The organism is Lentzea sp. NPDC092896, assembly GCF_044754905.1.
Lineage (GTDB): Bacteria > Actinomycetota > Actinomycetes > Mycobacteriales > Pseudonocardiaceae > Lentzea.
In genome coordinates this window covers 1,698,572-1,756,242 of sequence record NZ_JBIVPX010000001.1, presented here as the reverse complement: position 1 = coordinate 1,756,242, position 57,671 = coordinate 1,698,572, and the positions used below count along the sequence as shown (strand labels likewise).

Here is a 57,671-nt window from a genome sequence, read left to right as displayed (position 1 = left end):
CAGCACGACGTCGGGCCGGTGCTTCAAGGCGAGGTCGATCGCCTCGCGCCCGTCCGACGCCTCCGCGACGACGTCCAGTTCGGGGTCGGAGCCGAGGATGGCCCGCACGCCCGCGCGCACCATCGTCTCGTCGTCGGCGAGCAGTACGCGAATCACGAGTCCCCCGAGTGCGGTAGCACGGCGACCAGCTCGAACCGGCCGTCGCCACGACTGACGCGCAGGCTACCCCCGGCGAGCCGCACCCGTTCGCGCAACGCGACCAGCCCCAACCGGCTGCCCGCACCGCGCCGCCGTCCGGCGTCGTTGCCCGCCTCGACCACCGTCGTGGCTTCGTCGGTGGTGATGTTCAGCCGCAGCAACGACTTCGGCGCGTGCTTGGCGGCGTTCGTCAGCGCCTCCTGCACCACCCTGTGCACCGTTCGTTCCACTGTGGACGGGATCGGGCCGTCGGTGGAGAACTCGACGCGCAGGCCGGCCTTCGTGGCGCGGTCGACGAGGTCGTGGAGGTCGAGAACCGACGGCGGTTCTCCGTCGCGCAGCAGGAAGACCAGTTCCGACAACCGTTCCGTGGCCCCGGCGGCCGTCTCTCGAAGCTGTGCGGCGGCGGCCTGGTGATGTGCGGGCAACGTCATCTCCAGTGCGCCCGCCCGCAGCGCGAGCAGGCTCAGTTCGTGCCCGAGCGAGTCGTGGACCTCGTGCGCGATCCGGGTGCGTTCGCGCAGGTGGGCGGCCTCGACGGAGGCGGCGGCCAGCGCGGCCTGCTGGTGGGCGACCCGTCCGAGAAACCACGGCAGCGCCACCGAGAGCCCCACCAGCGCGAGCCCCGTCAGCCCGCCGAAGACCCCTCCGAGGAGCACCAGCGCCGACCACGCGGAGGCGGTGCGGCGCCCGAGCACGAACGCGATCACGAACAACGGCCCCCACACCGCGGCCGTCCACGGTGGAACGCCTCTGTCCATGGCGAACGACACCGCGACCGCCGCCGCCACACACCCGGCGAGCGCCGCCGTCCTCATCGCCGCCACCTCGCGACCGCGACACTCAGGTTCATCACGCTGGACACGCCCAACCACACCACAAGCGGCAGCGAATAGTGCGCCAGTTGGAAGAACGTGATGTCGCGCCCGCCGCCGTACAGCAGCCCGAGCAACGTGGGCAAGGCCAGCAGGACAGCGAGCGGCACGAACCTGAGCACCTGCCACGCCTTGTGGAACCTCCGGGGCCTTTTCAGCGCCCGAATGCCCAGTCCCACGGAGAGGAGCGTCAGCGCGGCCAGCACGAGATCAGTCAGGAGCCGGTACGACTCCGGCTCCGGTGGCGTCCTGCCTTCGACGACGTCGGCGATCCCGTTCTCCAGCCCGTACGTCCCTTCGTTGCCGAGGGTGATCCCGCTGTTGGCCATGACCGCGATCCCGTACCCGGACGACGTCAGCAACTGCCCAGCCGTGCCGGTGAACCAGATGCCGCTGTGCCGCAGCCGTCCCTGCTGGTCCGCCTCCCAGCCCATGCCGTCTTTGGGGGCGAGCTTCTGTTGGGCGGCCAGCCACTTCGCCATGTCGGCGGCCGTCGTGATCACGCCGTCGGAGCCGGTGACGAACCGGTCCGGCTCGGTGAGCGGGATCGAGAACCCGTAGGCGTAGCCGTAACCCTTGCGGAAGTCCGGTGGCAGATCGCGCGGCGTCACGTCGATCGCCACGGTGTCCTTCATGTTCAGGGGCTCGAAGACGTGGTGGCGCAGGTAGGCGTTGAAGTTCTCGCCCGACGCCACCTCGACGAGCCGCGCGGCCAGGTGGTAGTTGGTGTTGGTGTAGCGGAACTCGTTGTCCGGCACGGCTTGCCGCAGCGCTTCCCGCGCCCGTTCCACCGCCTCGGCCGGGCTGCCGGGCTGCTTCAGGCTCTTCTCCGGCAACGTCCGGTCGCTGATCCCCGACTTGTGCGCCAGCAACTGCCGCGGCGTGACGCGCGAGTCGAACACCGGCCGGTCGAGGTCGATCTTGCCGGCGTCCGCGAGCTGCCGGACCGCCAGCGCCGTGAACGACTTGCTGACCGAGGCGATCGCCATCTTCGTGTTCTCGGTGATCGGGGCGCCGGTCGAGTCGTGCCCGAAGCCCTGGACCGCGACCACCTGGTCGCCCTTGGTGATCGCGACGGCGACGCCCGGATAGGAGGCCTCACCCATGTACGTGGAGACGAGCAGCGTGAGCGCCGCACCCCAGATGTTCATGGGACAGAACGTATGGATCTACGGGCGGCGAAACCCGACCTGAAAGTCAGAGCGGACCCCCGACGAAAGTCAGGGATCATGGGTGGGGTGAACGACAAGTGGGCGGAGAAGCACTGGCTGAACGTGCCGGGCCCCATCTACACGGGCATCACCGACAACTGCTGGACCGGACGGCTGCACGCCCCGCGCCACATCCTCTACGGCGGCGAGTACTACAACGAGTTCATCTATCGCCAGCCCGTGACCGAGGCGGAGGTGGAGAGCGTGGTGGTCGCCGCCCAGCAGGACCCCTACGACGGCTTCGCCTTCGACGGTGACGAGCGGTGGACGCCGGAGGCCGTCTGGGCCTGGTGGAGCGGGCGGGCCGAGGTCGAGGACCACCTCACCGCGCTGCTCGCCGAGTGGACCGCCTCCACCGAGCCACAGAGGCACGAGGCCGCCGAAGGCGCTCGCGACTTTCTCGGTTACCTCGCGAGCGACCTCGAAACCGACCTCCGCGCCTACCTGTTCCGCCTGGAACACGGTCGCTACCCGGACCCCGGCGACCAGCTGCCGGAGCTCTGAACGCGTCGAGGCCCCCGACCACGAAGGTCGGGGGCCTCGGCAGATCAAGCGAATCAGTGACCCGCGGCCATCTCCGCCGCCAGCCGGTCGTCACCGCTCGTCTCCTTGAGCGGCTTCTCCTTGATGAACGCCACCGCCAGCAGCGCCAGCACCGCGAACGGCGCGCCCACCAGGAAGATCTCCGCGGTCGCCGTCGCGTAGATGTCGGCGATCACGGCCTTGATCTCGGGCGGCAGCACCGAGATGTCCGGCACCTTGCTCTCGCCGCCGGTGCCGCCCATCGCGCCGAACTTCTCGGCGGCCAGGGACGAGACCTTGCCGGCCAGCACGGCACCCAGCGCCGAGACGCCGATCGCGCCGCCCAGCGAGCGGAAGAACGTCAAGGTCGACGTGGTGGCACCGAGGTCGCGAGCCGGCACGTCGTTCTGCGCGGCCAGGACGAGGTTCTGCATCATCAGGCCGACGCCGACGCCGAGCACGAACATGTGCACGGACACCATGAACACGGTCGTCTGCGCGGTGATCGTGGACAGCAGCAGCATGCCGCCGACCATGAACACGCCACCGGCGACCAGGAACGCCTTCCACTTGCCGAACTTCGTGATCAGCTGGCCGGCCACGGTGGACGAGACGAGCAGGCCGAAGATCAGCGGCAGGCCGAGCAGGCCGGCCTGGGTCGGCGTCTTGCCCAGCGAGAGCTGGAAGTACTGCGAGAGGAACACCGTGCCGCCGAACATCGCGATGCCGACCAGGGCGCTCGCGATGGTCGCGAGAGACACCGTCCGGTTGCGGAAGATCGACAGCGGCACGATCGGGTCGTGCGCGGTGGCCTCGACGCGGACGGCGGCCACGAGCAGCAGCACGCCCAGCGACACCAGGCCGGCGGTCCAGCCCGACGCCCACTCGAACTTCTGACCGGCCAGCGAGGACCAGATCAGCAGCGTCGAGACGCCGGACACGATCAGGAACGCGCCCAGGTAGTCGATCTTCGTCTCCTCCTTGCGCACGACCGGGAGGTGCAGGGTGCGCTGGAGCATGTAGATCGCGGCCAGGGTGAACGGGATGCCGATGAAGAAGCACCAGCGCCAGCCGAGCCACGAGGTGTCGACCAGGACGCCGCCGATCAGCGGGCCCGCGACGGTGCCGACGCCGAAGACCGCGCCGAACATGCCGGAGTACTTGCCGAGCTCACGCGGCGGGATCATCGCGGCCATCACGATCGTCGCGAGTGCCGTGACGCCACCGGCGCCCAGACCCTGCACCACGCGGCTGATGATGAGCATCTCGATGTTCTGCGAGAAGCCCGCGATCAGCGAGCCGACGACGAACAGGCTCAGCGACGCCTGGATCAGCAGCTTGCGGCTGTACAGGTCGGCGAGCTTGCCCCACAACGGCACGGTCGCGGTCATCGCGAGGAGTTCGGTCGTCACGATCCACGCGAAGATCGACTGCGAGCCTTCGAGCTCGGAGACGATGCGCGGCAACGCGTTCGAGACGACGGTGCCGGCGAGGATGGCCACGAACATGCCGAGCATCAGGCCCCACATGGCCTGGACGACTTCTCGTTTGCTGTGGACCGGTGTCGGTTCTGCCTCGATGCTCATGATCCCCCTTCGTGGTGGTGCGGTACGTGGGCCAGCCCGGTGCCGAACAGGCCGAGCGCCTCGCCGACGAGTTCGCCCAGCGCGACGCTGTCGTCCAGGGCCCACCTCGTGACGGCGCAACGGAAAGCGGCGCTCCCGGCGGCCACCAGCAGCCGCGGGTACACGTGGGACTCGGGCAGGGCCGCCCGCTGTCCCACCGCGTTCGCGAGCAGCTGCTCGGACTCGGCGCTGTTGGCGAACGCGCGGACCAGCAGGTCCGGCCGCTGCATCAGGACTTCCTTGCGCAGCAGCCACAGGTCGCGTGCGTTGTTCAGCTCGTCGGTGATCTCCGCGAGGATCGAGAGGCGGTACGCGTCGAACGGCGAGACGTCCTCGGGAAACGCCAGGATGCGCTCGGCGATGCGCGGGCCCGCCTCGGGGTCCGCGCCGATGAGCGCCTCGTCCTTGCTCGCGAAGTAGTTGAAGAACGTGCGCACCGAGACGTCGGCCTCGGCGGCGATCTCCTCCACGGTGACGTGGTCGTAGCCCCTCTCGGCGGCGAGACGCACGGTCGCCCGCTCGAGCGCGGCACGCGTGCGGCGCTTCTTGCGGTCGCGCAGGCTCTCCCCCGGCTGGTTCACGAGGGCAAGAGTACGGATTGTTTTGCAGTCACTGCAAGTTTGCAGTGTGTGAACTAAGTCTCGCGGACAGTAGCTATGACCAGGGCGTCTTCGGCTTCTCCTGGAGCTCGCCGTCGACGAAGAGGTCGACCTTCTCGCTGAAGAAGCACGCCATCCCCGCGACCTTCTGGCTCTCCGGCAGCGTCTCCCGGTAGATCCAGACCAGGTCCTCGTGGGTCACGCCGTTCACCTCGACCGACCAGTACGCGGCGGTCCCCTTGTACGGGCACTGCGTCCGCGTGTCCGAAGGCCTGAGCAGATCGAATCGAACGTCGCTCAACGGCAGGTAGTAGCGCGGTGGAAGGCTCGTCTCGAACAGGATCCGCGGCTGCGACGACGCCGCCAGCGTCACCCCGTCCACCGCGACCCGCACGTGCCGTGAGCTGCTCAGGACGTCGACCCGCTTGTACGGGTCACGCGGGTGGACGTAGATCGGCTCATCCTCTTCCAGCCACTCGTCCATGGCCGCGAACTCGAACCGGACGAGGTCCCGAAGCTCCTCGATCGGCGAGTCCGGATAGGTCAGCGCCGCACCCGAGGCCGTGCCACCAGCCGTGACGACGTCGTGCAGCACGCCCTCGCCCCTGCTCGGCGAGTGCTTCGTCTCCCCCGTCGGCTTCAGCTCGACGCGCACGGAGGACAGCGGCAGGTAGTAGGCCGGGTAGTACGGGACCTCCCAGACCAGGCGCGGCGAGGTCGCGTCCACGACCAGTTCGCCACCGAAGTACGCACGGACCCGCTTCGCCGACTGCTCGACCCGCACCCGGCCACGCTCGTTGTCGCCCATGCCCCATACCAACACGGGACGGCGGCGCGAGCTTCCCGAAAGTCAGGCGTTGCCGTCGAACAACGAGGTCACGGAGCCGTCCTCGAAGACCTCGCCGATCGCCCGCGCCAGCAGCGGCGCGATGCTCAGCACGCTCAGGCCGGGGAACCGCTTCTCGTACGGGATCGGCAGCGTGTCGGTGAGGATCACCTCGCGGGCCTTGCTCGCGATGAGCCGGTCGTGGGCATCGCCGGACAGCACGCCGTGCGTGGCCACCAGGACGACGTCCTTCGCGCCCTGTTCCAGCAACTGCCGGGCGGCCGTCGTGCTCGTCATCGCCGTGTCGATCATGTCGTCGACCACGACGCAGGTGCGCCCCTCGACGTCGCCGACGACGCGGTTGGACGTGATCTCGTTGGGACGCAACGGGTCTCGCGTCTTGTGGATGAACGCGATCGGGCAGCCGCCGAGCAGGTCGGCCCACTTCTCGGCGAGCCTGGTGCGGCCGGCGTCCGGGGAGACGATCGTGAGGTCCTCGCCCTGGTAGCGGCCGCGGACGTGCTCGCAGAGCAGCCACATCGCGTGCAGGTGGTCGACCGGGCCGTCGAAGAAGCCCTGGGCCTGCGCGGTGTGCAGGTCGACCGTCACGATCCGGTCGGCGCCCGCGGTCTTGAACATGTCCGCGACCAGCCTGGCCGACACGGGTTCGCGTCCGGCGTACTTGCGGTCCTGGCGCGCGTACGGGTACGACGGCACGACGGCGGTGATGCGCTTGGCCGAGGCGCGTTTCAACGCGTCCACCATCAGCAACTGCTCCATCAGCCAGTCGTTGACGGGCGCGCTGTGGCTCTGCATGACGAACGCGTCCGCACCGCGCACCGACTCCTCGAAGCGCACGAAGATCTCGCCGTTGGCGAAGTCGTAGGCCGCCTGCGGGGTGATGGCGACGCCGAGGTGCTTGGCCACGGCCTCCGCCAGCTCCGGGTGCGCCCTGCCGGTGAGCAGGATGAGCTGCCTCTTGGCGACGCCCGGCTTACCGCTGACCATCGCCCACGCTCCACGCTCGCCCGACTCTGAACCCGATCGTTCAGCATCGTCGCGAGATCACGCAAACCCCGTGTCCGGCCGATGAGATTCCACGTTGCTGGGCAATTCGGGTTAACCCGATCGGAGGCACCCACAGGGGGTCCGATACCAGGGATCGGGTCGCACGCTGGGTATAGATCGGGCGAACCGGATTCACCTCTTGGTGTACGACCATGGTGATTTCTTGATCAGCGTCCTTGAGGCGTCAATGACCATGCTTACGCTCCCCGCATGCCGGAGACCCAGGAAGCACCTGGAACGACAACAACGCAGGCTCCGCCGACGAACCCGATCGTGATGAGCACGCCCATCCACGATCAGATCGCGGACCACCTGGGAGTTCGCCAAAAGCATCGACGCACTGACTGAGCCCGGTTATGAACGCCCCATGCGTCTCTCCGTGCTCGGCGCCGTGGTGGCGCTCGTCGTCACCCTCACCCCGGCGGCCCAGGCCGCGCCACCCGCTCCGCCGATCGCCTGGGCGGCGTGCGCACCCGCGCGCCCCGGTTTCGAGTGCGCGACGATCACCGTGCCGCTCGACCACGACGATCCGCGCGGCGCGACCACGACGGTGGCGCTGACCCGCAAACCCGCCACCGACCAGGCCGGACGCATCGGCTCCCTGCTCTTCAACCCCGGCGGGCCCGGCGCGTCGGGGATCGACTACGTCTGGGCGTGGGGCGAGAAGATGTCGGCCGGGACGCAGGGCCGTTTCGACGTCGTCGGCTTCGACCCGCGTGGCATCGGCCGGTCGAACCCGCTGCGCTGCTTCGCGTCCGAGCAGGAGCGAGCGGAGTTCCTGGCCGCGGGCCCGATCTTCCCGTACGAACGAGCGCAGGAACGGCCCTTCTTCGACCGCTACCGCTCGCTGGCGGCCAAGTGCGACCAGCCGATCGCACGGCACATGAGCACCGCCGACGTCGTGCGCGACCTCGACCTGCTGCGGCGCGCGCTGGGCGACCGCAAGCTCACCTACTTCGGCACCTCGTACGGCTCGTACATCGGCACGACCTACGCGAACATGTTCCCCGGCAACGTCCGTGCCCTCGCGATCGACGGCGTGCTGAACCCCGAACTCTGGTCGAGCGGGCGGCAGATCGAGTCCGATCGGATCGCCACCGAAGAGGTGCTCGACGAGTTCTTCCGGCTCTGCGACGAGGCCTCCTGCGCGTTCGGACCGCGGTCGAAGCAGCGGTGGCAGGCGCTGCTGGATTCGGTGCGCGCCAAGCCGATCACGCTCGGCACCGAGGTGTGGACCTACGACGTGGTGATCCAGTGGGCGTTGTTCGCCGGATTCGCCTCGGAGAGCTGGACGGACGTCGCCGCGGTGCTCGATCAGCTCTCCGACGCCTCCGCGAGCCTGACGACGACGTCGGTTCCGGTCTACGACAACTTCTTCGACGCCAACCTGGGCACGATGTGCGCGGACACCGAGTTCCCGCGCACGTTCGGCGAGTACCGGGCGATGTCGCGCTACGCGGAGGCGGGGTCGGAGTTCGGGCCCTACTGGTGGTGGACCAACAGCGCCTGCGCGGACTGGCCGGCCAGCCCCGACCGCTACACCGGGCCGTGGCGAGCCCGCACGTCCGCGCCGGTTCTGGTGGTGGGCAACCGGTTCGACGGCTCCACGGACTTCCGGGGCGCGCAGGCAGTGGCGAAGCAGCTGCCGAACAGCCGGCTGCTGGAGTACGCGGGCTGGGGGCACATCGCGTACCGGCGCAGTCAGTGCGCGATCGACCACATCCACTCTTACCTGCTCAGCGGTGCGTTGCCCGCGGCCGGAACGGTGTGCCCGGCGAACCAGAACCCGTTCCTCGACACCGCGTCCCCACTGGCCGGTCACGACTTTCGGCGGTCGACGGGGCCGGTCGTGAGCCGGTAGGAAGAGCCCTTCTTCGGACAGGAGGGGAGCTCGTCGATGCGATTCACCGTGCTGGCCGCCGCGGCCGCACTCATGATCACCGGCACACCCGCCGTGCAGGCCTCGGGAGGTGGCGCGCAGGTCCCGAAGATCGACTGGGCGGCCTGCGGACCCGAGCACCCCGGCTTCGAGTGCGCCTCCGTGAAGGTGCCACTGGACTACGACAACCCGCGCGGCGCCAAGACCAGCATCGCGCTGGCGCGCAAGCCCGCGACGGACAAGGCCCGCCGGATCGGGTCGCTGTTCCTCAACCCCGGCGGCCCCGGCGGGTCGGGCGTGGACTTCGCACTCGGCGCCGGGAACAAGCTGTCGGCGAACCTGCAGGGCCGGTTCGACATCGTCGGGTTCGACCCGCGCGGCATCGGCAAGTCCGATCCGCTGCACTGCTTCAAGAGCGAGGAGGACCTCGGCAAGTTCTTCGAGGGCGTCCCCGGCTTCCCCTACCAGGCGGCGCAGGAACGGCCGTACTTCGACCGCTACCGCTCGCTCGGTCCGGAGTGCCTCGACGACCAGCCGATCGCGCGGCACATGAGCACCGCCGACGTGGCGCGGGACATGGACCTGCTGCGCCGCGCCGTCGGTGACCGCAAGATCAGCTACCTGGGCTTCTCGTACGGCTCGTTCCTCGGCGCGACCTACGCGAACCTGTTCCCGAACAACATCCGCGCGCTCGTCATCGACGGCGTGCTGAACCCGGCGCTGTGGTCGAGCGGGCAGCAGATCAAGTCGGACCGGATCGCGACCAAGGAGGAGTTCCGCGAGTTCCTGCGCACCTGCGACGAGGCCCGGTGCGTCTTCGGGCCGCAGTCGGAGAAGCGCTGGGACGCGTTGCTGAAGTCGGTGCGCGCCAAGCCGATCGAGCTGGGCGGCCAGGTGTTCACCTACGACGCGGTGATCAACTCCGCGCTCGGCGCGATGTACTCGCCGAGTGACTGGCCGGATGCCGCCGCGCTGTTCGACCAGCTGTCCGACGCGGCCGCCGGGCTCTCGGTCACCTCTGTCACCGCGGAACCGGACTACGACAACGGGTTCGACGCCTACAACGGCAACGTGTGCGCGGACATCGAGTTCCCGCGCGACTTCAACTCCTACCGGTCGACCGCCCGTTACGCCGAGGCTGGTTCGGAGTTCGGCCCTGCCTGGTGGTGGGGCAACGCGGCGTGCGCGAACTGGCCGACCAACCCCGACCGCTTCACCGGTCCGTGGCGCACCCGCACCAACGCTCCGGTTCTGGTGGTGGGCAACTACTTCGACGGTGTCACGGACTTCCGCGGCGCGCAGGCGGCCAACCGCCAGATCGGCGGCAGCCGCTTGCTGGCGTACGCGGGTTGGGGTCACACGGCGTACCAGGTGAGCAAGTGCGCGACCGACCACACGAACGCGTACCTGCTGAACGGCACGTTGCCGCCGGTCGGGACGGTGTGCCCGGCGAACCCGAACCCGTTCCTGCCGTCGGTCGCGTCAGCGGAGCCGTTGTTCAAGCCCAGCCGCAGGTAGTTCCTGGGCCAGCTCGACAGCGGCGCGGGCCGGGTCGTCACCGAACCGGCTGCCGAACGCGTCGTGCACGCGCCACCCCGCGTGGGTGAGCGCACGCCAGCGGGCCAGATGCGCCCGTACCCCTTCCGGGTGCGGGCGCGTCTCCACCGCGACGGCGTCGTCCTTCTCCCCCACCACCAGGTCGACTCGCCACTGCCCGACCGGATAGCCGGTGCGCACGGTCAGTCCGGCGGTCCGCAGTTCGGTCGCGAGGTTCGCGGTCCAGGCGTCCTCGGGTTCGGCACCGGCGGTCTCCGTCGGCGCGATGTCCGCGTGCCGCAGGTACTCGCCGATCAGGCCAGGCGGTTCGGCCGCCGACGTGATCACGTGCACCTGACGGCGGGCACGGGTGGTGAGAACGGCCAGCAGGTTGCGGTCGTTCACGAACCGCCACGCGCCCGGCTTCTCGTCGGCGGCGAGACTGATCACGACCTCGTCGAACTCGCTGCCCTGCACGCCGTGGACGGTGCCCGCCCGGACGCCGCCGGTGGTGATCTCGTCCAGCGTCAGCTCGCTGAGCAGGGCCTCCTCCAGGGCGTCGGCCTGGGCGCGGAACGGGGTCACGACACCGATCGAGCGCACGCCGGCGGCCACCCGTTTGCGGACGTGGGCGAGCACGGCGTCCACCTCGGCCTGGTTGGCGCCCTTCGTGGTGCGTTCGCCGGAGACGTGCTCGGTGTCGATGCAGTCCACGTCGGCGATCGACGGATGTGTGGTGAGCAGGGCGATCTTGCCGTCGTAGAACTTGGCGGCGGCGAACCCGATCAGGTGCGGCGCGCAGCGGTGGTGCTCGTCCAGCCAGTGCACGCCCGCCGTCGCGGCGCCCGCGTCGAACAGGCTCACCTTCGGCACGTCCAGGCGGTCGCGCAGGTCCTGCGTCCCCTCCGCGTCGACCGCCGCCTGCACGGCCTGGTCGCTGACGAACGACACGTGCCGCAGCTGCCGGGGATCGCCGCCGATCACCGCGGAACGGCCGCGCAGCAACGCGGGCGCGGCCAGCGGCTGGTCGACGTGGCTCGCCTCGTCGATGATCACCAGGTCGAACGTGCCCGGCACCGGCGGGAGGATGTCCTCCACATCGGACAGCGTGCCGACCCACAACGGCAGTGCCGCCACCAGATCCGCGCTGTCGATCTCGGCGAGTCCACGTCTCCTGGCCGCACGGCCTGACCGCAACGCCTTCGCCAGCGCCGCCACCGCGCGGTGCGCGCCCGCTCCCCGGCGGCTGACCGAGTACTCCTTGAGCCAGGCGGCCGTGGCGGTCCGGCTCGCGGCGTCCTGTTCGGCCAGCAACGGCCGCAGCTCACCGAACGCCGTGCCGCCGCTCGTCCCGATCCGGATGGACGCCGCGGTCTGCTCGGCCGCCTCGATCGCCGCGGTCAGGTCCTCGGCCGAGACCTCGTCGGCGCCGGCCAGGCCGCGTGCCTTCTTCAGCGCCCATCCGGTGCGCAGACCGCCGAGGAACCCGGTGCGCGGCCGGAGAAGGCCGTGCAGTGCGGCGAAATCCACGCCCGCGTCGAACACCTTCGGCGCCACCGCTCGGTGCGCCGGCATCAACGCCTGATGCTTCTTGCCTTCTGCCGCAAGCTTTTCGTCCGTGAGCGAGCCATCCGCCGTGCGTTCGACCCGCTGCACCGCCGCGGCCGCCGCGCGCCGGACCCGATCGAGCTCGCCGAGCCGGCCGGGATCGCTCGTCGCGGACAGCCCGTCGCTCAGTTCGCGCGCCATCTCCTGCCGCAACTCGGAGTCGCCGAATAGCACCGGCACCGGCCCGCCCGCCTTGCGCAGCGCGGCACCGAGCACGTCGGCGGCGTTGCGGGTGCGGCTCGCGAGAAGCACGGACTTGCCCGCCGCCACGGCATCCAAAGCCAGTGCCGCGAGAGTGTGCGTCTTGCCTGCGCCAGGAGGCCCGCCCACGACCGTGATCCGGGCACGGCGTGCGTGCTCGACGGCGCGCATCTGGCTGTGGCTGAGCGGCAACGCCGAACTGATCGGCTCGTCGTGCGCGTCCGGCTCGGTGGCGGCACCGTACAGCGCCGCGAACGCCGTGCCGTCGAGGCCCTTCTTGGTCGACCAGTCGAACAACGCCGTGCCGTGCTCGGTCTTCACGACGGGCTCGCCCGCATGCAACCCGGCCCCCATCGCCACGACGAGTTCGTTGCCCGAGATGAACCGCTTGGGGTCGTCGTGCACGATCGGCACGTTCTCGAACCCGGCCTGCCGCAGCGTCTCGGTGATCCACTCGTCGGACGGCGCGAGCGCGGCCTCCCGTTCGGCGGTCTTCGCCCAGTCGTCGATCAGCGGGAACACCCCGGCGTCACCGGCGACGTGAAAGGCGTAACCGAGCCCGATCCCGTGGTGCAGCCGGACCGGCCGCGACACCAGCGGCAGGCAGACCCGGCGCCGTTGCCCGCCGATCTGCGCGGGACCGGCCAGGAACGCCCAGCCCAGCCGCAGCAGCCGGTCTTCCTGGTGCAACGCGTCGTACGCGGCGAGGTGCGCGACCTCGTTGCGGGCCTGCTTGGGCGCGGTCCACGAGACCGGCGTCCAATGCGGACCCTCCTGGACGAGCGTGATCGCCCGCCACGACGGCTCGTGGTCGCCGAGCCACAGCAGACCGGCCGCCTTGGTGAGGTCGAGCTGGAGCTTCTGCGGCTGCTCGGCGGCACTCAACCGGGCCAGGGTGCGCAACACAGCCGAAACGTTCACGCGGGACATCGTGCCATTCGGGGCGGTAGCTTCGTCGACCGTGGAAGATCTTCCGGCTGGGCTGCCCGACCAGGACCTGCGCGCCGGGCTCGCCCGGTTCGGCATCACCGGGCCGGTGGTCTACGCCCCGGTCGGGTTCGGCGACTACCACTGGACCGTCTACGACCGGTGGTTCACGTCGGTGTCCGACCTGACGACCAAGCCGCTGGCCGGACTGCGTCAGGCGATGGAGACTGCGGCGAGCCTGGGCGAGCAGCTGCCGTTCGTGGTGGCACCGGTGCGGGCGGACGACGGTGACACCGTGGTCCTGCTGAACGACCGCTACGCGCTGAGCGTCTTCCCCTACGTCACGGGGAAGTCCGGCTCCTTCGGTGATCCGGTCCACGCCGGGGTGCGCGAACTGCTGGCCGCACTGCACCGCTGCGACCCACCGGCGGGCTGCCCGGTGGCGGCGATCGACGTGCCTGGCCGGGACACGCTGACGGCGTTGCTCGACGAGCCCGGCGAGTGGTTCTCGGCCGACGCCCGCGAGGTCTTCGTGGCGCACACCGGCGTCGTTCGCGCCGCACTGACCGAACTGGACGAGCTCGCCCTGCTGCTCCCCGACGAACGAGTCGTCACCCACGGAGAACCCCACGCGGGCAACGTGATCCACACTCCGCAGGGCCTGGTCCTGGTCGACTGGGACACGGTCGGACTGGCCCCGCCGGAACGCGATCTCTGGCTGCTCGACGACGAGCGCGGCTTCTACTCACTGCGCTGGGCGATCAACGACATCGCGGAGTTCAGCGAAAAGCTCCGCGCCCCGCACGAACAGTCACGGGACGCGGAGCTCACGTTGCACTACTTCACTGAGACGCTCAGAAGTCTTTAGAGCGTCAGGCTCCACGTGTCGATGGTGCCGATGTCGGCGGTGGCCGCGTCACGGACCCGGAGAGTCCAGGTGCCGTTGCGCGTCTCCGACGACAGGTTCGTCGTGAAGGTCTGGTCGATGTTGTCGGCGCTGCCGCCCGCACGGTTGTGCAGGTTGTAGACCGAGCCGTCCGGCGCGACCAGGTCGACGATCAGGTCACCCTTGTAGGTGTGCTTGATGTGCACCTCGACCTGGCTGGTCGCCGACGCCGTGCCGGTGCAGCCGCTGAACACGATCGTGCTGGTCACGGTCGTGTTGTCCGGGATCGCGACGTCCGTGCCGTTGGTCTGCTTGGCACAGGTGGCCGCGCCGACCGTCCAGGTGAACGAGGTGCTGCCCGAACCGCCCGCGGACGCCGTGGCCGTGGCGGTCACGTTGTACGTGCCGGCGACCGTGGCCGTGCCCGAGATGAGACCGTTCGAGGAACCGATCGACAGCCCGGTCGGCAGACCGGTGGCCGACCACGTGTACGGCGCGGTGCCGCCCGACGCGGACAGCTGCAGGTTCGCCGTGCCGTTCAGCGCGGTGGTCTGGTTGCCGGGGTTGGTCACCGAGACGCCGGGAACGCCGCCGGTGTTGGTGCGCAGCAACAGGTTCGCCGAACCGGTACCGGGATTGGTGATCTTGCCCGGGGTGGCCTGCGCGAGGATCGCCGCGTGCACCTCGGCCGGGGTCTTCGACGGGTTGTCCGCGAGGTACAGCGCCGCCGCGCCCGCGACGTGCGGGGACGCCATCGACGTGCCGCTCATCGTGGCCGAGCCGGTGTTGTTGTTGTACGACGCGGAGATGATGTTCTCGCCGGGTGCGAACAAGTCGCTGCACGTGCCGTAGGACGAGAACGACGCGCGGGCGTCAGTGCGACCCGACGCCATCACGTTGATGGTCTCCGTGACGCGCTGCGGCGAGTACTTGCAGGAGTCGTCGTTGAAGTTTCCCGCCGCCACGACGTACGTGACGCCGCGGCCGATCGACGCGCGCACGGCGTCGTCGAGCACGCGGCTCGGCTCGTTCGCCGTGCCGGTGTAGAGGCTCATGTTCGCGACGGCCGGAAGGACGGCGTTCGCGGTGACCCAGTCGACGCCCGCCGCCTCGGTCGCGACGGAGCCGCCACCGGCGCAGTTGAGCACGCGGACGGCCTTGAGCTTGACTTCCTTCGCCACACCGTAGGTCGCGCCGCCGACGGTGCCGGACACGTGCGTGCCGTGGCCCTGGCAGTCCTTGCCGTTCTGACCGTCGGTGAACGCATCGAAGCCGAACGACGCGCGGCCGCCGAAGTCGGCGTGGTTGTAGTTGATGCCGGTGTCGATCACGTACGCCGTCACGTTCGACGCGCCCGTGCTGTAGCTGTACTTGCTGTCCAGCGGCAGGCTCGCCTGGTCGACGCGGTCGATGCCCCACGACGGCGGGTTGAGCTGGTCGGTCAGCACCTGCACGGTGCGGTCCTGCTCCACGTAGGACACGGCCGGGTCGGCGGCCAGGCGCTTGGCCTGCTGCTTCGACAGCGTGGCCGAGAAGCCCTTGAACGCGGCCTTGTACGTGAAGCCGATCTTGGCACCGTAACGGGACGCCAGGCCGTCGACGCGACCGCTGACCTCCGAGCGCGCCATGCCGTTGTCCCTCAGGACCACGATGTAGCTGTCCTGGACCGCGTTCGGCGCGCTTTCCGCGACGATCGGGCCCTCCGGCTGCGCGGCCGCAGCCTGTGGGAGCGCCAGCACGGTTCCAGCGACGGCAATGGCCGCCACACCGAACGTGCGCAGGGTGTGTTGTCTCATCACTGCTCCTCATTCGCAGGGAACCGCGTGCGAACGCTGGGCCGGCCCTCGACGGCCCGTGGAGATGCGTTCACACGCGGTTGCGAAACAGCTTCAGTCCGTTATCGGACGTGATGAGTCTTTAGTTGCGACAAGGAGTAGAACAAGCGACTTTCGTACGATTGTCAGCCCGCGAGCGCGAAAAGATCGTCCCGGTCGCCCGACTGCTTGAGCTGGGCGAGCGACTGCTTCTCGAGCTGACGGATGCGCTCACGGGTCAGGCCGAGCTCCTCCGCGACCTCCTGAAGGGTGCGGGCACGCCCGTCCTCCAGGCCGAAGCGCAGGCGCATGATCCGGCCCTGCCGTTCGGGCAGGACGTTCAACAAGGAGCGAACGCCCTCGGTGAACTCCTGCTGTTCCAACAGATCCGGAGCCGACACACCATCGGTGTCCTGGATCAGGTCGCCCAGCACCGAGTCGCCCTCGTCGCCGACCGGCGTCTCCAGCGACACGCAGGTGCGGGCCGCGTCACGCAGGTCCTGCACGCGCGTGGGCGAGCACTTGGCCTCGGCGGCGATCTCCTCGATCGTCGCCTCGCGGCCCAGCGCCGTGGACAGCTTCTGCCCGATCTTCTTGAGCTTGTTGACCTCTTCCACCACGTGCACCGGCAGGCGGACCGTGCGGGTCTGCTCGGCGAGTCCCCGTTCGATCGCCTGGCGGATCCACCACATGGCGTAGGTGGAGAACTTGTAGCCCTTGGCGTAGTCGAACTTCTCGACCGCGCGGATCAGGCCGAGGTTGCCCTCCTGGATCACGTCCCCGAACGGCAGTCCGCGGAACGAGTGCTTCTTCGCGACCGACACGACCAGGCGCAGGTTCGCGCGGATCATGTGGTCCTTGGCGCGCTCGCCCTCGGCGACGATCCGGCGCAGCAGCCGCGGCTCGCGCGTCGTGTCACCGGTCTGGAGCAGGTGAGCGGCGTAGACACCGGCCTCGATGCGCCGGGACAGGTCGACCTCCTCGGAGGCGGTGAGCAGCGGTGTGCGCCCGACCTCACGCAGGTACTGGCCCACCAGGTCCGCGTCCTGCTGCCCGGACGCGCGGTTCTTCAGATCTGCAGGCATGACAAATCCCCCCGTTTCCGTCGGCAGGTGTGACAGCCGGCGCGTGTTCGCGCCGGTCATCCGGTTGCCTCTTCGGGTCAACCGCCGCAGGCGATTCGGCGCGAAGCGCTGGCCGGATGATCGGCTACTCGGCGAACGCGCCGCCGTCTGCTGAGCAGCGGCCATATACACCGCTGCACTCGTGTGTAACGGTTCAGAGGTCCCCTTCATTCCGCGGTTTCGCCTGTGACCTCAGCCTCACCTGCGTGATCGCGTGGTGTTCCACGGCCAGGACCTCGATCTTCCAGCCGGAGACCTCCACCACGTCACCGGGTTCCTCCGGGATGCGGCCGAGGATCAGCAGCACCAGCCCGGCGACCGTCGCGTACTGGCCCGCGGGCGCGTCCCGCAGTTCGACGCCGACGTCCACCAGGTCGTGCACCGGGAACGTGCCGGGCAGCTCGATCGAGCCGTCCGCCTCGGTGCGCACCGCGACCACGTCCGAGTCGGTCTCGTCGTAGATCTCGCCGACGATCTCCTCGAGGAGGTCCTCCAGCGTCACGATGCCGTCGACCGCGCCGTGCTCGTCCACCACCAGCGCCAGCTGCTCGTGCTCGGCCTTCATGCGCCGCAACGCGTCGGTGACGCGCACCGAGTCCGGCAGCACCATCGGCACTCGTGCCACGTCCGCGAGGGACATGGTGTCGTCGAGCAGGTCTCGCAGGTGCACCACGCCGACCACGTCGTCCAGGTGACCGTCCTTGGTCACCGGCGCCCGGGAATGTCCGGACCTCGCCAGGACTTCCCTCGCGGTGGCCGTGCCCAAACCTGATTCGAGGATCGTCACCTGCCGCCGGGGCACCAGGACCTCGCGCAGCCGCCGTTCGTGGATCTCCAGCGCACCGGTCATGATCGTGCGCTGCTCGGCGTTGAGATGATGTTGCACCTCGACGAGATCGCGCAACTCCTCCTGCGACATCTGCGCCTCGTCGGCGTCCGGGTCGCCGCCGAAGACCCGCACCACGAGGTCGGTCGAGCGGCTGAGCAGCCACACCGCCGGTCGCGAGATGGTGGAGAGCAGGTCGAGCGTGCGGGCGACGATCTTCGACCAGCGGACCGCGTACTGCATGGCGAGGCGTTTGGGCGCCAGTTCTCCGAAGACCAGTGTGACGAACGTGAGCACCACGGTCACGAGCGCGATCGCAACGCCGTTCGCGGCTCCTCCCAGGAAGCTCAGCAGCGGCACGATCGGCGCCGCGAGCGAGACCGCGGCCGTGGCCGACGCCAGGAATCCCGACAGCGTGATGCCGATCTGGACGGTCGCGAAGTACCTGTTCGGATCGCGTGCCAGCCGGACCAGCCGGCGATGCCCCTCGCGTTCCAGCGAGCGCAGTTGACCTTCGCGCAGCGACACGAACGCCATCTCGCTGCCCGCGAAAGCCGCGTTGAGCAACACCAGTACCGCGACCAGGGCGAGGTTGAAGCCATAACCGTCCACGCGTTTGGGGTAGCACGCGCGGTGGTATTTCGCACCCTGACGGCCGTCTTGAGCAGCCAGGAAGGCTTCAGCCGAACGAGGTGGGATGAGATGGACACCCCAGAGGTGCTGAGCGCCTCCGCGAGGACCTTGCACACCCTGCCGGAGGACGAGCCCGATCTCGCCGCGATGCGCACGTGGATCGGGACTCTGTTGGGAGACCTGCCGGAGGACGTCAGGCTCGACGTTCTCCTCGTGTGCACTGAACTTGCCAGCAACGCGTACGAACACGCGGAGGGTCCACGTGCCGTACGGGTACAACGACATACCGACTTCGTCCGGGTGGAGGTCGACGACCACACACCGGCCGAGCTTCCGAACCTGGGTACCTCACGGCTCGGCGACACGAGAGGCCGTGGACTGATCTTGATCGCCCAGCTCTCCCGCTGCTGGGGCACGATGGAGTTCGCCGGCGGGAAGACCATCTGGGCCGAGGTGGACGCATAGGTCGTCCGTGCGTTTCGCACAGACAAGTCGTGACACCGCACGGATGGGGCTTGCGCCGAGTTTCTTCGACTCTCGATGCATGACTACTACGGTTTCGCCGGCGGTTCGGCCGCTGTTGCGCCACGGAGCAGAGATGCTGGTGGGGATGGCCCTGCTCGGGCCGCTGTGGACGCCGGAACGGGTCGACCTGGCCGCCCTGTGGATGGCGGCGTCGATGTCCGTGCCGATGGCGCTGTGGATGCGCTACCGGGGTCACGGCCGGATCTTCGAGATGTGCGCGGCGATGTTCGTGCCGTATCTCGTGCTGCTGGTGCCGTACTGGCTGGGTGTGCTGGACGGCGGCGCGGTCGAGATGGGCGGGCACCTGCTGATGCTGCCCGCGATGGCGCTCGTGCTGGTCCTGGGGCGGCACGAGCACGGAACGCCCAGCACGAACCCGGTGCTCCGGGCACTGGGTGACCGTTTGCCCGCGGTGATCGCGCTGGCGATCTCGTTCGACTTCTGGCAGGCGCACGTGGTGCCTCCCGTGTGGACCCTGCTGCTGTGCCAGGCCGCGTATCTCTTCTGGGGACGGCGGGCGCCTCGGGTGCAGCTCGCGGTGTTCAGCCTGTACGCGGTGCTGGCCGTGGTGGTGATCATGGTGTCGCCGTCGGCCGGGGTGCTGCTGATCGCGTTCGGGTGGGGCGCGCACGCCGTCTGGGATCTCGTGCACCACGTGCGCAACGCGGTCGTGCCGCGCTGGTGGTCGGAGTTCTGCGGCGTGTTCGACCTGGTCATCGCCGTCACGATCCTGATCGCGTGGTTCTAGGCTGATGGCGATGAACGACCTTCCGCACACCGCGTTGCGCGGCACCCTCCACCTGTTGTGGATGGGGTCGCTCGTCGTGCCGCTGATCTCGGTGCTGCGCGAACCGTCCGCGATGCGCTGGCTCGGCGTGCTGGGGCTGCTGGTGCTGGCCGTGGCCTACGCGGTGACGTTGCGGGGCGGGCCGCTGTGGGTGCTCGTGGTCGCGACCGTGGTGACGATTCCGCTGGTGGCACCCGTCGGACCGGACGAACTGTCGACGTGGGCGTGGATCGGCGGCGCGGCGGCCGGGTTCGCGCCGCTGCTGCTCACCGGTCCGTGGCGGTGGCTGGCGGGCATCGGCGCCGTGGTGGCCGCGGGCCTGGTCGGGTTCTTCGTCACCCGCGACCAGACGACGTACCAGATGATCGCGGTCTCGGTCGGGCTGACGATCCTCGCGATGGCCGGGCTGCCGATGTGGTTCGCCGGGCTGCTCGGGCAGGCGCGGGCGGGGCGTGAGGCGCAGGCGGAGCTGGCGGTGAGCGAGGAACGGCTGCGGTTCGCCCGCGACGTGCACGACCTGCTGGGACACCGGCTGACGGTGATCGCGCTGAAGTCCGAACTGGCCGGACGGCTCGCGTCGACCGATCCCGAGCGCTCGGCCGCGGAGGCGTTCGAAGCGCAACGGCTGGCGTCCTCGGCGTTGGAAGAGGTGCGTGACGCCGTGCACGGCTATCGCGCGGTGAGCCTGCCCGAACAGCTTGAGGCCGTGCGGAACGTGTTGCAGGAAGCCGGTATCCGCTGCACGGTCTCGGACGTTGTGGTGGAGGGCGAACACGCGACGCAGCTCGCACTGGCGTTGCGGGAGGCCTGCACCAACGTGCTGCGGCACAGCCACGCGACGTGGTGCATGATCGACGTCGCTGTCGCCGAGGAGGAGGTGCGGATGACCGTCACGAACGACGGCGCCGAGAAGCCTTCGAGCGAGGGCAACGGGCTTCGAGGTCTGCGCGAACGACTCGCGGCCGTGGGCGGTCAGGTGTCGGTGGAGAAGTCGGGCGACGTGTTCACGTTGCAGGTCGTGGTGCCCGCGTGATCAGAGTGCTGCTGGCCGACGACGAGGAGCTGATCCGCGACGCCCTCGCGGCGCTCCTCGACCTGGAGCCGGACCTCGAGGTGGTGGCCCGCGCGGGGGACGGCCGGGCCGCCGTCGAGGCCGCGCGGGCGCACCGCCCGGACGTGGCCGTGGTGGACCTGCAGATGCCCGGGCTGGACGGTCTGGAGGTCACCGAGGAACTGGCGCGCGTGCTGCCGTCGTGCGCCGTGGTGATCCTGACCGGCCGTGGCCGCCCGCCGCACCTGCAGCAGGCCCTGCACGCGGGTGCGAAGGGCTTCCTGCCCAAGGGATCGCCCGGCGGCACGCTCGCGGACGTGATCCGCCGCGTGCACGCCGGTTCGCGCTGGGTCGACCCCGCGCTGGCCGCCGACGCGCTCGCCGCTCCCCCGTGCCCGCTGACGCAGCGCGAGCTGGAAGTGTTGCGGCTGAGCGAGTTCGGCACCCCGGTCGCCGAGATCGCTTCGCGCACGTCGTTGTCCGCAGGTACCGTGCGCAACCACCTGTCGGCCGCGGTCGCGAAGCTCGGGGTGGGGAGCCGCACCGAGGCTTTTCAGCTCGCCCATGAGCACGGCTGGCTTTAGGTCCGCAGGCACGCGGGCACGGTGAGGGTGGTCGGCTGACCGTCCCTGAGGGTGCGGACGCTCGCGCCGAGCAGCAGGTCGCCGGCCTTGTCCAGCACTGCCCGTGCGACCCGGCTGCGGTCCTCGCCGCGTTCGAACACGCGCATGACCCTGGCGCCGGCGTTGACCGTCCGCGTCCAGCCTCTGGAGTGCGGGACCTCAAGCCAGTCCGCGACCTCGGCGTCGACGACCTGCCGCACCATCGCCGCGACCACGCCGTCGAAAGCCTTGCCGGGCACGAACTTCTCGTACAGCTCGACCAGGTTCCTGGTCAGTTCGACGCCTTCGGCCGACGGCGCGTAGGAGGCCCGGACCATCGTGTAGCTGAGTTCTTCGGCTTCCTGCAACGTTTCCGGCATCGCGTCCGGGCGGATGCCGAGCACCGCGCCCGCGACCCGCCAGACGTGGTAGTAGTCCTCGGCCTCCGTGCCGGTGACCGAGACACCGATGCGGCGCATGCCGTCGATCACCTGCACGGAGAAGATCAGCAGGGCGCCGAGCAGATCCTGCTGGCACACCGGAACGCCGTCCTTCTCGTGGTCCCACTCCGGTGAGCGGCCGACGAAGTAGCGGACCGCGGCGTGGATGAGCCGGGTCTTCTGGATCGTCGGCACGAACGAGCCGCCCGTCCCGAAAGCGTTGGGCTCCATCATGTTCAGCACGAACTGCGACGTCTCCGACAACCTGCGGTGCGGCTGGTTGAGCCGGTGTGTGAGCGTGAGGACCTTCGACGGCCGGGGTTGCGCGTAGCAGTTGACCATCGCGCCGAACGACAGCACCGACGCCACGTGCACGCCGTCGTCGATGAAGAATTCGTGCGCGCGGGCGACGCGTTCCTCGTCCATCCACTCCGGCGGGTCGTCGGTGGCGACGAGGTAGTCGCGGACCACGGGCGGCAGGTGCTCCGGGATCGGCTCGTCGTTGCCGCGGAACTCCGCGAGGACCTGGTTGACCTCGTCCAGGCTGCCGTTCTCGACCAGGTGCGCGATCACGGCGTCGGCGAGCGGGTCGCCCTCGTACTTCAGCGCGTGCAGATCCACATCGGCGAGCGTATGGGCCCGTTCGGGCCGCAGATCGCCTCGTTCACCTCTTCGGCCCAGTGAATCCACGCGTTCGTGCGGGAGTCCGGGCAGCGTTCTGGCTGTGACCGCTCTCCCCGCCGGGTCAGAAGCGAGTTCCGCGTCGCCTGACCGGGTCCCGCGGTCAGGGGCCTGAGGTGAGCACGTCGAACGCGTGCCTGCGGTGCTCCGCGAACAGCTTCAGCGCCCCTTCCACGTTCCCCAGCCGCAGCGCCGCCACCAGATCCCGGTGCTCCTCCCGGATCTGCTCCAGGTACCCGTCGGTGCTCAGCCGCACCCGCGTGATCAGGAACAGGTGCACCTGCGACCGGATCGCCTCCCAGGCCTGGGTCAGTCGCGAGTGGCCGGCCGCGGCGTACACGGCGTCGTGGAACGCGATGTCGCACCGCACCATCTCGTGCGGCGTCGAGGCGCGCTCCATCTCCACCGCCGCCGCGGCGATCTCCTCCAGCGAAGCGCCCGTGGCCACCACGCGCTGGACGGCCAGCACTTCCAGGGCACCGCGCAGACTGTCCAGTTCGGCGACGTCCTGAAGGGACAGTTCGGCCACCGTGGCGCCCCGGTGCCACTCGGCGCGCACGAGGCCCTCGCGTTCCAGTGAGCGCAGCGCGTCGCGGACCGGACCGCGGCTCACCCTCAGCGCCTCGGACAGCTCCACCTCGCGCAGGGCGCTGCCCGGCGGGTAGCCGCCGTCGAAGATGGCCTCGCGGATCATGTCCGCGACCTCGCTGCCCAGACCTCGTCGTCGTGCCGGACCCACTGTCATGTGAGCAATGTTAACAAGGAGACATCTTGTCGGAATGTTAACATCTGGACATGCCGAACATCCCTCGTTTCCACCTCGCCATGCCCGTCGACGATCTCGCCGCCGCCCGCCGCTTCTACGGCGAGACGCTCGGCCTCGAGCAGGGCCGCAGCTCCGACACCTGGGTCGACTGGAACCTGCACGGCCACCAGTTCGTCACCCACCTGGCGCCGAGGACCGAGCGCGTCAGCAACCCGGTCGACGGCCACGACGTGCCGGTCCCCCACTTCGGCCTGGTCCTGGCCGTCGACGAGTTCCAGACGCTCGCCGGCCGGCTCACCGACGCCGGCACGAAGTTCGTCATCGAGCCGTACGTGCGATTCAAGGGCGAGCCGGGCGAGCAGTGGACGATGTTCCTGCTGGACCCGGCGGGCAACGCGCTCGAGTTCAAGGCGTTCGCGGACGACGCGCAGGTGTTCGCCGTCTAAAGAACTCCAAAAAATCTTGCACAACGCGCAAGTTTCGGTAGCGTGGGAGTGACGCCGAGCCACGACCCGGTCACACCGGGTCAGACAGGGAGAGGCCATGACCACGGCCGAGCGGCAGCGCAGCGCTCAACAGCTCATCCGCCCGCAGTTGCCCGCTGAACTCACTCAACGCGACGGGTGCCCGTTCGACCCGTCGAAGGGGCTGACCGAGCTCAGCGAGCAGGGGCGGATCCACAAGGTCGAGCACAACGGCGACACCGTCTGGCTCGTCACCGGGCACGACGAGGCACGGGCGGTGCTCGCCGCGCCGCAGATGAGCTCCGACCGGATCAACAGCCCGCGGGCGAGGGCCCTGATCTCGCCGGAACTGCACGCGGAGCTGTTCCCGCCGGAGCGCCAGGCCGGGTCGTTCATCTTCATGGACGCCCCCGAGCACACCCGCTTCCGCAGGCTGCTGACCGGGCAGTTCACCGTGCGCAGGATGCGCGACCTCACGCCGCGCATCCACGAGATCGTCACCGACCGGCTCGACGCGATGATCGAGAAGGGACCGCCCGCCGATCTCGTGCACGACTTCGCGCTGCCGGTGCCGTCGCTCGTGATCTGCGAACTGCTGGGCGTCGACTACGGCGACCGCGACGAGTTCCAGCGCCGCACGGCCAAGCTGCTCAGCCTGAACACCACGATCGACGAGCAGATCAAGAACACGGTCGAGCTGCGCAAGTTCATGCGGGGGCTGGTCGACGCCAAGCGGCTCAGCCCCGGCGACGACCTGCTGTCCGGGCTGGTCAAGGACACCGACCTGAGCGACGACGAGCTCACCGGCATCGCGAACCTGCTGCTCATCGCGGGCCACGAGACGACGGCGAACATGCTGGCGTTGGGCACGTTCGCGCTGCTGGAGCACCCCGACCAGTTCGCGAAGCTGCGCGACAACCCGGAGCTGACCGAGAACGCGGTCGAGGAGCTGCTGCGGTACCTGTCGATCATCAGCATGGGTGTCTCCCGGCACGCCAAGGAGGACGTCGTGATCGGCGGCGCCACCATCCGCGCCGGCGAGACCGTCGTGGTGTCGGTGCCGGCGGTCAACCGGGACGACAGCCAGTACGACGACCCGCACGCGCTGCTGGTCGACCGGCCGCGCGGGCACCACGTGGCGTTCGGGCACGGCATCCACCAGTGCCTCGGTCAGCAGCTGGCGCGCGTGGAGATGATGGTCGGCTTCACCGAGCTGTTGAAGAGGTTCCCGACCTTGAAGCTCGCGGTTCCGGCCGACGAGGTGCCGTTGCGGACCGACATGTCGATCTACGGCGTGCACTCGCTCCCGGTCACCTGGTGAACCCGGCACCGAGCTGGTCGATCATCTGACCGACCAGCTCGGTGACCTCGAACCTGTCCGTGGCCTGGGGTGTGTCGAGCCACCACTGCACGACCGCGCGCATCGACGCGAGGATCGTCGACGCCGTCACCGCCGGATAGGGGTCCGCCTGGGGGTCCACCCCGCAGCGCACCGCAATCGCCGCCGTCAACGCCTGTTCGCGGGCCGAGTAGGCGGCGAAGACGTGCGGCAGCAGCGCGGGGTCCTGCCGGAGCTGACGCAACTGGCGAAGCCGGTCGAGGTCGACGTAGCGCGGGTAGATCGACCGCAGCGCCTCGCGCAACGCGACCAGCACCGGTTCGCTCGCGGGCCGTGCGGCGAACTCCTCCACCAGCGCGAGCGCCGTGGCCGTGTCGCCGGCGACGACCGCTTCTTCCTTCGAGGAGAAGTAGTTGAAGAACGTCCGCAGGGACACCCCGGCCGCCCGCGCGATCTGCTCCACGGTGACCCGGTCGAGGCCGTGCTCCACGCACAGGCTCCAGGCGGCGTCACCCAGCGCTTCCCTGGTCGCCGCCTTCTTGCGTTCACGCAGGCCCGTCATGGCGCAAAGATTAAAGCGTCCCGGAAATTGGTGTAGACCTTGTCACCCAGGTGAGCACCTCACTACGGTCCGTGAGATCGCTCTCACAAGACCTTCGGAGGACCGGGTGCGCCTACTCGGAGTCGTCGTACTGGCCGGGGCCCTGCTCACCGCGGGCCAGGCCCATGCCTCTCCCCCACGCGCCTCGTCATCGGCGCCGACCGTCACGCTGATCACCGGGGACCAGGTGCTCACCGGGCAACGGGCGATCAGACCGGCGCCCGGCCGTGAACGCGTCCTGTTCACCAACTACACCGCGCAGGGCCACGAGTACGTGGTGCCGCACGACGCCATTCCGATGATCGCGGACGGCCGCCTCGACGAGCGGCTCTTCGACGTCACCGAGCTCGCCACGTACGGCGGCGCCCTGCCGGTGATCGCCACCTACCCCGAAGGCACCCTGAGCGCGCAGTCCGGCCTCCAGCTGCGCAGCATCAACGGCGTGGCGTTCGACGCGGCCAAAACGCCACTCGCCGGCACCCTGTCCACGTCCGGAGCGAAGAAGATCTGGCTCGACGCCCGGCGCAAGGCGAACCTCGACCGCAGCGTCGCCCAGATCAACGCCCCCGCGGCCTACGCGGCGGGCCTCACCGGCAAGGGCACCACTGTCGCCGTCCTCGACACGGGCGTCGACAACACCCACCCGGATCTCGCCGACCGCGAGATCGGTGAGCGCAACTTCTCGAACTCCGCGGACAACGGCGACCACTACGGCCACGGCACGCACGTCGCGTCGATCATCGCGGGCACCGGCGCGAAGAGCGGCGGCAAGTACCACGGCGTGGCGCCGGACGCGAGCATCCTCGACGTGAAGGTGCTGGGCGACAACGGTTCCGGCCAGGACAGCGGGATCATCGCCGGCATGGAGTGGGCGGTGGAACAGGGCGCCCAGATCATCAACATGAGCCTCGGCGGCTACGACACGCCCGAGATCGAGCCCCTCGAAGAGGCCGTGAACCGCCTCAGCGCCGACAAGGGCACGCTGTTCGTGATCGCCGCCGGCAACAGCGGCCCCAACGCGCGCACGGTCGGCTCACCCGGCACCGCCGACGCGGCGCTGACCGTCGGCGCGGTCGACGACCAGAACGAGATCGCGGAGTTCTCGAGCCGCGGCCCGACGCAGGCCGGAACGTTGAAGCCCGACCTCACCGCACCCGGCGTCGGCATCGTCGCCGCCCTGCACTCCGACGGCAGGATCGGCGCCCCGGTCGTCGACGGCTACACCTCGCTCGACGGCACCTCGATGGCCACCCCGCACGTCGCGGGCGCGGCGGCACTCCTGCGCCAGCAGCACCCGGAACTGGGCGGCGCCGCGTTGAAGGCCCGTCTCACCGGCACGACCACCCCCACCGCGAAGCTGACCCCGTTCGAACAGGGCTCCGGCCGCGTCGACGTCGCCAAGCTGATCAAGCAGAACGTGACGTCGAGCCCGACCAGCGTCAGCTTCGGCCAGCACCAGTGGCCGCACACCGGCGAACCCGCGCTGTCCAAGGAGATCACCTACTCCAACGCGGGCTCCGAGCCGATCACGCTCGACCTGACCACGGACACGACCGGCACCCTGTTCAGCGTCTCCCCCGCCAAGCTCACGGTTCCGGCGGGCGGCACCGCGACGGCCACGGTCACCGCGGACATCGCGAAGCAGCCCGCGGGCGGCGTGTTCGGCGGCGCGATCGTCGCGAGCGGCGTGCGCACTGCCGTCGTCGCCGACCTGGAGGTGGAGAGCTACGACGTCAAGGTCACCGGCGTCGAGCGGACCGGCCTCACGACGGCGTCGACCTTCGCGTTCCTGATCAACGTCGACACCGGCGCCCGCCTCTGGCCGGACAGCACGACCGGCGTCGCGCGCGTGGCCAAGGGCCGTTACATCCTGTCCGGCAGCGTGCTGTCGTCCAGCGGCGCCTGGACCCACGACGTCATCAACTACCCGAACCTGACCGTCTCCGGCGCCACGACGATCAGCCTCGACGCCCGCCAGGCCAAGCCGGTCAAGGTGACTCTGCCCGTCACCGCGCAACTCTCGTTGCTGCAGACCGGTTTCGAGCGGGTCGTCAACGGCACCGCCTACACCATCGGCAACTTCTCGGTCGGCGGTTCCATCGACCACCTCGGCGTCGCGAGCCTCGGCCCGGACTCGAACGAGGTCACCGGCAAGATCGCCACGTTCTGGAACGCGGGCCAGGACTTCTACGGACTCGCCTGGTACCAGAAGGGACACGCTCCCAACGGCCTGACCAAGACGGTCGTCAAGAAGGACCTCGCGACGGTCAAGGTCGACATGCCCGCTTTGAAGCCGGGCCAGAGCGCCTCGATCGGCCACACCTCCTCCCCCGAGGGCCGCGCCGACTGGACCTACGGCTCGCTCGACAACTTCACCTCCGGCCCGCGCACCGAGTACTACGGCGGCGAGGGCGGCGACTGGTCGCGCAGGTTCAACCTGTTCGACGAGACCGGCAACATCGGCGCGCTGGTCACCCCGCTGCGGCACTACCGGCCGGGCTGCACCTACGTGGAACCGTTCAACCGCGCGGTGTTCGGCCCCGCACTGCCCGAGACGCGGGACATCCCGCACTCGTTCCGCACGGGCGACTTCGTCCGCGTCACCATCCCGCTCTACGGCGACAACGCGGGCAACGAGGGCTACAGCCCCGTGACTGAAGCACGCACGACCGTCTACCGCGACAACGTCAAGGCCGCGGAAACGGCCGAGGCGGGCTGGGCGATGCTCGACGTACAGCCGGGCGCCGCGAGCTACCGCGTGGAGACCTCCGCCGTGCGAAACACCGCCCTGAGCTCCAAGGTGTCCGGCGTGTGGACGTTCCGCAGCAACACCACCGCGAAGCAGACCGCGCTCCCCCTGTCGGTCATCCGCTTCACCCCGCAACTGGACGACAACGGCTACGGCCGGGCCGGCCAGATGCTCGCCGTGCCGATCTCGACCCAGTCGCAGGTGGACTCGGTGCGCGTGACGTCCGTCGAGGTCTCCTACGACGGCGGCACCACGTGGAAGCGCACGCAGATCACGGCCGGCCGCGTCCTGCTGGCCCACCCGAAGGACGCCAAGTCGGTCTCCTTGCGCGCCAAGGCGTCCGGCAGCGGCCAGACCGTCGAACAGACGATCATCGACGCGTACCTGCTGCGCTAGCGAACGCGCCAGTAGTCTGGAAACCGTGCGGGAACTGACCGACGAGATCGTGGCCGGCCACAGCCCGCCGCCTGCCAAGGACGAGCCGACCGGGGTGAGCATCCCCGGTCGGCACGTCGCCGAGGTCGCGCGACACCCGGACGGCCGGCTCGCGGTCATCACCTGGTCGTCGCCGAAGATCGACCCCGGCCTGCTCAACCCGGCGCTGCACGTCGTGGAGACCGACGGCACCGTCACGGACCTGGGCGCTACGCCCGCGGACGCCGGTTCGCCGGTCTGGTGGGGCGACGAGGTCTGCTACCTGGCGCTGACGCCGCCGCACCTGCAGAGTGGCAACGCCGTCTTCGACCAGCGCCACCGCAACCTCACCGAAGGCATCCGCGCCTGCCCGATCGACCTCGTCCAAGACGACGGCAACGCACCGGTCGTGGTCGTCGCGACCGGCCTCGACACCGAGTTCCGCCGCCTCGACGGCACTTTCCTCGCCCACATCAGGGGCTCGCACCTACCGCCGCGCTACCGCGACCTCGACGGCATCCCCTGGGGCGTTCAGGAACGCCTCCACTACCAGGCCCGCGACGGGCTCGACCTCGACGGCCTGCTGGTGCTGCCGCCGGGCAAGACCAGGCGGGACGGACCGTTCAGGCTGGTCACGATCGTCCACGGCGGTCCGTACGACCGCTGGACCGACGACCTGCAACTGCACTGGGTGCCGTCGGCGCAGTGGTTCGCGCACCAGGGGATCGCGGCCTTCCTGCCCAACCCCAGGGGCGGCCGAGGTCATGGCCACGAGTTCGCGGCAGCCGTCGCGCACGAGGTCGGCCAGGAGGAGTGGCACGACATCGAGACCGGCATCGATCTCCTCGTCGGCCAAGGGATCGCGGATCCCGACCGGCTCGGCATCGCGGGCTGGAGCCACGGCGGGTTCATGGCCGCCTGGGCCACGACCAGGACCGACCGGTTCAAGGCGGCGCTGGTCGGCGCGGGGATCTCGGACTGGCCTCGCCTCATCGCCACCGGCGAGTGGGGCGCGTTCGAGGCGGCTTTGAGCGACAGCGCGGAACACAGCCCTCTCACGTACGCGGACCGGATCCGCACGCCGATGTTGATCGTGCACGGCGCGGACGACACCAACGTGCCGGTGGAGCAAGCCGAGCTGCTGCACCGCGCGGTGCGGCACTCCGAACTCGTCGTCTATCCGGGCGAGGGGCACTCGCTGCGGAAGCGTGAGCACAGGCTGGATCTGCTGAACCGAACCAGAAGGTTGTTCGCCAAGCTCTGAGACTTGCGCAAACCTTACGCAACCTCCGCAAGGCCGAAGCAAGCCAGCGCAAGCGCGCGTATCGAGATCAAATCAATTTTTTCGGCCGGTTCGGGCCCGAACCTCCCACGACGCCGGATCTCCTGCCGCTGGTGATCGCCCTTGCGCACGCTGAGAGACCGGTCGGATACTGGAACGAGCACTCGTCTTTCCTGTTCAGAGCGCTATGTCGCAAATTTGCGCAATCACGTCGAGATATTGCGGTAATCTGCTGGACACTTCTACGGTGAGGCGCGCCACACCCCCTCGCGTCCCCACCGAGAAGGGCCAAGCACGCCATGTCATCGACGACACGCGCTCGCTCCCTGCTAGCCCCGCTAGTCGCAGTGATCACCGCCGCGGCCACCCTGACGATCTCCCCCGCCGCACAGGCCGCGCCGGTCAGCCTCGACCTGACCAAGCAGACCCGCATCGACCAGGTCACCCTCACGGCTCCCCAGAACGGCACGGAAACCTTCGCCCTGCAGACGAGTCTCGACGGCAGAGGCTGGTCGACGCTGGTCGCGGAACAGCCGCACACGTTCAAGGACCGCAAGCTCACCTTCAAGGTCGACCCGACGCTGGTCCGGCACGTCCGCGCCACCAAGACCACGGCGAAGCTGGAGGTCCACGAGGCCGCGGCCAGCGCGCTGCTCCAGGCCACCTACAGCGCGAGCAGCACGAACCAGAACTACGGCCCGGGCAACGCCGGTGACGGCAACCAGGGGACGTACTGGGAGAGCGCGAACAACGCGTTCCCGCAATGGATCCAGGCCGATCTCGGGGCCGCGCTGAAGGCCGACAGGGTCGTGCTGAAGCTCCCGACGGACGGCTGGGGCGCCCGCACCCAGACCCTCTCGGTCCAGGGCAGCACGGACGGCAGCAACTTCACCGATCTCGTGGCGTCCAGGGGATACGACTTCAGCCCCGCCGCGGCCAACACCGTCACCATCGACTTCACCGCGGCCACCACGCGGTACGTCCGGCTGCGGATCACCGGGAACACCGGCTGGCCGGCGGCCCAGCTCAGCGAGTTCGAGGTGCAGGGCCCGACCGGGGGTGACACGCAGGCTCCGGCGGCGCCGTCGAACCTCGCCTTCACCCAGCCGCAGGCCGGGCAGATCCGGCTGACCTGGAACGCGAGCACGGACAACGTCGGCGTCACCGGCTACGACGTCTACGCCAACGGCACCCTGCGCACGACGGTCACCGGCACGAACTACACCGACAGCCAGCCCGACGGCCTGCGCGTGAGCTACCACGTGATCGCAAAGGACGCGGCCGGCAACCAGTCCCCCGCCAGCAACACCGTGACGCGCGAAGGCGCCACCGGCACGAACCTGGCACAGGGCAAGCCCGTCACGGCGAACAACAACGTGCACAACTTCGTCGCCGCCAACGCCAACGACGGAAACCTGGCCACCTACTGGGAGTCCAACGGGTTCCCCGGCACGCTGACCGTCCAGCTGGGATCGAACGCGGACGTCAGCTCGGTCGCGGTCAAGCTCAACCCCGACAGCGCGTGGGGTGCCCGCACACAGAACATCGAGGTCCTCGGCCGCGAACAGAACGCCACCGGCTTCACCAGCCTCGTCGCCGGACGGGACTACCGCTTCGACCCGGCGTCCGGCAACAGCATCACCATCAACGCCGCCGGACGGGTCGCCGACATCCAGTTGCGCGGCACGACCAACACCGGTGCGCCCGGCGCCCAGGTGGCGGAGATCCAGGTGTTCGGCACCCCTGCCCCGAATCCCGATCTCACCGTCACCGCGACGTCGTTCACGCCGGCGAGCCCCGTCGAGACCGATCAGATCACGCTGAACGCGACCGTCCGCAACGCCGGAACCGCGGCCTCCACCGCCACCGACGTGACGTTCTTCCTCGGCACCACCAGCGTCGGCACCGCCACCGTCGGCGCCCTCGCCGCCGGTGCCCTCGCCGCCGGTGCGCAGGCGAACGTCAGCACGACGATCGCCGCCCGCCCGTCGGGCAGCTACGAGTACACCGCCAAGGTCGACGAGACCAAGAAGGTGGCGGAGCAGAACGAGACCAACAACGCCCGCATCCACCCGGACCCGCTGGTCGTGACGCCGGTCCCGAGTTCCGACCTGGTCGCCGTGCCGTCCTGGTCGCCGAGCAACCCGAGCAACGGCCAGAGCACCACGTTCTCCGTCGCGATCAAGAACCAGGGCACCATCGCCTCCGCGGCCGGCGCCCACGGCATCACGGTCACGATCCTGAACAGCAGCGGCCAGACCGTCCGCACGCTGACCGGCAGCCACAACGGCACGATCAACGCCGGTGCCACGACCGCCGCGGTCAGCCTCGGCACGTGGCCCGCAGCCGACGGCCGCTACACCGTCCGCACGGTGATCGCCAACGACGGCAACGAGATCCCTGCCAAGCAGGGCAACAACACCAGCGAGCAGTCGCTGTTCATCGGCCGCGGTGCGAGCGTTCCGTGGCAGCACGTCGAGGCCGAGGACGCGACCGTCGGCGGCGGCGCGCAGGTCCTCAGTCCGAACAGGACGATCGGCGACCTCGCCGGTGAGGCGTCCGGCCGTCGTGCCGTCACGCTGAACGGCAACGGCCAGTCGGTCGAGTTCACGACGTCCGGACCGACCAACACCCTCGTCACCCGGTTCTCCATCCCGGACAGCTCCGGTGGCGGCGGCATCACCTCGAACCTCAACGTCTACGTCAACGGCCAGTTCCACAAGGCCATCGACCTGACGTCGAAGTACATGTGGCAGTACGGCAACGAGGCCGAGCCCGGCAACTCGCCGGGAGCGGGCGGGCCGCGCCACATCTACGACGAGGCGAACGTGATGCTCAACTCGACGTTCCCGGCGGGCACGAAGATCAAGCTGCAGAAGGACGCGGCCAACACCACGAACTACGCGATCGACTTCGTGAACTTCGAACAGGTGACGGCCGCCGGAAACCCTGACGCCGCACGCTATGCCGTGCCCGCCGGGTTCACCCACCAGGACGTGCAGAACGCCCTCGACCGCGTCCGGATGGACACGACCGGCACGCTGATCGGCGTCTACCTGCCCGCGGGCACCTACCAGACGGCGCAGAAGTTCAACGTCTACGGCAAGGCGATCCGAGTGGTCGGCGCCGGCCCCTGGTTCACCCGGTTCCAGGCTCCGCTCGCGCAGGAGAACACCGACATCGGCTTCAGCGCGCAGTCGTCCGCGAGCGGGTCGACGTTCAGCGGGTTCGCGGTGTTCGGCAACTACACCGCGCGCATCAACGGGCCGGGCAAGGTGTTCGACTTCGCCGGTGTCCAGAACATGACCATCGAGAACATCTGGGTCGAGCACATGATGTGCCTGTTCTGGGGCAACAACGTCGACAACAACGTCATCAGGGACAGCCGCATCCGCGACATGTACGCGGACGGCCTCAACATGACGAACGGCTCGTCGGGCAACCGGATCTCCAACATCGAGGCGCGGTCGACCGGTGACGACGCGTTCGCGTTGTTCGCCGCCACCGACAACGGCGGCAGCGGCCAGCAGAACAACGTCTTCGAGAACCTCTCGGTGACGACCCCGTGGCGCGCGGCCGGTCTCGCGGTCTACGGCGGCAAGCTCAACACGTTCCGCAACATCTACATCGCGGACACGCTCACCTACTCCGCCGTGACGATCAGCTCGCTCGACTTCGGTTACCCGATGGAGGACTTCGGGCCGGAGCCGACCACGTTCAGCGGCCTCACCCTGGTGCGCTCCGGCGGCCACTTCTGGGGCGCGCAGACGTTCGGCGCGATCTGGATGTTCTCCGCCTCCAAGAAGTACACGGGGATCCGGGTGAGCGACGTCGAGATCATCGATCCGACGTACAGCGGAATCATGTTCCAGACCAAGTACAACGGTGCGGCCGAGAACAGCTTCCAGGACACGGTGCTGTCCAACGTGAGCATCTCGGGTGCGCGCAAGAGCGGCGACGCCTTCGACGCCAAGTCCGGGTTCGGCCTGTGGGCCAACGAGATGCCCGAACCGAACCAGGGCCCGCCCGTGGGTTCCGTGACGTTCAACGGCCTGCGGTTCAGCAACAACTTCCAGGACATCAAGAACACGACGTCCACCTTCACGATCAACATCAACTGATATCCCTGCCGCGAAGGACAATTCAATGAAAAACACGCTATTGAGGCGTGCGGTGAGTGCTGCCCTTGTCAGCGCCCTCGCACTGTTCGGATTGACACCCACGGCGGGAGCAGCGGTCGTCAGGCTGTCCGCGAACCTGACCGCGTCCAGCACCAACGGCCCGTACGGCGCCGGAAACGCCGGTGACGGCAACCAGGGCAGCTACTGGGAGAGCACGAACGGCGTGTTCCCGCAGTGGATCCAGGCCGACCTGGGCGCCGAGAAGAGCGTCAGCAAGGTCGTGCTGCGCCTGCCCTCGACCTGGGAGCAGCGCACGCAAACGCTTGCCGTGCAAGGAAGTTCGAACGGCTCGCAGTTCAGCGACATCGTCGGTTCCGGCGGCAGGGTGTTCGCGCCCGGCTCCAACAACACGGTGACGCTGGACTTCACCGCGACCAGCGTCCGGTACGTGCGCGTCACGATCACTGCGAACAACGGCTGGGCCGCGGCCCAGCTCAGCGAGTTCGAGGTGCACGGCGAGTCCGGGCCGGTCGACCCGCCGCCCGCCGGGGACAACCTGGCGGCAGGCAAACCGGTCGAGGAATCCGGGCACGTGCACAACTTCGTCGCCGCCAACGCGGTCGACGGCAACACCGGCACGTACTGGGAGTCCAACGGCCTGCCTGGTCACCTGACCGCGAAGCTGGGCTCCAACGCGGACGTCACGTCGGTCGTCGTCAAGCTCAACCCCGGCGGCGACTGGGGTGCCCGGACGCAGAACTTCGAGGTGCTGGGCCGGGAAGCGAGCGCCACGGCGTTCGCGACCCTGAAGGCACGTGCCGACTACCGGTTCGACCCGGCCACGGGCAACACCGTCACCATCGCGGTCTCCGGCCGCGCGTCGGACGTGCGGCTGCACTTCTACTCGAACACCGGCGCGCCCGGCGGCCAGGTCGCCGAGTTCCAGGTGTTCGGCGCCGCCGCACCGGCTCCCGACCTGACCGTCACGAACCTGACGTGGACGCCGGCCAGCCCGAGCGAGGCCGACGCGATCAGGCTCACCGCCACCGTGCGCAACGGCGGCACCGTGGCGTCCGGCACGACCACGCTGAACGTCACCCTCGGCGGCACCGTCGCGGGTTCCGCCGCGGTCGGCGCGCTCGCCCCTGGAGCCACGGCCACCGTCAACGTCGACGCGGGCCGTCGTGGCGCCGGGTCCTACGCGGCCGCGGCCACGGTGGACCCGGCCAACCAGGTCGCGGAGACCAACGAGGGCAACAACACCTTCACCTCCGGCTCTCCCCTGGTCGTCGGCCAGGCACCGGGACCGGACCTGCAGATCACCGGCGTCACGCCCAACCCGTCGTCCCCGGCCGCGGGTCAGCAGGTGACGTTCGCCGTCCAGGTCAACAACCGCGGCACGTCGGCAGCGGGCGCCTCGGTGACCCGCGTGGCCGTCGGCGGCAGCACGCTGAACGCCAACACCGGTGCGATCAACGCCGGTCAGACCGTCACGGTCAACGTCGGCTCCTGGACCGCCACCAACGGCGGCGCCACGGCCACGGCGACCGCGGACGCGACGAACGTGGTCGCGGAGACCAACGAGACCAACAACACCGCGACCCAGTCCATTGTGGTCGGACGCGGTGCCTCGGTGCCGTTCACCTCGTACGAGGCCGAAGCGGGCCGTTACCAGGGCACGCTGGTGCAGGCCGACGCGGAGCGCACGTTCGGGCACACCAACTTCGGCTCCGAGTCCTCGGGCCGCAAGTCGGTGCGGCTGGACGCGCAGGGCCAGTTCGTGGAGGTCACGTCGACGGTCAGCACGAACTCGATCGTCGTGCGCAACTCGATCCCGGACGCCGCCGCGGGCGGTGGCCAGGAGGCGACGATCAGCCTCTACGCGAACGACCAGTTCGTGCAGAAGCTGACCCTGTCCTCGCGGCACAGCTGGCTCTACGGCACGACGGACGACCCCGAGGGCCTCACGAACCGTCCTGGCGGCGACGCCCGCAGGCTGTTCGACGAGACCTCGCAGCTGCTCGCGAGCTCCTACCCGGCGGGCACGAAGTTCAAGCTGCAGCGCGACTCCGGTGACAACGCCCAGTTCTACTACATCGACCTGATCGACCTGGAGCAGGTCGCGCCGGCCGCGCAGAAGCCCGCCGACTGCGTGTCGATCACGCAGTACGGCGCCACCGCGAACGACCAGACGGACGACACGGACGCCTTGCAGCGCGCCGTGACGGCCGACCAGAACGGGGAGATCCCCTGCGTCTGGATCCCGGAGGGCAAGTTCCGCCAGGAGAAGAAGATCCTCACCGTGTTCAACAGCGGCGGGGACAACCAGGTCGGCATCCGCAACGTCACGATCCGCGGCGCCGGCATGTGGCACTCGCAGCTGTTCTCGCTGATCCAGCCGCAGGACGCCGACACGATCAACCACCCGCACGAGGGCAACTTCGGGTTCGACATCGACGACAACACGCAGATCTCCGACATCGCGATCTTCGGCTCCGGCCGGATCCGCGGCGGTGACGGCGGCGCGGAGGGCGGCGTCGGGCTCAACGGCCGGTTCGGCAAGAACACCAAGGTCACCAACGTGTGGATCGAGCACGCCAACGTCGGTGTCTGGGTCGGCCGCGACTACACCAACCTGCCCGACCGCTGGAACCCCGGTGACGGCCTGCAGTTCAACGGGATGCGCATCCGCGACACCTACGCCGACGGCATCAACTTCACCAACGGCACGCGCAACTCCACGGTGTTCAACTCGTCGTTCCGCACCACGGGCGACGACGCGCTGGCGGTGTGGGCGTCGAAGTACGTGAAGGACCAGAACGTGGATGTCGGCAGCGGCAACGCGTTCCTCAACAACACGATCGCACTCCCGTGGCGTGCCAACGGAATCGCGATCTACGGTGGTTCGAACAACCGCGCGGAGAACAACATCATCTCCGACACGGCGAACTACCCGGGCATCATGCTGGCGACCGACCACGACCCGCTGCCGTTCGGCGGCACGACGTTGCTCGCCAACAACGCCCTGTACCGCACGGGCGGCGCGTTCTGGGGTGAGGCGCAGGAGTTCGGCGCCATCACGTTGTTCTCCCAGAACCTGGCGATCCCCGGCGTCGTCATCCGCGACACCGAGATCCTGGACTCCACGTACGACGGAATCCAGTTCAAGGGCGGCGGCAGCGGCATGCCGGACGTGCAGATCACCAACGTCCGCATCGACAAGTCGAACAACGGCTCCGGCATCCTCGCGATGGCCCAGGCCCGCGGTTCGGCGAAGCTGACGAACGTGACGATCACCAACTCGCGGGACGGCAACATCACCATCGAGCCGGGTTCGCAGTTCGTCATCAACTAGATCTGGATCACCTTTAGAACCACCTCCGATCGGGTATGTCCCGGTCGGAGGTGGTTTTTCATGTCCACGGTCGTTGTGGGTTTCGACGGTTCAGACCTGGCGCGGCGCGCGGTGCTCTTCGGCGCCGAGGAAGCTTCCCGGTGCGGCGCCGACTTGCAGGTCGTCCACGCCGTGCGCGCTCCCCTGCCCGAGCCCGTGTTCACACCGATGTCCATCCCGGTGCCGGAGTTCGTCACCGAGGAGACGATGTCCCGCGCGGCCGAGGACCACCTCGCCGAACTGGCCGCCGAACTCAAGGAGGGCTGGCCCGGCCTCCAGGTCGCCACCCACGTGCGGATCGGCCGCCCGGTCGACGTCCTCGCCGCCGAAAACGGCGACCTGCTCGTGCTCGGCTCGTCGGGCCGCACCGGCATCGCGGAGATGTTCCTGGGCTCGACCGCGGTCGAACTCGTGTCGACCGGCGGCCGCCCGGTGATCGTGACGCGGTCCGGCCCTGTCGACGGCCGCGTGGTCGTCGGCGTGGACGGCTCGGACACCTCCACGGACGCGATCGCGTTCGCCTTCGAGCACGCCGCCCGCCACGGCCGCGACCTGCTCGCCATCTACGCGTGGAACGACGTCGGCTGGGCCGAACTCCCGGAGCAGGACTTCGACCACGTCCGCGCAGACCTCTCCAAGGTGCTGGACGAACAACTGGCACCCCACGCCGCGCGGTGGCCGGACGTCCACGTCGCACAGGAGGTCGCGTTCGACGCACCCGCACGCGCGTTGCTCCAGGCGGCCGATGGCGCGGCCCTCATCGCCGTCGGCAGTCACGGCCGTGGAGCGGTGACGCGTGCAATTCTGGGTTCAGTGAGCCACGCTGTGCTCCACCACGCGCCGTGCCCGGTCGCCGTGGTCCATCGGAGGTGACGCGAGATGCGCGGGTTAGCGGCCGTGTTGCTGTGTCTGATGCTCGCTTCGTGCGGCCAAGTGCCACCGGCGCAGGTTCCAGGGCCGAGCACGTCCACGGTCAGCTCCGTGTCCGCTCCTGGCACGACCGTGCCGAGCGTCCCGGCACCGGTGCCCCCGTCGTCGGCTTCGCTGCCGCCCACCCTGCCCACACCGTCGCGAGCCCTCGATCCGGGCGTGAAGACGGTGCGAGGCACGGTGTCCGGCGGGGTCGAGTCGGGCTGCACGATCCTCACCGCGCCCGGTGAGCAGTACCTGCTGCTCGGCGCCGACCCCGCGATCGCGGTGGCCGGCGCCGTCGTGGAGGTGACCGGGAAGGCCGATCCCGGTGCGATGACCACGTGCCAGCAGGGCACGCCTTTCCACGTCAGCAGCACCAAACGGGGTTAGCTCTCCAAAGCCTTGCGCAGGAACGCGATCGCCTGGGTGATCGCGCCCTCGGCGGCGTGCGTGCCACGCAACGCGTTCAACATCACGAAGTCGTGGATCGCGCCCGCGTACCGGACGGCGGTGACGGGCACGCCGGCCTCGCGCAGCTTGTCGGCGTAGGCCTCGCCCTCGTCGCGCAGGACGTCGGCCTCGGCGGTGATCACGAGGGCCTGGGGCAGGCCGGCGAGCTGTTCCTTGGTCGCCCGGAGAGGCGACGCGGTGATCTCGGCGCGCTCCAGAGGGTTTGTCGTGTACTGGTCCCAGAACCACTGCATGCCGTCGCGGCGCAGGAAGTAGCCCTCGGCGAACTGCAGGTACGAGTCGGTGTCGAACGACGCGTCGGTCACCGGGTAGAAGAGGACCTGGGCCTTCAACGCGACATCGCCGCGTTCCTTGGCCTGCAACGTCAGCGCTGCCGCCATGTTGCCGCCTACCGAGTCGCCGGCGACCGCCACGCGGGACGGGTCGAGGCCGTGCGCGGCGCCTGAAGTCTGGATCCATCGCGCGGTGGCGTAGTTCTGGTTGATAGCGACCGGGTAGCGGGCCTCGGGCGAGAGCGAGTAGTCGGGGAAGACGACGGCCGCGCCGGTGCCTGCGGCCAGTTCGCGGACCAGGCGGTCGTGGGTGTGGGCGTTGCCGAACACCCAGCCCGCGCCGTGGATGTAGAGGATCACCGGGAGCGGGCCCGCGACGCCGGCCGGCTTGAGCACGCGGACCTTGAAGCCGTCGAGCTCTACCCACTGCTCGTCGACCTCGGGCTTGTCGACCGGGCCCGACTGCACCTCGTCGACGGCCTTTCGGCCCTCTTCCGGCGCGATCTCGAACAGGAACGGCGGCGTGGCGGTGGCGGCGGCGAACTCGGCTGCGGCGGGCTCGAGGACTGGGCGCTTCATGGCTGCTCCTTAGGGTCGGGTGCCATAAAGCTATTGCGCGATTAAATCGTGCACAACGTAATCACGGACTCACTCGCGGCGGGAATAGTTCCGTCGTCGAGCGAACCGACGCCGCGACCGCGTCGAGGCAGGACTCGAAGTCCTCGCCCGTGTCGATCCAGCGTTCCAGCGCCTCCTGGAAGCAGACCGCGACGAGCCGGGCCACTAGCCGGGCGTCACCCACCGCCGTTCCGCGCTCCACCAGCGCTTCGCAGAGGGCGGTGGTGATCGCAGCGGCCTTGGTGCGTTCGCGTTCCCGCAGTTCCGGACTCGACGCGATCACCGCGCGACGCTCGGCCGTGCGGTCCACGCGTTCCACGAGCAGGGCGCCGACCCGGCGGGCGGCGTCGAGTGCGATGGCCGGCGGTGACTGTTCGGCCGAGGCGAGCACCGCTTCGGTGATCGCGAGAGGCAGCTGTTCCGAACCGGCGAAGAGCACCTCGCGCTTGTCCGGGAAGTAGCGGAAGTACGAGCGGCGGGTGATGCCGGCACGCTCGGCGATCTGCGTGACGGTCACGGCGTCGTACCCGTGCTCGGTGAACAGGTCGAGCGCCGCTCGCCTGAGACGATCTTCGGTTCCGGGATCCCACCTGGCCACAGCCCTACCTTAGCAAGTGATGTCTCAGTGTGCCGTCACCGTGCTAGCCTCGGTGATGACACACTGAGACATCACAGGGAGCCGTCATGAGCATCTGGGTTCTGGGCGCCACGGGACGCGTCGGCCGCGCCGTCACCGGTCGCCTGCTCGACCGGGGCGAGAGCGTGGTGCTGGTGGGCAGGGAGAGCGCACGGCTGCGCGAGATCGCGGCGAGCACCGGCCTGCGGGTCGTCATCGCCGACACGGCCGAGCGCATCGCGGCGGCGATCGCGAAGGAACGGCCTGCCGTCGTCATCAACACCATCGGCGACTACGCCGAGTCCGCGACCACCATCGTCCACGCCTGCCTGCCCGGCGGGCACTACCTCGACCAGGCGGCCGACCTGACCTCGGTCCCCCGGCTGCTCGCCCTGCACGACGAGGCCGTTGCGGCGGGCAGCACTCTCGTCACCGGAGCCGGTTTCGGTGTGCTGGCAACGGAAGCCGTCGTGGCGGCGCTGTGCGAAGGCAAGCCGGTCCCGTCCGAGGTGCGGGTCGACGCGGTCGCCTCGGTGGCCGTCGAGGACGGCCTGCTGGGCACCGCCCTGGCCGCCTCGATCATCGACGTCCTGGTCACCGGCGGACGCCGCTACCGCGCGGGCGGCCTGACGAAGTCGCGCATCGGCGCCGAGGCCAAGCGCCTGACCCTGCCCGACGGCGAGCACGCCGCGGTCTCCGAGGCGCCTTCCGCCGAACTGCTCGCCGCTCAACGAACGAGCGCCGCGCCGAACGTCTCCGCCGCCACCGCCATGATGCCGAGCGCGCCCGCCGCGCGCGCCGTGCTCCCATTCGCGGGACGACTGCTCAGGCTGGAACCGTTGCGCCGCTTCGCGATCAAGCGTCTGGCCGGCATCAGCGCCAAGGCCGCGCCGAGGCCCCGTGAGCACTCCTGGGGCCACGCGGTGGTCACCTGGCCGGACGGCACGACCCGCGAGGGATGGCTGAAAACGGGTGAGGCCATGGACTTCACGGCGGCCGTGTCCGCGGAGATCGCGGCACGGCTCGCCAGGGGCGAAGGCAAGCCCGGCGCGTACACGCCCGCGGCCGCCTTCGGCCCCGATCTCGCCACCGCGGCGGGCGGCGAGATCATCAGCTGACGGTGAAGCCCGCCGTGGCGCCGGTGAAGGCGCTGATCTTGCCGGTCCAGCCGGACTTCTCGTCGCCGTTGTGCACGATCCGGTAGGTGCCGGCGGGGGTGTCCGCCGGGATCTGCCAGGTGATCGTGGCGTTGGAGTTGGCGACGCCGACCCGTGCCCACTGGTAGCGCGTCGACCAGTCGCCGTCGTCGGCCACGCGCACCCAGGCGCCGTTCACCTGCCGCTGCACCTCGAGGAAAGTCCCGTTGCGGTGCAGGTTGTTCTTCGGGTGACCGGTGACGAACACGGACGTCACCGTCTCGCCGCGGCCATAAGAAGCCTTGGGCGCGATCAGAACGTCGCCGTACTTCTTGTCCAACGGCTTGTCGTCGAGCACGACACCGGTCTGCAGGTTGATCTCGGTGAACGGCGGCTTGCCGGGGTTCGGGCCGGCGGGCAACGACGAACCGGCCTTCATCGACGCGGCGAGCTTGCCGAACTCCTGCTGGTACGCGGGCGTGGTGTTGCGGCCGAACAGGGTGGAGCCGCCCTCGTACTGCTGCGAGTCGTACTCCTCCGGCGTGGTGACGTACTGGCTGTAGTCGTTGGCGTAGCCCTGGATCAGCACGTTCTGCACGGGCACCGAGAGCTCGGCGGCGACGGCCTTGCGGATGCGCAGACCCGCGGTGATCGTGACCTCACCGGGCACGGCCACGAGGTGCAACTGTCCGATTCGGACGATCTGGAGCGGCACGATGTTCGGGGTGGCGCCGATCAGACCCGTCGGCACCAGCGAGGCCTTGGGGAACTGGCAGTCCCGCAACCACTGCGGAACCTCCATCTGCAACGGCTCGAAGAGCTTCTTCCACGGCGACTGCATGCCCTCGGAGAAGCCGGGGATCGCCGGTCCGTCCTCGACGCTGCCGGCGATCGTCGACGCGCCGACGACGCCCGAGCAGGTGGTGCCGGGCTGACCGGTCGAGGTGTAGCGACCCTCGACCTGCACGGCCGACATGTCCACGAACCGCATGCGCGAGTCGACGCCGCCGGAGACGGAGGCCTGCGGGCCGTTGAAGATCTCCTGCGCCTTGCGGTTCTGGCGCTCGCCGATGATGCGGGCGTTCTCCCACTCGTTCTCGGTGGGACCGGAACCGGGCTTCAGGTTGAGGTTCGGCGACATGTCGCCCGCGTTGGTGTTCGGGAACGCCGCCACGAAACCGGCGGTGTTGTCCAGGTACCGCACGCCCTCGTCGTCGTGCTCCCACTGGTACGCCGCGTAACCCTTGTTGTCCGGGCTGATCAGCGTGTTGGCGTTGGTGATCGATGTGTTGTGCGTGGCGAACCAGCTGATCGCGCCGACGTTGTTCCCGCCCTGCCTGAACTTCAGCACGGTCATCTGCGGGTCGATGCCGGCCGGGAAGGCGGCCTTGTCGGGGTTGCGGTCGAACGCGACGCGCGACCGGTTGACCGACGCGGTCGTGAGCTCGCCGATGCCGAGGCTGATCGAACCGGGCTTCACGTCCTCGTGCGCCTCGACGACCGACTCGGTGATGCCGTCGACCACCGCCGCCAGCGCCTGCGGCTGCATGCCGAGGATCGACAGGTTGTAGGCGAGGTTGTGCGACTGGCCGCCGGGACCGCTGTGCGTGTGCGTTGCGGACAGCAGCAGGTTCTCGCGGGTGTAGGTGGTGCCGTACTTCGCCTGGAGCTTGGCGAGGACACCTTCCTGGACCGCGCGGAAGATCATCGCGAGGTCGGCGTTGACGTACGCGACGCGCTTGTTCGTGGCGCGGTCGACCACGACGTAGGCCCGCGACCGCAGCCGCTGGTGGATGCCCGTCGTCTTCTGGTCGAACTTCGAGTAGCCCATCATGCCGTTCTCGGCGGCCGGGCCGGTGACGTCGGAGATGCCCCGGCCCACCAGGTACGGCTCGGGTTCCGCCCACGCGAACGGGCCGCTGACCAGCGCCGCACCGACGAGTGCGGCGACCACCGTCAAGACTTTCGTCCGCATGAACACCCCGCTAAGTGAATTGGATTCACATTTCGGGCTTGACGGTAGGTGATCCAGACCACTTCGAGCAAGTCACGGCCAGTGCGTTGGCGGTGACCACGAGCAAGATTCCAGCCCAATGGTGGAGTGCGAGCGTCTCCCCCAGCACCACGAGCCCCGCCAGCGCCGCCAGCACCGGGTGCACGCTCATCGCCAGACCGAACAGCCGCGCGGGCACCTTCCGCAACGCGATCACGTCGACCGCGTAGGGCACGACGCTGCAGAACACGCCCGCGCCGACCGCGTACAGGATCGACATCCCGGTCAGCTTCCCGTGCAGGACCAGCAGCACCGCGACCGGGACGTAGAGCGTCGCGGACATCGCGGTCGCGACGGCGGGCGCCTGCAGACCGGGCAGCCGGGCCCCGACCAGGCGGTTGAGCAGGATGTACGCGGCCCAGCAGGCCGCCGCGAGCAGGCCGAGCCCGACACCGAGGTAGTCACTGCTCGGGCCCGGCAGCACCAGCACGTACACACCGACGGCCGCGACCAGCACGAACAGGAAGTCCTGACGGGTTCGCGACCCGGCCAGCGCGACGCCGAGCGGCCCGAGCACCTCCAACGTGACGGCGAGACCGAGACCGATGCGGTCGATCGCCATGTAGAGGCTGAGGTTCATCGTGGCGAACACGAGACCGAGCGCGATCGTCGGCCACCACTGCGCCCAGGTGAATCTTCGCAGGTTGGGCCGGGCCATCGGGAGCAGCACCGCGGCGGCCACGAACTGGCGCACCGCCACGACACCGGCGGGGCCGATGGCGGCGAACGCGTGAGCGCCCACGGCGGCGCCGATCTGGTTGCTGGCCGCGCTCGCGGTCATCGTCGCGAATCCACCGATGCTCTTCATGACCGAAGCCTGCGTCCTCCCCTTTGATACGGGAAATGCATTGGCCGCGTCACCTATACGCTGAACGCATGGATCTGCGGCATCTGCGGGCGTTCGTGGCGGTGGTCGACGCGGGCACGTTCACCGACGCGGCAAGGGAACTCGACCTGACCCAGGCGTCGGTGTCCCGTTCGGTCGCCGCGTTGGAGGCCTCACTCGGCGTGCGCCTGCTGCAACGCTCCACCCGGCACGTGGCGCTCACCGCCGTGGGCACGCAGGTGCTCGACGGGGCGCGCAGGGTGCTGGACGAGGTCGCGCACCTGCACCGGATCGCGTCGCAGTCGCTGACCGAGCTGCGGATCGGCTACGCCTGGTCGGCCCTGGGCAAGCACACCCGGCGCGTGCAGAAGTCCTGGGCCGCGAAGCATCCCGGACTGCCGCTGGTGTTCGTCCAGTCGAACTCGCTCACGGCCGGCCTCGCCGAGGGCATGGCCGACGTCGCCGTCCTGCGCAAGGCCCTCGACGATCCGCGGTTCGAGACGGCGTTGCTCGGCACCGAACGGCGCTACGGCGTGGTCGCGACGGACAACCCGTTGGCGCGCAAGCGTTCGCTGAAGCTCGCCGACCTGGCCCGGTACTCGCTGGCCGTGGACGACCGGACCGGAACGACCACTTTGGACCTGTGGCAACCGGGCAAGGCCCCTGCAGTCGTCCGCAACACGCACAGCGTCGACGAGTGGCTGACGCTGATCGCCGCAGGTCAGGCCGTCGGCATGACCTCAGAGGCGACTGCAAGCCTGAACCCACGCCCTGGCGTCGCTTATCGAGCCGTGGTGGACGCACCGCCGATCGCGGTGTGGCTCGCGTGGTGGAAGGACCAGCCGCCGCAGCACCTCACCGACCTGATCACGCTGGCGTGCGAGGCCTACCGCGCGGTGTGAGAAATCGCTGCCAGAACACGAGAATGAGTGGAAGCTTCTGCCCTCTTGCCCACCAGGAAGCTCACTTAGGGTGATCTTCCATGGACGGGCTGATGCAACCCCGGCCGCTCACCCTCGCCCACGTTCTGGAGCGAGCCGAGCGGCTGTACGCGCACAAGCAGGTCGTGACGGCCGGGGAACGGGCCACCTACGCCGAGGTGGCCGAGCAGACCCGGCGCCTCGCCACCGCGCTCGACTCGCTCGGCGTCCCGGCCGGCGCCCGCGTCGCCACGTTCGCGACCAACACACGGCGTCACCTGGAGCTGTACCTCGCGGTGCCGATCACCAAGCGGGTGCTGCACTCCATCAACATCCGGCTTTCGGCGGAGCACCTGGAGTACATCGTCAACCACGCCGAGGACGACGTGGTGTTCGTCGATCGCGCTCTGCTCCCCCGAATATGGCCCAGTGCCGGACGGATGCGGACGGTCCGGCACTGGGTCGTCCTGCCCGACGACAGCGACGTGGAGATCCCCGCCGATCCCCGTGTCCTGCACTACGACGAACTGGTCGCGGGAGCCGCACCGTTCGCGGGCTCGTTCGAGGACCAGTTCACGCTCGCGGACGAGAACCTGGCCTCCGGGCTCTGCTACACGTCCGGGACGACCGGACCACCCAAAGGCGTGCTGTACAGCCATCGCTCGACGATCCTGCACTGCCTCGGCACACTCGCGGCCGGTTTCATCGGCCTCAGCGAGAGCGATGTCGTGATGCCGATCGTGCCCATGTTCCACGCCAACGCCTGGGGTCTCCCCTACGGCGCGATGATGACCGGCGCCTCGCTGGTCCTGCCCGGCCCGTCCTCGGAGCCCGGCCACCTGCTGCGGTTGATGGCGACCGAACGGGTCACCGTCGCGGGCGCGGTGCCGACGGTGTGGACGAGCCTGGTCACCGAACTGCGGTCCCACGACCTGAGCGCCACGCGGTTCCTGCTCGGCGGCGGCTCGGTGATCGCCCCGGCGCTGTCCGAGATCTACCGCGCCGCGATCGGCGTGCCCATCACGCACTCCTGGGGCATGACGGAGATCAGTCCGGTCGGGACGATCAGCGGCACCCGCAGTCAGCACCAGGACGCGCCCGCGGACGAACAGGTGGCGGTGCGGGCCTCCCAGGGCCAGCCGCTGCCGCTCGTGAACCTGCGGATCGCCGACGTCGAGACCGGCGCGGAACTACCGCGTGACGGCAAGGCCATCGGCGAACTGCAGGTGGCGGGCCCGTGGGTCGCGGGCGGCTACTTCCAGGTGGACGCACCGGACAGCTTCACCGGCGACGGCTGGCTGCGGACCGGCGACCTCGCCACGATCGACGCCGACGGCTACGTGCGGCTCGTGGACCGGATGAAGGACCTGATCAAGTCCGGCGGCGAGTGGATCTCGTCCGTCGAACTGGAGAGCGCCCTCACCTCGCACCCCGACGTCGTCGAGGTCGCCGTGGTCGCGCGCCCGGACCCGAAGTGGGGCGAACGCCCGGTCGCCTACGTCGTCCTGCGCGACGGCAGCGCCGCCACCGGCGACGACCTGCTGCGGCACATCACACCCGCGGTCGCCAAGTGGTGGCTGCCCGACGAGGTCGTCTTCCGGACCGCACTGCCGAAGACGGGCACCGGCAAGCTGTCGAAGAGCGCTCTGCGCGCGGCTAACTGAGGTCCCGCAACCGGTGCAGCTGCAACCCGAGTTGCAGCTCCAGGTCGTTCTCGGTGCGCCAGTCGGCACCGAGAACGTCGCTGACCCGGTCCAGTCGCTTCAGGAGTGTGTTGACGTGCACGTGCAACGCGCGCGCTGTCGCCGCGACGTTCGCACGGTGGTCGTAGTAGGCGCAGAGGGTTCCGAGGAGATCGGTTCCGCGCCGTTGGTCGTAGTCGGCGAGGGGTCCCACGGACTCCGCGAGGAAGCGGTCGAGTTCGCCGGCCCGGTCCACGTCGAAGATCAACGCGTAGAGGGAGTACCGGCCGGTCGTGGCGCCGCGGTCGGTGTGCCCGAGTGCCCGCATGACCGCGCCGCACCGACCGGCCAGGGAGAACGCGCGCGACCAGTCGTGGTTGACCGCCCGCTCCCCCACCACGACGACGGGAGCTCCTGACGCGCGCCGCAGCCGGCGGTGGACCTCCTCGACGGTGCGGTCGTCGTCCGCGCTGGGCACGATCAGCGTCGCCCGGCCGAGGTGTTCGCCCGCCAGGCCGGAACGGTCCCTGGCGATGTCGTGCAGGTGGCGCACGAGGTCGGTGGAGGGCGCCGGGGAGTCCGCGACGAGAACCAGGTTCAGCCGGTCGGCGTTGATGTGCCGGGCCTGGGCGCGCGAGCGCTGGGAGGGGCTGATCCCGGGGCCGCCGACCATCAGCTCGGTCAGCAGTTCGCCGCTGAGCCGTTCGCTCGCGTCGGCGACCGCGCGTTCCTTGAGGATCAGCAGGCCGAGGATGTGCGTGGCCCGTTCGAGCGTGCGCAGGTCCATGTCATCCGAGACACCGTGCTCCTGCAACGCTTCCCGGCTCCACGACAGCGCGCCGAGGTAGCTGTCCCCCGCCCTGATCGGGGCCACGCTGTGCGCGATCCCCTCGGCGTCGACCGAGGTCGTGACCCGGCCGGAGTGATGTCCGGCGGCCCGGTCGAGCACGACCACGCTCCCGCCGAGCTGGCCGGCGAGGACCTGCGCGACGTCGTCGGGCGTGCCGCCCTCCAGCACCACGCCGGTCAGGGTCTCGTGGATCGCCTGCGCCCGTTCGACGACGGTCATGTGTTCTTGCAGGTCCTGCAACGCTTTCCGGCTCTTCTCGTAGAGCCGGGCGTTGTCCAGGGCCACGGCGGCGTGGTCGGCGAACGCGCTCAGCAACGCGATCTCGCCCGCGTGGAACGACCGCTCGGAGCGGTACGCGGCGAACAGCGCGCCCACCACCTCGTCGCGGATCACCAGTGGCACGCCGAGGAGCGCGACCAGGTCCTCGGTGCCGACCAGCACGTCGAACCCGGCGTCGTGGTCGATGTGGGTCGAGGCGGCGTAGTTGGGCACCCACTGCGGGCGCCGGGTGGCCAGCACCTTGCCGCCGAGTCCGACGCCGGCCGGGATCGTGGCGCTCAGGAACGCGGCGGAGATCGTGCCCTCGGCCGCCTTGGCCGACAGCCTGCCGTCCGCGACCAGCGACAGGTACGTGAAGTCCGTGCCCATCAGGTCGTGGGCGTGGCGGACGATCGACTGCAGCACGGCGTCGAGCTCGCCGAGGGCCGTGAGCGACTTCGCCGTCGCGTACAACGACGCCAGTTCGCGCTGGCGGCGCACGAGTTCGTGCGACTCACTCGGGTCGATGGTCACGTTGCCATTGTTACTCAGACGCTGGTGGTGGAAAGGTCCACCGAACCAACGTGAGGGGTGTGTGATCCAGACCTCAGCCACCGGGTGTCGCCGCCCTAGCATTGGCCGTCATCACCTGCCGGTTCACCGACGAAGGCGGCATGTATGGCAACCCCTCTGGCCCAGCCCGAAGAGCAGTCCGCGACCCGGCGCCGAGGCTTCCGCAAGCTGCTGACCGCGGGGCTGATCGGCAGTTCGATCGAGTGGTACGACTTCTTCCTCTACGGCACCGCGGCCGCGCTGGTGTTCCCCAAGGTGTTCTTCCCGCAGTCCTCCGCGCTGACCGGGACGCTGCTCGCGTTCAGCACGTTCTGGGCGGGTTTCGTGGCGCGTCCGATCGGTGGCGTGCTCGCCGGGCACTTCGGTGACAAGTACGGGCGCAAGCCGGTCGTCGTCGCCTGCCTGGCGCTCATGGGGGCGGCGACGTTCCTGATCGGCTGCCTGCCCAGCGCGTCGGCCGTGGGGGCGCTGGCGCCGATCCTGTTGGTGACGTTGCGCTTCCTTCAAGGGCTCGCGGCAGGCGGCCAGTGGGGCGGCATCATGCTGCTGCTCACTGAGTCGGCGAGCCCGAAGCGGCGCGGGTTCGCTGGAACCTTCGGGCAGACCAGCGTTCCCGTCGCCGTGATCATCTCGAACCTGATCTTCCTGGCCGCCAGCGGCCTGATGCCGAACGACGCGTTCCTCAGCTGGGGCTGGCGGATCCCGTTCCTGCTCAGCGTCCTGATGTTCGCGGTGGTCCTGTACATCCAGTCCAAAGTGGAGGACACGCCGGAGTTCCGGGAGCTGCAGAAGGAGGTGGCACAACCGGAACGCGCCGTCGTCAGGGCACCGCTCGCGCAGGTCATCCGGAGCAGGTGGGGCACGATCCTGCTCGCCTGCGGGATCCTCTCGGCCACCAACAGCCTCTTCTACGTCAGCATCGCCGGCCTGCTGAACTACGGCACCACGTCCCTCAAGCTCGACCGCGTCCCGCTGCTGACGGTCGTGCTGCTCAGTTCCGTGGCGATGCTCGCGGTCCTGCCCTGGGCCGGGCACGTGTCGGACCGGATCGGGCGCCGGCCGTTGATCCTCATCGGCGGCCTGGGTGTGGCGTTGTGGGGCTTCCCGTACTTCGGGCTCGTCAACACCGCGTCGCTGCCGCTGATCTTCGTCGCCGTGGTGGTGGGATTCATCTTCCAGAGCCTCACCTACGGCCCGATCGCGAGCTTCCTCGGCGAGCTGTTCGCGCCCAACGTCCGCTACTCCGGCGCGTCGCTGTCCTACCAGCTCTCCGCGATCATCATCAGCGGTGGCACGCCGTTCCTGATGACCGCGCTCATCGCCCAGACCGGCAGCACGATGCCGGTCGCCGCCTACATCACGCTCATGGGGCTGATCACCTTCGTCAGCGCGTGGTTCCTCCCCGAGACGAACCCCGCCGAGGTCCGCGAGGACCCGCTGGCCGTCCCCGGCACCCACCTCTACCGTTGACAAGGAGTCCGGCGTGAAGCTAGCCCTGCTCTCGACCGCACTTCTGTTGCCAGGAATGACCTTTCTCGGCGCCGTACCGGCCAGTGCGACGACCTCGTGCGCCGACCTGAACCAGGTGCGGATCCCCGCCTCGGTCATCAGCCTGCCGACCACCGGTGGTCGCGTCACCGCGTCCGCCGTCACGTCCAGTGTCGTGAGTGGACAGACGATCGAGTACTGCCAGGTCGACGCCGACCTGTACCCGGTCGACCCGTCCGCGCCCGCCATCAAGACGCGCGTCGCGCTGCCGAACGGCTGGAACGGCAAGGCGTTGATGTTCGGTGGCGGTGGCTACAACGGAACGATTCCCGCCCTGACGGGGAACGTGCCGTTCGCCGCCCCGGACACGGTCGCACCGTTGGCGCGGCGGTACGCGACGTTCGCGAGCGACTCCGGCCACCAGCAGGGTGCGGGAACCGTTCCGTCGCTGGACGGCTCGTTCGGCGTGAACGACGAGGCGGTGCGGAACTTCGCCGCCGGTGACGCGCTGAAGAAGACGCACGACGCGAGCCTGTTCCTGATCCGGCGTGCCTTCGGGAAGAACCCGGCCGAGACGTTCTTCGCGGGCGGCTCGACGGGTGGCCGCGAAGCCCTCGTCGTCGCTCAGCGCTGGCCGCGGGCGTTCGACGGCGTGATCTCGGGCTTTCCCGCGTGGAACAACCTCGCCGAGGGCCTGTACCTGGGACATCTGACGCAGGTCCTGTCCCGTCCCGGCGCGTTCCCCGCCCCCGCGAAGCAGACCCTGTTGTACGACAGCGTGATCAACGCGTGCGACGGCGCGGACGGTGTGCTGGACCGGGTCGTGTCGAACCAGCGCTGCCAGTTCGACCCGCGTGTCCTGCGGTGCCCTGACGGCGCCGACACCGGCCCCACCTGCCTGTCCGATCCGCAGATCGGGGCCGTGACCGCCATGTCCACGGCGTTCCGGTGGCCGTACCGGGTCGCCAGCGGTGAGACCCAGTACCCCGGTTTCCCGTTCCTCTCGGGCGCGGACATGCGGACGCCGTTCCTCGGGTTCGGCACGACCGCGCCGGCGAATCCCATGCCGGTCACCAGCGGCTACGGCGTGCAGTACTGGGACCAGTGGGTGAAGTACTTCCTGACCCGCGACCCCGGCTTCAACTCCCTCGACCTGGACCCGTCGCGTCCGGGGAAGTGGCTCGACCGGATCAGCGAGCTCTCCACGATCCAGGACCGCAACAACGTGGACCTGCGCCCGTTCGAACGGTCCGGCGGCAAGCTGCTCCTGCTCCACGGCTCCGCGGACGAGTTGGTGTCCCACCGCTCGACGAACGACTACTACGAGCGCGTGCGCGACCTCCTCGGGCCCAAGACCACGGACAGGTTCCTGCGCTACTACCTCGTGCAGGGCGCCAACCACGCGAACTTCGGCACGCCGGCGTTCGCCGCAGGGTGGGACTCGCTGTCGGCACTCGAACGCTGGGTCCAGAAAGGACAGTCGCCGGTGAACCCGGTCGTGGCCGACTTCGCCCACAACCGCACCCGTCCGCTCTGCGAGTACCCGGGCTGGCCCCGGTATCGCGGCGGAGATCCGAACGCGGCGTCGAGCTTCTCCTGCGCCCGATGACCGGTCAGCGCGTGAAGAACTCGTGCACCACCGCGATCAACGCCCTGGTCGCGGCGCTGGGCCTGCGTCCGGCGGGCCACGCGAGTCCCAGCGGCCAGCGCAGGTCCGCGCCGGTCACGGTCAGGGTCTTGACGTCCGCCGCGGCGCCGATCACGTAGTCGGGCAGCAACACGACGCCGAGGCCGTGCCGGACGAAGTCGACGCCCGTGTAGATGTCGGACATCTCCACGGTCACCCGGCGCGGCACGGCGTTGGCGGCGAACGCCCGGTCGGCCACGGCCCGGTTGCCGTAGCCCAGCGGCGAGTCGATGAAGTCCAGCCCGGCGAGGTCGCCGATCGACACCTCGTCCCTGGCGGCCAGCGGGTGGTCGCGAGGCACGACCAGGTCCATCACCGAGTGGGACAGCTCGTCCAGCACGATCCCGGCCGGCGCCTCACCGGGCAGCGACACGAACGAGAGGTCGAGCCTGCGGTCCAGGAGCTGCTCGACGAGTCCCAGCGACCCCGTGGTCGCCGCGTTGGTGCGCACCAGCACGCCGGGATGACGCCGGTGGAACTCGCCGAGCAGCGCGGGCAGGTTGATCAGCGCCACCGAGGTCAGCGTGCCGAGCCGGACGGTGCCGGTCAGCCCGCCCTGGACCTGCGCGACGGCGTCCCTGGCCTCGGTGGCGGCGTCCAGCACGGCCTGGGCCTTCGGCAGGAGCGCCTCCCCCGCGTCGGTCAGCAGGACGCGCTTGGCGTTGCGGTCGAGCAGGACGGCGCCGAGCTCGCGTTCGAGGGTCTTGATCGCGGCCGAGACGGCGGACTGCACGACGTGCACGCGGGCGGCGGCGCGGGTGAAGCTGCCCTCTTCCGCGACCGCGACGAAGTATTCGAGCTGCCGGAGGTCCACACCAGCGAGTATCTCAGAAAGTGATGATCATCAGCTTCAACTTTCGTTGGACGTGATGCATCGAGGCACGCAAGGTGGAGGCATGTCCTTGGTCCTCGATTCACCGGTCGCCGAACGACCTGCCGCCAGCGCGCACCACGGCAGGGGTTTCTGGGCTGTGGCCGGCACGTTCCTCGTCGCGATGGCCTACTCGACCGTTCCCGCGCCCCTGTTCCCGCTCTACGTCGCACGCGAGGGCTTCTCGACGTTCGCGATCACCGTCGTGTTCGCCGCCTTCGCGGTCGGCGTGGTGATCAGCCTGGTGCTGGCGGGCCACGTCTCGGACTGGGCAGGCCGCAAGGCCGTCCTCATCCCCGCGCTGAGCCTGGAGATCGTCTCCGCGCTGCTCTTCCTGACCAGCACCTCGCTGCCGGTCCTGATCGTCGCGCGGGTGATCAACGGGCTGGGCGTCGGCATGATCGCCGCGACCGCCACCGCCTACCTCTACGACCTGCACTCCCGGCACCGCCCCGGTGCGTCGCCGCGCCGCTTCGAGATCGTGTCGACCGCGGCGAACATCGGCGGACTCGGCGTCGGCGCCCTGGTCGCCGGCGCGCTCGCGCAGTACGCGCCCTCGCCGCTGAGCACGCCGTACGTCGTGCTGGCCGTGCTGCTCGTGGTGAGCATCGCCGCGGTCGCCCTCACGCCGGAGACCGTGGTGCGCAAGCGGGTCTCTTACCGTCCACAGCGGATCAGCGCCGACCACGGCGACCGCACCGGCTACTTCGCGGCGGCCGCCGGGGCCGTCTCGGCGTTCGCGGTGTTCGGCGTGTTCACGTCCGTCGCACCGGGCTTCGTGGCGGGCCAGCTGCACCACCCGTCCCGGCTGCTGGCCGGGCTCGTGGTGTTCCTCGTGTTCGGTGGAGCGGCGCTCGCCCAGACCGTGACCGGCGGCCTCTCCCTGTCCGTCCGCCGTGCTGTGGGCCTGGGCGGGCAGGCGATCGGCGTGCTGCTGGTCGTGGCCGGGATGTACGCGACGAGCTTCCCGTTGTTCCTGGTCGGCGGCGCGCTCGCGGGCGTGGGCGCCGGTGTGCAGTTCAAGGCGTCGGTCGGGGTGGTCTCCGCGATGGCGGCGCCGGAGAAGCGCGGGGAGGCGCTGGCGACGCTGTTCTTCATCGCCTACCTCGGGCTGAGCGTGCCGGCGGTGTCGATCGGGCTCGCCACCCGGTACCTCGCGCCCACCACGGTGATGGCGTGGTTCGCCGGGATCCTGCTCGTGCTGCTGGCCGGGGTGGCTGCGCTCAGTCGACGTGCAGCCGGATCGGGTGCAGGACGTCCTTCTCGCACGTGAGGACGTTCAGGTTGCCCTCGCGGCCGAACTCCCACTCCACGTCGTCGCCGGACGGCTCGTGGGTGGCCAGCGAGAGCGTCTGGCGTTGCGCCGCACCGCACTCCGGGCACTCGAACTCGCTCGGGCCGGTCTGCCACCACGGCGTCCAGCCACCGATCTTGGTGCCGCCGGAGGTCTTGGTCGCGTGCTCGGTGAAGCGGATCGGTTCGAGCACGTTCACCGTGGGAACGTAGATCTCCTCCTGCACGGACGGTTCGGGCTCCTCCTCGATCAGCTCGAACACCGTCGTGGAGTCACGCCACACCAGCCGCACGTCCGGGCCGTAGGAGTGCGGAAGGTCGTGGTGGAGCGTGCAGAGGAACACCTGCAGGAGATCGGTGCCGTCCGGGAACGGCAGCTCCGGGAAGTCCCGCTGGTAGAGCTGCACGGCGCCAACGAACGGTTCGCCGGAGCCTGCGGGATCGTGCGCGGCGCCGTCGCAGTGCGGCCACGGCTCGTCGATCGGCCACAGCATCGGGCCGCCGATGTGGCTGTCGGCGTCCGTCGGGTCACCCTCGAGCGGGTTCAGCAGCACCGCGGGCCTGGCCTGCTCAGCCTTGATCGACACAGCGCAAGGCTAGCGGGGTAACGACTGTGAGCGCGATGCCGACCTCGGGGGCATGAGGTTCTCGATCACAGCTGTGCTCCTCGCCGTCCTCGTGGCGGGCTGCACCCCGGAGATCACCGGGTCCGGTTCCCGTTCGGACTCCGAGTCGCCCACGACTCCCACCACCGCACCGGCCACCACGACTCAGGCCGCGGTCACCGCGCTGAACGGCGTGCCGCCCGAGCAGTACGAGAGCCTGCCCTCGAAGTACTGCGACCGGGTGTTCCTCGGAGCCCTCAGCAAGCCGATGCTGGCCGTCGTGATGGAGACCCCGAAGGGCAGGCTGAACTGCGACCAGGCCGGCGCGGTGCTGTTCGACTACTACGCGGAACGCCTGGAGCCGAAGACAGGACTGCCACCGATCAAGGTCGGATCGATGTCGTGCAACCAGGTCCCTGAAGGCATCATGCCGCAGGTCGTGTGCGCCGACGAGGAGAACGTCATCTACTCGATGTGGCCCCAGACCTGACGAGAACGGGGCCGGCGGAGTGATCTCCACCGGCCCCGTGTTCTCGGGAAAGTCCGTGCTAGTCCGTGCCGAACTCCATCGCCGCCGCGTCGAGCAGCTCGTCGGCCGCCGAGACCTCACCGCGCGAGGCGATGGCCTCCGCGCCGCCGTCCGGCACCTCGCCGATCAGCTGCGTCGGCTCGGGCAGGGCCGGGATGAGCGCCGACTGGCGGGTGCCGACCATGCCGAGGCCCGCGAAGAGCTCCAGCTTGGCGCGGGAGTCCGCGATGTCGAGGTTGCGCATGGTCAGCTGGCCGATGCGGTCGACCGGGCCGAACGCCGAGTCCTCGGTGCGTTCCATCGACAGCTTGTCCGGGTGGTAGCTGAACGCAGGGCCGGACGTGTCGAGGATCGAGTAGTCGTCGCCCCTGCGCAGCCGCAGCGTGACCTCGCCGGTGATCGCGGAACCGACCCAGCGCTGCAGCGACTCGCGCACCATCAGCGACTGCGGGTCGAGCCAGCGACCCTCGTACAGCAGACGGCCGAGCTTGCGGCCCTCGTTGTGGTACGCCGCGACGGTGTCCTCGTTGTGGATCGCGTTCACGAGGCGGTCGTAGGCGATGTAGAGCAACGCCATGCCGGGCGCCTCGTAGATGCCGCGGCTCTTGGCCTCGATGATGCGGTTCTCGATCTGGTCGGACATGCCGAGACCGTGGCGGCCGCCGATGGCGTTCGCCTCCAGCACGAGGTCGACAGCGTCGTGGAACTCCTTGCCGTTGATCGTGACCGGGCGGCCCTGGTCGAAGCCGATGGTGACGTCCTCGGTCGCGATCTCGACCGACGGGTCCCAGAACTTGACGCCCATGATCGGCTCGACGATCTCGATGCCCTCGTTGAGCAGTTCGAGCGACTTGGCCTCGTGCGTCGCGCCCCAGATGTTCGCGTCCGTCGAGTACGCCTTCTCCACCGACGAGCGGTAGGGCAGGTCGCGCTCAAGAAGCCACTCGGACATCTCCTTGCGGCCGCCGAGCTCGTTCACGAACGCCGCGTCGAGCCACGGCTTGTAGATCCGCAGCGACGGGTTCGCGAGCAGGCCGTAGCGGTAGAACCGCTCGATGTCGTTGCCCTTGTAGGTGGAGCCGTCGCCCCAGATCTGCACGTCGTCGTCGAGCATGGCGCGCACGAGCATGGTGCCCGTGACGGCCCGCCCGAGCGGGGTCGTGTTGAAGTAGGCGCGACCACCGGAACGGATGTGGAACGCGCCGCAGGCGAGCGCCGCGAGACCTTCCTCGACCAGCGCGGCACGGCAGTCGACGAGACGCGCGATCTCGGCACCGTACGTACCGGCACGGCCGGGGACCGTGTCGATCTCGGGCTCGTCGTACTGCCCGATGTCCGCGGTGTACGTGCAGGGCACAGCGCCCTTCTCACGCATCCACGCGACCGCGACGGAGGTGTCGAGACCACCGGAGAAGGCGATGCCGACGCGTTCGCCGGCGGGAAGTGAAGTGAGCACCTTGGACACGTTGAGAATTATGCACGACGATGTATGGGCATGCACGTCGGGTGCCTGTTAGTTGCGCCTCAGCACTATCGCCGCAGTTCAGGGCCGTCGACTAGGCCGGATCGAGCTCGTCGGCCTTGGCCTGCATACGTTGGATGCTGCCCTCATGATCCATGGAGCGCATCGCCGTGATGGCCGCGTACAGATGCGCGCCCACGTACGGGTCCTGCTCCTTGCGTTCGTTGACCTCGCCGAGCGTGGCGTTGTACATCGCGTCCGTCATCGCAGCGAGCAACGCACGTGCGCGCGGGGCGACACCCTGGGGCGCGGCGGCATCGATGATCGGCGTGACGCGCTCCCACACCTCGTCCGGCGGGCCGGGCGGGTACAGCTGGTTGAGGCCGAGCAGGCCGTTCTCCAGCGCGCCCATGACCAGCCAGATCTCACCCTCGTCGGCGGGCAGCATTCGTGCGACGGCCTCGGCGTCCCGTTGCCGGTAGGCGACGGCGAGCCGCAGGCCGATGGCCTGACTCCGGTTCTTGCTGGCGGGCTCTTCGAACCACCACTGCTGTTGCGCGGTCCTCGGGAACATGTTCGCAGTCTGCGGTACCAGCCTCAATTTCGCCCGAGAGCTTAGGTAAGCCTAACCAAAGGTGTACCTTGCTGGCATGTCGCGCTACTCCGCCTTCGACAGGTTCACGCTCAAGGCCGCCACCAAGGCCGCCGAGCTGCTGATGGCCCCCGCGAACCGCCGCGAGGTCTTCGACCAGTTCGTCATGACCGTCAGGGCGGTGACCGAGCTCAGCGAGCACATGCGCCGGATCACCTTCCACGCGCCGGAACTCGCCTCGTTCGAGGTGACCGGCCCGGACGAGTACTTCGGCCTGCTGATGGCGACCGGCCGCGACCTCGTCATGCCGGCCGACGACCGCATCAACGTCCGCTCGTCGTTGCGCGCGATGCCCGAGGACACACGTCCGGACCTGCGCTGGT

The 57,671-nt window shown here is 69.3% G+C and carries 47 protein-coding genes (2 of these 47 running past the window's edge); 24 read left to right on the top strand and 23 right to left on the bottom strand.

Features of this window, described 5'->3' with window-relative positions; all coding sequences use genetic code 11:
• The 3 genes in view from ACIQF0_RS07835 to ACIQF0_RS07825 are tightly spaced (each overlapping or abutting the next) and all read right to left on the bottom strand, a layout consistent with a single transcriptional unit that may run on beyond the window.
• Positions 1-156 carry the start of a response regulator gene (locus ACIQF0_RS07835; protein WP_401025847.1) on the bottom strand. Its footprint begins 474 nt before the window's first position, so the window shows 156 of its 630 coding nt (coding positions 1-156); it begins with the start codon at positions 154-156; its stop codon lies off the left edge, out of view.
• Positions 153-1,016, bottom strand: coding sequence for a sensor histidine kinase (locus ACIQF0_RS07830; protein WP_401025845.1), 864 nt, complete (start codon positions 1,014-1,016; stop codon positions 153-155). The genes ACIQF0_RS07835 and ACIQF0_RS07830 overlap by 4 nt, the downstream gene beginning before the upstream one ends.
• Positions 1,013-2,224 carry a serine hydrolase domain-containing protein gene (locus ACIQF0_RS07825; protein ID WP_401025842.1) on the bottom strand — a complete coding sequence of 404 codons (1,212 nt, stop codon included), beginning with the start codon at positions 2,222-2,224 and terminating at the stop codon, positions 1,013-1,015. The genes ACIQF0_RS07830 and ACIQF0_RS07825 overlap by 4 nt, the downstream gene beginning before the upstream one ends.
• Before the next feature lie 87 nt (positions 2,225-2,311).
• On the opposite strand from ACIQF0_RS07825, the gene ACIQF0_RS07820 reads away from it, so the two are divergent.
• On the top strand, positions 2,312-2,788 hold the full coding sequence (locus tag ACIQF0_RS07820; RefSeq protein WP_401025840.1) for a hypothetical protein: 477 nt from the start codon (positions 2,312-2,314) through the stop codon (positions 2,786-2,788).
• 53 nt (positions 2,789-2,841) lie between these two features.
• Here ACIQF0_RS07820 and ACIQF0_RS07815 read toward each other — a convergent pair whose 3' ends face one another.
• The 4 genes from ACIQF0_RS07815 to ACIQF0_RS07800 form a co-directional block, all read right to left on the bottom strand.
• Complete coding sequence (locus tag ACIQF0_RS07815) at positions 2,842-4,392, bottom strand: MDR family MFS transporter (protein ID WP_401025837.1); 1,551 nt, start codon at positions 4,390-4,392, stop codon at positions 2,842-2,844.
• Positions 4,389-5,012 (bottom strand): TetR family transcriptional regulator, encoded by a 624-nt coding sequence (locus ACIQF0_RS07810; protein ID WP_401025834.1) that lies wholly within the window; start codon positions 5,010-5,012, stop codon positions 4,389-4,391. Before ACIQF0_RS07810 ends, ACIQF0_RS07815 begins: the two co-directional genes overlap by 4 nt.
• Positions 5,013-5,085: 73 nt before the next feature.
• The gene (locus ACIQF0_RS07805) at positions 5,086-5,838 is read right to left on the bottom strand and encodes a DUF427 domain-containing protein (RefSeq protein WP_401025831.1); all 753 of its coding nucleotides are present in this window, start codon (positions 5,836-5,838) and stop codon (positions 5,086-5,088) included.
• Between the two features lie 42 nt (positions 5,839-5,880).
• The gene (locus ACIQF0_RS07800) at positions 5,881-6,864 is read right to left on the bottom strand and encodes a ribose-phosphate diphosphokinase (RefSeq protein WP_401025828.1); all 984 of its coding nucleotides are present in this window, start codon (positions 6,862-6,864) and stop codon (positions 5,881-5,883) included.
• A gap of 427 nt (positions 6,865-7,291) precedes the next feature.
• Between ACIQF0_RS07800 and ACIQF0_RS07795 the strand changes: the two genes are divergently transcribed.
• Complete coding sequence (locus ACIQF0_RS07795; RefSeq protein ID WP_401025825.1) at positions 7,292-8,785, top strand: alpha/beta hydrolase; 1,494 nt, start codon at positions 7,292-7,294, stop codon at positions 8,783-8,785.
• Between the two features lie 36 nt (positions 8,786-8,821).
• A complete protein-coding gene (locus ACIQF0_RS07790; protein ID WP_401025823.1) occupies positions 8,822-10,321 on the top strand; it encodes an alpha/beta hydrolase in 1,500 nt (499 codons plus the stop codon).
• Here ACIQF0_RS07790 and ACIQF0_RS07785 read toward each other — a convergent pair.
• Positions 10,286-13,069 (bottom strand): AAA domain-containing protein, encoded by a 2,784-nt coding sequence (locus ACIQF0_RS07785; protein WP_401025821.1) that lies wholly within the window; start codon positions 13,067-13,069, stop codon positions 10,286-10,288. The two genes, ACIQF0_RS07790 and ACIQF0_RS07785, sit on opposite strands and share 36 nt — an antisense overlap.
• 40 nt (positions 13,070-13,109) lie before the next feature.
• On the opposite strand from ACIQF0_RS07785, the gene ACIQF0_RS07780 reads away from it, so the two are divergent.
• A complete protein-coding gene (locus ACIQF0_RS07780; RefSeq protein ID WP_401025818.1) occupies positions 13,110-13,943 on the top strand; it encodes a phosphotransferase in 834 nt (277 codons plus the stop codon).
• Here ACIQF0_RS07780 and ACIQF0_RS07775 read toward each other — a convergent pair.
• The 3 genes from ACIQF0_RS07775 to ACIQF0_RS07765 form a co-directional block, all read right to left on the bottom strand.
• Positions 13,940-15,757, bottom strand: coding sequence for a S8 family peptidase (locus tag ACIQF0_RS07775; protein WP_401025817.1), 1,818 nt, complete (start codon positions 15,755-15,757; stop codon positions 13,940-13,942). The two genes, ACIQF0_RS07780 and ACIQF0_RS07775, sit on opposite strands and share 4 nt — an antisense overlap.
• Positions 15,758-15,921: 164 nt before the next feature.
• Positions 15,922-16,860, bottom strand: a complete 939-nt coding sequence (locus ACIQF0_RS07770) for an RNA polymerase sigma factor RpoD/SigA (protein WP_401025814.1) — start codon at positions 16,858-16,860, stop codon at positions 15,922-15,924.
• A gap of 193 nt (positions 16,861-17,053) precedes the next feature.
• On the bottom strand, positions 17,054-18,337 hold the full coding sequence (locus ACIQF0_RS07765; RefSeq protein WP_401025811.1) for a hemolysin family protein: 1,284 nt from the start codon (positions 18,335-18,337) through the stop codon (positions 17,054-17,056).
• A 90-nt stretch (positions 18,338-18,427) separates the two neighbouring features.
• Between ACIQF0_RS07765 and ACIQF0_RS07760 the strand changes: the two genes are divergently transcribed.
• The 4 genes from ACIQF0_RS07760 (at position 18,428) to ACIQF0_RS07745 (ending at position 21,305) form a co-directional block, all read left to right on the top strand.
• Positions 18,428-18,823 carry an ATP-binding protein gene (locus ACIQF0_RS07760; protein WP_401025808.1) on the top strand — a complete coding sequence of 132 codons (396 nt, stop codon included), beginning with the start codon at positions 18,428-18,430 and terminating at the stop codon, positions 18,821-18,823.
• A 133-nt stretch (positions 18,824-18,956) separates the two neighbouring features.
• The gene (locus ACIQF0_RS07755; RefSeq protein ID WP_401025805.1) at positions 18,957-19,631 is read left to right on the top strand and encodes a hypothetical protein; all 675 of its coding nucleotides are present in this window, start codon (positions 18,957-18,959) and stop codon (positions 19,629-19,631) included.
• A 10-nt stretch (positions 19,632-19,641) separates the two neighbouring features.
• Positions 19,642-20,703, top strand: coding sequence for a histidine kinase (locus tag ACIQF0_RS07750; RefSeq protein WP_360029573.1), 1,062 nt, complete (start codon positions 19,642-19,644; stop codon positions 20,701-20,703).
• Positions 20,700-21,305 carry a DNA-binding response regulator gene (locus ACIQF0_RS07745; protein WP_401025803.1) on the top strand — a complete coding sequence of 202 codons (606 nt, stop codon included), beginning with the start codon at positions 20,700-20,702 and terminating at the stop codon, positions 21,303-21,305. Before ACIQF0_RS07750 ends, ACIQF0_RS07745 begins: the two co-directional genes overlap by 4 nt.
• Here ACIQF0_RS07745 and ACIQF0_RS07740 read toward each other — a convergent pair.
• Positions 21,302-22,384 (bottom strand): oxygenase MpaB family protein, encoded by a 1,083-nt coding sequence (locus ACIQF0_RS07740; protein WP_401025800.1) that lies wholly within the window; start codon positions 22,382-22,384, stop codon positions 21,302-21,304. The two genes, ACIQF0_RS07745 and ACIQF0_RS07740, sit on opposite strands and share 4 nt — an antisense overlap.
• Before the next feature lie 163 nt (positions 22,385-22,547).
• Positions 22,548-23,189 carry a GntR family transcriptional regulator gene (locus tag ACIQF0_RS07735; protein WP_401025798.1) on the bottom strand — a complete coding sequence of 214 codons (642 nt, stop codon included), beginning with the start codon at positions 23,187-23,189 and terminating at the stop codon, positions 22,548-22,550.
• 50 nt (positions 23,190-23,239) lie between these two features.
• Between ACIQF0_RS07735 and ACIQF0_RS07730 the strand changes: the two genes are divergently transcribed.
• Positions 23,240-23,656 carry a VOC family protein gene (locus tag ACIQF0_RS07730; protein WP_401025795.1) on the top strand — a complete coding sequence of 139 codons (417 nt, stop codon included), beginning with the start codon at positions 23,240-23,242 and terminating at the stop codon, positions 23,654-23,656.
• 97 nt (positions 23,657-23,753) lie between these two features.
• Positions 23,754-24,995: a cytochrome P450 gene (locus ACIQF0_RS07725; RefSeq protein ID WP_401025792.1), complete on the top strand. Its 1,242-nt coding sequence runs from the start codon at positions 23,754-23,756 to the stop codon at positions 24,993-24,995.
• Here the strand turns inward: ACIQF0_RS07725 and ACIQF0_RS07720 are convergent.
• Positions 24,985-25,575, bottom strand: coding sequence for a TetR/AcrR family transcriptional regulator (locus ACIQF0_RS07720; protein ID WP_401025789.1), 591 nt, complete (start codon positions 25,573-25,575; stop codon positions 24,985-24,987). The two genes, ACIQF0_RS07725 and ACIQF0_RS07720, sit on opposite strands and share 11 nt — an antisense overlap.
• A 106-nt stretch (positions 25,576-25,681) precedes the next feature.
• Here ACIQF0_RS07720 and ACIQF0_RS07715 point away from each other — a divergent pair, with 106 nt between their 5' ends.
• The 6 genes from ACIQF0_RS07715 to ACIQF0_RS07690 all read left to right on the top strand — a co-directional run bounded on the left by ACIQF0_RS07715 (position 25,682) and on the right by ACIQF0_RS07690 (position 38,876).
• Positions 25,682-28,759, top strand: a complete 3,078-nt coding sequence (locus ACIQF0_RS07715; protein ID WP_401025786.1) for a S8 family peptidase — start codon at positions 25,682-25,684, stop codon at positions 28,757-28,759.
• Positions 28,760-28,784: 25 nt separating this feature from the next.
• Complete coding sequence (locus ACIQF0_RS07710) at positions 28,785-30,041, top strand: alpha/beta hydrolase family protein (RefSeq protein ID WP_401025783.1); 1,257 nt, start codon at positions 28,785-28,787, stop codon at positions 30,039-30,041.
• Between the two features lie 365 nt (positions 30,042-30,406).
• Positions 30,407-34,180 (top strand): discoidin domain-containing protein, encoded by a 3,774-nt coding sequence (locus tag ACIQF0_RS07705; protein WP_401025780.1) that lies wholly within the window; start codon positions 30,407-30,409, stop codon positions 34,178-34,180.
• A gap of 52 nt (positions 34,181-34,232) precedes the next feature.
• A complete protein-coding gene (locus tag ACIQF0_RS07700) occupies positions 34,233-37,535 on the top strand; it encodes a CARDB domain-containing protein (RefSeq protein ID WP_401025778.1) in 3,303 nt (1,100 codons plus the stop codon).
• 60 nt (positions 37,536-37,595) lie between these two features.
• Positions 37,596-38,447: a universal stress protein gene (locus ACIQF0_RS07695; RefSeq protein ID WP_401025776.1), complete on the top strand. Its 852-nt coding sequence runs from the start codon at positions 37,596-37,598 to the stop codon at positions 38,445-38,447.
• 108 nt (positions 38,448-38,555) lie between these two features.
• Complete coding sequence (locus ACIQF0_RS07690) at positions 38,556-38,876, top strand: hypothetical protein (RefSeq protein WP_401025774.1); 321 nt, start codon at positions 38,556-38,558, stop codon at positions 38,874-38,876.
• Here the strand turns inward: ACIQF0_RS07690 and ACIQF0_RS07685 are convergent.
• Both ACIQF0_RS07685 and ACIQF0_RS07680 read right to left on the bottom strand, forming a co-directional pair.
• Complete coding sequence (locus tag ACIQF0_RS07685) at positions 38,873-39,808, bottom strand: alpha/beta hydrolase (protein WP_401025773.1); 936 nt, start codon at positions 39,806-39,808, stop codon at positions 38,873-38,875. The genes ACIQF0_RS07690 and ACIQF0_RS07685 overlap by 4 nt on opposite strands.
• A gap of 61 nt (positions 39,809-39,869) precedes the next feature.
• Entirely contained in the window at positions 39,870-40,445 is a 576-nt protein-coding gene (locus tag ACIQF0_RS07680; RefSeq protein WP_401025770.1) for a TetR/AcrR family transcriptional regulator, read from the bottom strand.
• Between the two features lie 86 nt (positions 40,446-40,531).
• Here ACIQF0_RS07680 and ACIQF0_RS07675 point away from each other — a divergent pair, with 86 nt between their 5' ends.
• Entirely contained in the window at positions 40,532-41,581 is a 1,050-nt protein-coding gene (locus tag ACIQF0_RS07675; protein WP_401025768.1) for a saccharopine dehydrogenase NADP-binding domain-containing protein, read from the top strand.
• Here the strand turns inward: ACIQF0_RS07675 and ACIQF0_RS07670 are convergent.
• Positions 41,574-43,574 (bottom strand): neutral/alkaline ceramidase, encoded by a 2,001-nt coding sequence (locus tag ACIQF0_RS07670; protein ID WP_401025765.1) that lies wholly within the window; start codon positions 43,572-43,574, stop codon positions 41,574-41,576. The two genes, ACIQF0_RS07675 and ACIQF0_RS07670, sit on opposite strands and share 8 nt — an antisense overlap.
• Before the next feature lie 25 nt (positions 43,575-43,599).
• Entirely contained in the window at positions 43,600-44,460 is an 861-nt protein-coding gene (locus ACIQF0_RS07665; RefSeq protein ID WP_401025762.1) for an EamA family transporter, read from the bottom strand.
• A gap of 68 nt (positions 44,461-44,528) precedes the next feature.
• Between ACIQF0_RS07665 and ACIQF0_RS07660 the strand changes: the two genes are divergently transcribed.
• Together ACIQF0_RS07660 and ACIQF0_RS07655 are read left to right on the top strand one after the other, a co-directional pair.
• Positions 44,529-45,380, top strand: a complete 852-nt coding sequence (locus ACIQF0_RS07660; protein ID WP_401025759.1) for a LysR family transcriptional regulator — start codon at positions 44,529-44,531, stop codon at positions 45,378-45,380.
• Between the two features lie 80 nt (positions 45,381-45,460).
• Complete coding sequence (locus ACIQF0_RS07655; RefSeq protein WP_401025756.1) at positions 45,461-47,062, top strand: long-chain fatty acid--CoA ligase; 1,602 nt, start codon at positions 45,461-45,463, stop codon at positions 47,060-47,062.
• Here the strand turns inward: ACIQF0_RS07655 and ACIQF0_RS07650 are convergent.
• Positions 47,055-48,722: a helix-turn-helix domain-containing protein gene (locus ACIQF0_RS07650; protein WP_401025753.1), complete on the bottom strand. Its 1,668-nt coding sequence runs from the start codon at positions 48,720-48,722 to the stop codon at positions 47,055-47,057. The two genes, ACIQF0_RS07655 and ACIQF0_RS07650, sit on opposite strands and share 8 nt — an antisense overlap.
• A gap of 144 nt (positions 48,723-48,866) precedes the next feature.
• Between ACIQF0_RS07650 and ACIQF0_RS07645 the strand changes: the two genes are divergently transcribed.
• Together ACIQF0_RS07645 and ACIQF0_RS07640 are read left to right on the top strand one after the other, a co-directional pair.
• A complete protein-coding gene (locus ACIQF0_RS07645; protein WP_401025750.1) occupies positions 48,867-50,231 on the top strand; it encodes an MFS transporter in 1,365 nt (454 codons plus the stop codon).
• A gap of 13 nt (positions 50,232-50,244) precedes the next feature.
• On the top strand, positions 50,245-51,858 hold the full coding sequence (locus ACIQF0_RS07640) for a tannase/feruloyl esterase family alpha/beta hydrolase (RefSeq protein ID WP_401025748.1): 1,614 nt from the start codon (positions 50,245-50,247) through the stop codon (positions 51,856-51,858).
• A 4-nt stretch (positions 51,859-51,862) separates the two neighbouring features.
• On the opposite strand, the gene ACIQF0_RS07635 is transcribed toward ACIQF0_RS07640, so the two are convergent.
• Positions 51,863-52,750, bottom strand: coding sequence for a LysR family transcriptional regulator (locus ACIQF0_RS07635; protein WP_401025746.1), 888 nt, complete (start codon positions 52,748-52,750; stop codon positions 51,863-51,865).
• A gap of 82 nt (positions 52,751-52,832) precedes the next feature.
• Between ACIQF0_RS07635 and ACIQF0_RS07630 the strand changes: the two genes are divergently transcribed.
• Positions 52,833-54,080 (top strand): MFS transporter, encoded by a 1,248-nt coding sequence (locus ACIQF0_RS07630; RefSeq protein WP_401025743.1) that lies wholly within the window; start codon positions 52,833-52,835, stop codon positions 54,078-54,080.
• On the opposite strand, the gene ACIQF0_RS07625 is transcribed toward ACIQF0_RS07630, so the two are convergent.
• A complete protein-coding gene (locus tag ACIQF0_RS07625; protein WP_401025740.1) occupies positions 54,031-54,687 on the bottom strand; it encodes a hypothetical protein in 657 nt (218 codons plus the stop codon). The two genes, ACIQF0_RS07630 and ACIQF0_RS07625, sit on opposite strands and share 50 nt — an antisense overlap.
• Before the next feature lie 52 nt (positions 54,688-54,739).
• On the opposite strand from ACIQF0_RS07625, the gene ACIQF0_RS07620 reads away from it, so the two are divergent.
• On the top strand, positions 54,740-55,195 hold the full coding sequence (locus ACIQF0_RS07620) for a hypothetical protein (RefSeq protein ID WP_401025738.1): 456 nt from the start codon (positions 54,740-54,742) through the stop codon (positions 55,193-55,195).
• Between the two features lie 58 nt (positions 55,196-55,253).
• Here ACIQF0_RS07620 and argG read toward each other — a convergent pair whose 3' ends face one another.
• On the bottom strand, positions 55,254-56,699 hold the full coding sequence (gene argG, locus ACIQF0_RS07615; protein WP_360029543.1) for an argininosuccinate synthase: 1,446 nt from the start codon (positions 56,697-56,699) through the stop codon (positions 55,254-55,256).
• A 91-nt stretch (positions 56,700-56,790) separates the two neighbouring features.
• The gene (locus ACIQF0_RS07610) at positions 56,791-57,270 is read right to left on the bottom strand and encodes a hypothetical protein (RefSeq protein ID WP_401025734.1); all 480 of its coding nucleotides are present in this window, start codon (positions 57,268-57,270) and stop codon (positions 56,791-56,793) included.
• A gap of 76 nt (positions 57,271-57,346) precedes the next feature.
• On the opposite strand from ACIQF0_RS07610, the gene ACIQF0_RS07605 reads away from it, so the two are divergent.
• On the top strand, positions 57,347-57,671 hold the 5' portion of the coding sequence (locus ACIQF0_RS07605; protein WP_401025731.1) for a siderophore-interacting protein. Its footprint extends 497 nt past the window's final position; the window shows 325 of its 822 coding nt (coding positions 1-325); the start codon lies at positions 57,347-57,349; the stop codon falls past the right edge of the window.

What these genes read in the sequence shown, in the direction of transcription:
- ACIQF0_RS07830 (WP_401025845.1), bottom strand. Translation starts at nt 1,016, where the DNA reads ATGAGGACGGCGGCGCTCGCCGGGTGTGTGGCGGCGGCGGTCGCGGTG.
- ACIQF0_RS07825 (WP_401025842.1), bottom strand. Translation starts at nt 2,224, where the DNA reads ATGAACATCTGGGGTGCGGCGCTCACGCTGCTCGTCTCCACGTACATG.
- ACIQF0_RS07815 (WP_401025837.1), bottom strand. Translation starts at nt 4,392, where the DNA reads ATGAGCATCGAGGCAGAACCGACACCGGTCCACAGCAAACGAGAAGTC.
- ACIQF0_RS07805 (WP_401025831.1), bottom strand. Translation starts at nt 5,838, where the DNA reads ATGGGCGACAACGAGCGTGGCCGGGTGCGGGTCGAGCAGTCGGCGAAG.
- ACIQF0_RS07800 (WP_401025828.1), bottom strand. Translation starts at nt 6,864, where the DNA reads ATGGTCAGCGGTAAGCCGGGCGTCGCCAAGAGGCAGCTCATCCTGCTC.
- ACIQF0_RS07795 (WP_401025825.1), top strand. Translation starts at nt 7,292, where the DNA reads ATGCGTCTCTCCGTGCTCGGCGCCGTGGTGGCGCTCGTCGTCACCCTC.
- ACIQF0_RS07790 (WP_401025823.1), top strand. Translation starts at nt 8,822, where the DNA reads ATGCGATTCACCGTGCTGGCCGCCGCGGCCGCACTCATGATCACCGGC.
- ACIQF0_RS07775 (WP_401025817.1), bottom strand. Translation starts at nt 15,757, where the DNA reads ATGAGACAACACACCCTGCGCACGTTCGGTGTGGCGGCCATTGCCGTC.
- ACIQF0_RS07770 (WP_401025814.1), bottom strand. Translation starts at nt 16,860, where the DNA reads ATGCCTGCAGATCTGAAGAACCGCGCGTCCGGGCAGCAGGACGCGGAC.
- ACIQF0_RS07760 (WP_401025808.1), top strand. Translation starts at nt 18,428, where the DNA reads ATGGACACCCCAGAGGTGCTGAGCGCCTCCGCGAGGACCTTGCACACC.
- ACIQF0_RS07755 (WP_401025805.1), top strand. Translation starts at nt 18,957, where the DNA reads ATGCTGGTGGGGATGGCCCTGCTCGGGCCGCTGTGGACGCCGGAACGG.
- ACIQF0_RS07750 (WP_360029573.1), top strand. Translation starts at nt 19,642, where the DNA reads ATGAACGACCTTCCGCACACCGCGTTGCGCGGCACCCTCCACCTGTTG.
- ACIQF0_RS07735 (WP_401025798.1), bottom strand. Translation starts at nt 23,189, where the DNA reads ATGACAGTGGGTCCGGCACGACGACGAGGTCTGGGCAGCGAGGTCGCG.
- ACIQF0_RS07730 (WP_401025795.1), top strand. Translation starts at nt 23,240, where the DNA reads ATGCCGAACATCCCTCGTTTCCACCTCGCCATGCCCGTCGACGATCTC.
- ACIQF0_RS07725 (WP_401025792.1), top strand. Translation starts at nt 23,754, where the DNA reads ATGACCACGGCCGAGCGGCAGCGCAGCGCTCAACAGCTCATCCGCCCG.
- ACIQF0_RS07720 (WP_401025789.1), bottom strand. Translation starts at nt 25,575, where the DNA reads ATGACGGGCCTGCGTGAACGCAAGAAGGCGGCGACCAGGGAAGCGCTG.
- ACIQF0_RS07695 (WP_401025776.1), top strand. Translation starts at nt 37,596, where the DNA reads ATGTCCACGGTCGTTGTGGGTTTCGACGGTTCAGACCTGGCGCGGCGC.
- ACIQF0_RS07685 (WP_401025773.1), bottom strand. Translation starts at nt 39,808, where the DNA reads ATGAAGCGCCCAGTCCTCGAGCCCGCCGCAGCCGAGTTCGCCGCCGCC.
- ACIQF0_RS07675 (WP_401025768.1), top strand. Translation starts at nt 40,532, where the DNA reads ATGAGCATCTGGGTTCTGGGCGCCACGGGACGCGTCGGCCGCGCCGTC.
- ACIQF0_RS07670 (WP_401025765.1), bottom strand. Translation starts at nt 43,574, where the DNA reads ATGCGGACGAAAGTCTTGACGGTGGTCGCCGCACTCGTCGGTGCGGCG.
- ACIQF0_RS07665 (WP_401025762.1), bottom strand. Translation starts at nt 44,460, where the DNA reads ATGAAGAGCATCGGTGGATTCGCGACGATGACCGCGAGCGCGGCCAGC.
- ACIQF0_RS07660 (WP_401025759.1), top strand. Translation starts at nt 44,529, where the DNA reads ATGGATCTGCGGCATCTGCGGGCGTTCGTGGCGGTGGTCGACGCGGGC.
- ACIQF0_RS07655 (WP_401025756.1), top strand. Translation starts at nt 45,461, where the DNA reads ATGGACGGGCTGATGCAACCCCGGCCGCTCACCCTCGCCCACGTTCTG.
- ACIQF0_RS07645 (WP_401025750.1), top strand. Translation starts at nt 48,867, where the DNA reads ATGGCAACCCCTCTGGCCCAGCCCGAAGAGCAGTCCGCGACCCGGCGC.
- ACIQF0_RS07630 (WP_401025743.1), top strand. Translation starts at nt 52,833, where the DNA reads ATGTCCTTGGTCCTCGATTCACCGGTCGCCGAACGACCTGCCGCCAGC.
- ACIQF0_RS07620 (WP_401025738.1), top strand. Translation starts at nt 54,740, where the DNA reads ATGAGGTTCTCGATCACAGCTGTGCTCCTCGCCGTCCTCGTGGCGGGC.
- ACIQF0_RS07610 (WP_401025734.1), bottom strand. Translation starts at nt 57,270, where the DNA reads ATGTTCCCGAGGACCGCGCAACAGCAGTGGTGGTTCGAAGAGCCCGCC.